Below are 54828 nucleotides of genomic sequence, written 5' to 3' on the forward strand. Positions count from 1 at the left end.
GCTCCGGGATAGCGCAGGCAGGGCTCGATGTCGAAGGCCGTCCCGGCGTCGCGCAGCCGCCGGGCCAGGTCGTGGAAGCGGTCCACGGCCAGCAGGAGGCCGAAGTGCGGTACGGGCACGCTGTGCCGTTCGACCGAGCTGTAGGCCGCGGGAGCCGACGGGCGGTCGGCGAGGTGGGTCACCAGTTGGTGGCCGTCGAAGTCCCAGTCGATCCAGTGGCCGGTCGAGCGCCCTTCGGCCAGGCCCAGGACACGGCCGTAGAAGCCACGGGCGGCGGCGAGGTCGTCGACCGGGATCGCGAGGTGGACGGCGGGGCGAGGACTCATGTGCGGGTCCCTTTCCGAAGCGGCGGGCAGTGCCTGGACGGGCCCGGTATCCGGCGACCGGCCGCGCGCCGGAGGCCCTGTCCGCGGTCCCGCCGGGCCGGCACCGCCGGACGCCCTCCAGGCTGAGTCAGGCGGCCCGTCATGTCAACATTCGACATCTCCCCTCGCGACGGCCCCTCACGGGGGGAGCCAACCACCGGGCCGCTCCCCCCGTTTCGCCCACCGCAGCGGGCTTGCCGCGCGAACCGGCGGAATGCCAGCATCGGGAACGTGAGCGCTCCCACCCTCCCCAAGGCCACCCGCCGCGGGCTGGCCGACGAAGCGGCCGACCTCGTACGGGAGGCCATCTTCACGGGCCGCTTCGCCCCCGGAGAGCCGCTGCGCGAAGTGGAGTTGGCGGGCGAGCTCGGGGTGAGCCGGGGCTCGGTGCGCGAGGGACTGGCCCTGCTGCACACGGAAGGGCTGGTGCGTACCGGCTGGCACCGCAGCACCACCGTCATAAAGGTCACCGCCTCGGACGTCCGGGAGGTCTACGAGCTGCGGGCGAGCCTGGACCGCCTCGCCGCGGTCACCGCGCGACGCGAGGCCACGCCGGCCGGCTTCGCCGAACTGGAACGCCTCGTCACCGCGTTGGAGGTCCAGGCGCGGGACGGCGCCGGCAACAGCGCCCCCGCCGCCGCCGACATCGCCTTCCACGACCAGATCTACCGCATGGCCGGCAACGGCCGTCTCACCGCCGCGTGGCACGCCATCCGCTCCCAGATCCGCCTCTTCCACCTGCGCCGCGTCACCGACGCCACCGACGACTACCGCACCCATGTCGTCGAGGAGCACCGGACGCTGGTCGCTCTCCTGCGCGGCGCCGACGAACAGGCCCTGGCCCGCTACGCCGAGGAGCACGTCGACGGCGCGCGCCGCATGCTCCTCGGCACCCTCGGATGACGGGCCCCGCACTCCCCCACACCCGCGTGCCCCGAGCGCGGGTCGCCCCAGGGGGCCGGGTCAGCGGATGATCTCGGCCCGCATCCTCTCCTCGGGCGTCGCGATGTCCCAGTAGCGGGCCGTGCCCCGTGCGCCGGCGTAGGCGCCCGTGCCCCCGGTGACGGCCATGTCGAGCGCGTCCGTGCCGCTGGTCCAGAGCGACTGCATCGTCAGGGAGCCGCGTTCGAGTTCGATCGTGATCAGGCACTGCGTCGTACGCCGCGCGCCGTCGAGGCGGACGACCTGGCACGATCCGCCCCCGTGCCCGACCACCCGGCCGTCCCTCAGGGCGGTGCCCGAGTAGACGTCCAGGTCGCCCAGGCTCGGCCCCGCCGGGCCGAGATCGGCAGCCGCGTACTGATCGTTGCGGATCTTCAGTTCCAGTACTTCGGGACCGCGCCCCTCCGGGGTGCCGGCGTTCGCGCTGCCCACTGCGCAGACTCCGGCCACGGCGGTGACCAGTGCCACGACGACCAGCTTCGTACGCGCTGCGCGCCGACCCTTGACGACCATGGCGGACCTCCTCGATGCGATGGACCGGCCGGTGCTGTCCCGGCCGACAACTCGAAGCTATGGCCCGGGAGTTATGCTGTCTAAGATCAATATCGCTATGACGTCATGATGTGCGGGGCATGATGAGGCTGAACTCGCTCGGACAGTTCCTGGTGGTCGCACGGCTGGAGCACCTCAGCCGCGCGGCCGAAGAACTGCGCGTCGCGCAGCCGTCACTCAGCCGGACCATCGCCCGGCTGGAGAAGGAACTCGGCGCGCCGCTGTTCGACCGGAGCGGCCGGCTGCGGCTGAACGACGCGGGGAAACTCTTCCGCGATCACGTCGAGCGCGCCCTCGGTGAACTCCGGGCCGGACAGCGCGCCGTCGCCGAGTCCGCCGACGAGGGACTGGGCACCGTACGCCTGGCGTCGGAGACCTTCCTCACCCTCACCGGGCCGCTGGCGGCCTACCGGTCCGCCCATCCCGCCGTCGAACTCGCACTGCACTGGTCGCCGGCCGAGGAGATGGTCCGCAGCCTGCGGGCCCGGCGGGTCGACCTGTGCGTCGCCTCACAGCCGGTCGACGCCGAGGGCCTCAAGACGGCGGAATTGTTCGACGAGGCGGTGGGCGTGGCGGTGCCGCGCGGCCATCCGCTCGCGCGGCGTACGTCCGTGGGCGTCCACGAACTCGCCGGGCAGCCCTTCGTCACGGCCCGCGAGGGGCACTGGCTGCGCCGGCTGCTCGACCGGCTCTTCGCCGCGCGGGGACTCACCCCGAAGATCGTCTGCGAGAGCGACGAACACGGCGCCATCGCGGACCTGATCGGCGCGGGGCTCGGCATCGGCCTCGTCCCTTCCTTCGCCCGCCGCAAGGCCGCGGGGATCCCGGTGGTCTGGGTCCCCGTCGACAGCCCCGACTGCCGGCGCACGGTGACCCTGTACTGGGGTGCGGGCAGCCACCTGTCCCCCGCCGCCCGGCTGCTGCGCGCCACCCTCACCGGCTGGAATTGGGACAGCGATGAACCGGCCCGAAACGTACTCCGTTAGCATGTTCGAACTCACAATGATCACACGTATCGCCTAACCGGCGAATACCTCGAATCGAACACATCGGCTTGACCATTGACATATAGAGAAGTGCGGACAAATCCGCCGGAAACGAACAGAATCGGGTCCGCCGCGTGGCCGCGGCGGCGCGTGTGGCTGTGGGGCACGGCGGGCGCGGTGGCCCTGGTCATCCTCGTCGCGCTGGAGGCCGCCGCACGTCACTACGGTCAGCCGGGTCCCGTCACCAACCAGGTGCGAGAGGTGATCCTCCCGCCCAAGCCGGGTCCGCTCTACGGCGGCATGGCGCTGATGATGGTGGTGCTCGGCTGGCGCCAGCGGTTCATCACGGTCGCCGCCGCGATAGGCATCGACGCCGCCTTCGTCCTGACGCGGTGGGCGGTGGACGTCGACGTGCCCGAGGACCACCTGTTCGGCAACGGCGCGTTGTGGGTGATGCTGGGCTGGGCGGTCATCGCGGTCACGCGCCGCACCGGTGAGGAGCGCGTCCTGCTCCTGAAGGGCGTCGGGCTGGGCCTCCTCCTGGTGGCCGGCCGCAAGACCGGCGACAGCTGGCTCTTCATCACGTCGCAGGCCCGCCCGGCCGTGCTCGACCAGTACGTGGCGGTCGCCGATCACGCCCTGGGCAACCCGTCGTGGCTGGTGGGCAGGGCCCTCAGGGCCACCGCCCCGATCGGCACCCACGTGGTCGACGTGGTCTACGCCCAGCTCGCGGTGGCCGCGATCGTCGTGGCGCTGTACCAGTTGCGCAAGGTGGCGGTCGAGCGCCGCTTCCCGCGCCACCACCTGGTGCGCACCTTCCTGGTGATCGGCCTCCTCGGTCCGGGCATCTACATGCTCTTCCCGGTGGTGGGCCCGGTCTTCGCCTACGGCCCCGGGGCCTCCGGCACCGGTGGCGTGCAGTGGGCGGTGGCCAATCTGTGGCCCAACACCCCGCCGCCGGTCCACATCCCGCACCCGGTGACGTACGACGGCCTCACCCCCCGCAACTGCATGCCCAGCCTGCACACGGCCTGGGCGACCGCGATCTTCATCCACTCGCGCAAGGGCCCCCGCCCGCTGCGGTACGCGGGGACGTTCTGGCTGGTCGCCACGCTCGTCGCGACGCTGGGTTTCGGCTACCACTACGGCGTGGACCTCGTGGCCGGTGTGGTCTTCTCGCTCACGATCGAGGCGGCCCTGCGCATGGCCGACCGGGGCTGGGAGCGTGCGGGCGTCCGGTTCATCGTGCACGGCACCGTTGTCTTCACCGCCCTGCTGCTGTCGTACCGCTATCTGCCGATGGAGATGGCCAGGCATCCGGAGGTCTTCGGACCCCTGCTCATCCTGGCGATGGCCTCCGTCGTCTACGGCTATGTGCGCACCGTCCGCCTGTGGGAACCGAAGGCCGGGCCGGCGCCGCTGCCGGAACCCCGGCCCGAACCGGCCTGAGGCGCCCCGCCCCGGGCCGCGTGCCCGGGGCGGCGACGGGGCGAGGGGGCCGTGACGGCGCCCACCGGTCCGGCGCCGGCCCCGGCCGGACCGCCCCGCCGGACACCGGACGGCCGCCGTCAGCGACGGGCCAGCGCCAGCACGCTCAGCCCGAACATCAGGACGCCCAGCGGGAGATGGACCGACGGCACGTGCGCGACACCCAGCACGACCTGGACCGAGGCCAGGACGAGGAAGCCGGAGGCGTGCCAGACGGGCCGCGGCGAGCCGCCGCCCGGCTTCCAGGCCAGGATCGCCGCGAGCAGGTACAGCATCGACGCCCCGTACATCACGCGCGCCCCCACGCCGTGCAGGGTCTCTCCGTAGGACGACGTCAGCAGCAGTCCCGCGGAGACCGCCTGGAGGAAGATGGTCAGCGTCTGCAGGGCGATCGCGATCCGCAGGAACGAGATGCCGCGCCGTACCGTCGCCTGGGTGGCCATGGCCGGTCCCCCTTTTCCGCCCTTGGGCAGTAGATCGATAAGGTCTCACCACCACGACGACGCGGTCCTGCGAAAGGTAAGGCGAGGAGGCGGTCGAGATCATCGGGAAGGCGGGCACGGACCCCGGCGGGGCAGCCGGTGAACGGCGCCGGCTGCTGAACGTCGCCTACCGTCTGCTCGGCTCGCTGGCCGAGGCCGAGGACGCCGTGCAGGAGGCCTACGCCCGCTGGTACGCGCTGCCGCGCGGCCGCCGGGACGACATCCACTCCCCCGGTGCCTGGCTGACGACGGTGACCGGCCGCATCTGCCTGGACGTGCTCGGCTCGGCACGGGCCCGGCGCGAACGCTATGTCGGCGCGTGGCTGCCCGAGCCGCTGCCCGACCGCACCGAGTGGGCGCACCGCCCCGACGGCGACCCCGCGGACCTGATGCTGCTGGACGAATCGGTGACCATGGCCTTCCTCGTCGTCCTGGAGTCGATGACGCCCGCCGAGCGGGTGGCGTTCGTCCTGCACGACGTCTTCCGGTACCCCTTCGCCGAGATCGCCGGCGTCCTGGGCCGGACCCCCGCGGCCTGCAAGCAACTGGCGTCCTCCGCCCGTCGGCGGGTGGGCGCCGCGCCCGCTCCGGTGGCGGCGGCCGGGCAGGCGGATCTCGTACGGGAGGTGAAGCGGGCGTGGGAGAGCCAGGACATCGCGGCCCTCGTCGACCTCCTCGCCCCGGACGCCGTGCTGACCGCCGACGGGGGCGGCCTGGTCGGCGCCGTGCCGCGTCCGGTCGAGGGCGGCGCGCGCATCGCCCAGTACATGGTCGCGATCGCGGACAAGGCCCCGGGCCTCGAACTCCTGGAGCGGTCGGTCAACGGCATGCCGGGCCTGGTGGCCCGGCGTGCCGGTGCCGTGCTGACCGTGGCCGCGTTCGACGCCGCCGAGGGCCGTGTCACCCGGATCTGGGCCGTCCGCAACCCCGAGAAGCTGCGGCCGTGGACACGGGACGACGGGGCCCTGCCCGGTGCGGGCACCTGACGGCCGGCCCGCGGGCCGGCTCCGGGCCGGTACGGACCCGCACGCCGAGGCGGTCGGTCTGCCGGCCATGTCCGCCGGGCTCGGCACCAGCGTCCTGGTGGACCGGCGCGACGCCGCGTCCGCCACGGCCGTCCTCGGCTACCGCCCGGCCCGGATCTTCCGGACCTGACGCGCGAACACCACCGCCCGGTCGACCGCCTTCTGTAGGGTCGGCGTCATGAGCGTAGACGTCGCGGTCGTACGAGCAGCGGACGACGAGTCGGTCGAGGCGTTCGCCCGCCTGCTGCCCCAGTTGTCGAGCACGGCCCGCCCACTGGACCGCGACGCGGTACGGCGCCTGCTCGCGGTCGACGGGAACACGGTGCTCATGGCGCGGGTGGGGGGCGAGGTGGTCGGGATGCTGACGCTGGTCCTGTTCCCGCTGCCGTCCGGGTTGCGGGCCCGCATCGAGGACGTGGTGGTGGACGAGGCCGCGCGGGGCAAGGGCGTCGGGGCCGCCCTGACCGAGGAGGCCCTGCGCCTGGCGGACGCGGCGGGCGCCCGCACCGTCGACCTCACGTCACGTCCGTCGCGGGAGGCCGCGAACCGCCTCTACGAGCGTCTCGGCTTCGAGGCGAGGGACTCCAGGGTCTACCGGTTCGTCGTGCCGCGCTGAGGTGCGCGCACCGGTCCCCGGCCGGACGTCCGGCCGGGCGGGGCTACTCCCCGGGGCCGCGCCCGGCGGACGGGCGACCGGCGTACGCGTTCCAGTCCGCGCGGCCGCCGGCGCCCAGGACGCCGGTGTCCGCGGCCAGTTCGCCGCCGTCGCGCGCCCGCAGTTCACTCCTGGTGATGTGGGTGACCAGCGCCGGGAAGAGCGGCCGCAGCGGCTGGCACCAGCGCAGCCACGGCGGCGCGTAGACGTGCCGGGCCCGGCGGACGATGCCGGCGGTGAGCCAGTCGGCCACCTGCTCGGGGCTGTGGACCCGGCGGGCGAACCAGGGCTGGTGCTGCCGCAGGGCCCGCAGCACGGGGTGGTCGTCGATACCGCTGATCATGTCGGTTCCGGTCCAGTGGAGATAGGCGATCCCGACGGCGACACCGTCCGGCTCGACCTCCCCGCGCAGTGCCAGGGCGAACGATTCCGCCCCGGCCTTGGAGGCGCAGTAGGCGCTCATCATGGGGGCGGAGCCGAAGGCGGCGGTCGAGCAGATCTGCAGGAAGTAGCCCCGGGTGCGGCCGAGCTGCGGCAGGAAGGCACGGGCCGTGTTGGCGGACCCGGTCAGGTTGACGTCGATCACCCGTTGCCACAGGCCGGGGTCCGTCCGGTCGAAGGGGCCGCCGGCGGCGATGCCCGCGTTGGCCACCAGCACGCTCGCGGGGCCGAGGCGTTCGGCGACCTGCCGGGCGGCGCGGTCGAGGGCCGCGCGGTCGGTGACGTCCGCCTCGACGCAGAGGCTGGGTGACGGCAGGGAGGCCGCCGCCCGGTGCAGGGTCTCCGCCTCGCGGCCGACCAGTGCGACCCGCACGCCGAGCCGGGACAGCCGTTCGGCCAGGGCCCGGCCGACCCCGCGGGCCGCCCCGGTGACGACGGCGACGCGTCCCCGCAGGGGTGTGTCCATGCCGGGGGCGTACCCGCCCGCGTCCGCTCCGGTGCCCATGCGAACCTCGCTTTCCCTGCCTCGCGCTCTCCCCTGCCTGACCGTCCGCCGCCGCACCACCCGGGCGCCCAGCCGGGGACGGAACCCGGCGGCGCCCGGCTGCTCCCGCGCGCTCAGGTGTCCGGCCGGTCCTCGCCGGGCCGGCTCACCACCTCCAGGAGGTCGTCCCGCTCCGCGACCGCCTCCAGGGACAGCGTGCGGTACCCGGCCTCCGTGAACAGCACGGTGATGCGGTCGGGTTCCCCGCTGAGCACCGTCCCGGTGCCCCACTGCTCGTGCCTGACCTCGGTCCCGACGGGGTAGTCGGGCGCGGGACGCCGGGCCTCAGCCACGGCGCCGGCCGATTGGTCCGCCTCCGCCTCGCACCGGTCGCAGTTGCCGCACGGGGCCTCGTACGCCTCGCCGAAGTAGCCGAGCAGGAAGTGCCGTCGGCAGCCTGTCGTCTCGGCGTAGGACCGGGCCATCTCCACCCGTGACCGGTCCGTCCGGCGGTGGGCCTCGGCCACCCGCTCCGCCCGCCGGGCCGCCCGGCCGGGCGATACGCCCCGGGCCGGGCGCACCGAGCCGCCCTCGACCGTGGCGACCGCTCCGGCCTCCTCCAGTAGGTTGACCGCCGCGGTGACCCGTTTCCTGGTCAGCCCCGTGTCCTGGTGCAGCCCGTCCAGGTCTGCGGGGCGCGGGCGGTGGTCACGGACCGCCTCGGCCACCTGGGTCAGCACCTCGCGGCCCGGGGCGCGGCCCGCGAAGTAGGTCTGCATGCCGGTGTCCTGGGACCGGTAGTGCAGGACGGCGAGGGCGGGACGGCCGTCCCTGCCGCAGCGGCCGATCTCCTGGTAGTAGGCGTCCAGGGAGCCGGGCAGCGAGGCGTGCAGGACGAACCGCACGTCCTCCTTGTCGATGCCCATGCCGAACGCCGAGGTCGCCACGACGACGTCCGTCTCGCCGGCCAGGAAGGCGTCGTGGACGCGTGCGCGCGCACGGGCGCCCATTCCGGCGTGGTACGCCTCGGCGGCCAGCCCGAGGGCGGCCAGTTCACCCGCGCAGCGCTCGCTGTCCTTCCGGGTCGCCGCGTAGACGATGCCCGGCTTGGGTTCGGCGGCGGCCCGCTCGAGGACGGCCTGGCGGCGCTCGTCCTCGTCGAGGAAGCGGCGGACCTCCAGCCTGATGTTCGGGCGGTCGAAGCCGGTGACCAGCAGGCGGGGCCGGTGCATGCCGAGCCGTTCGGTGATCTCCCGGCGCACCGGCGGGGCCGCGGTCGCGGTGAGGGCCAGGACCGGTGGTCTGCCCACGCGCTCCGCGGCGGGGCCGAGGCGCAGGTAGTCGGGGCGGAAGTCGTGGCCCCACGAGGAGATGCACTGCGCCTCGTCCACGACGAACAGGGCCGGGCGGGCCGCGGCCAGCCTCTCCACGACGTCGTCCCTGGCCAGTTGCTCCGCCGACAGGTAGACGATCCCCGCCCGGCCGGGACGCACCGTCTCCCAGGCCGCGTCGGTCTCCGCGGCCCCCATCGCGGAGTTGATCATTACGGCGGGGGGTGCCTCCGCGCCCTCGGGCAGACCGGCGATCTGGTCCCGTTGCAGTGCCAGCAGCGGGGACACCACCACGGTCGGACCGGACAGCAGCACGGCCGGGACCTGGTAGACGGCCGACTTCCCGGATCCGGTCGGCATGACGACCAGGGTGTCCTGCCCCCGCATCACCCCTTCCATGGCCGTGAGCTGCTCGGGCAGGAGGCGCTCCCATCCGAACACTTTTGCGGCCGCGCGGCGCAGACGGTCGGGCAGGGCGTCGCGTTCGGTGCGCGGTCCCGCCTTCGTCGCCATGTGACAACTCCCTCGTCTCTCCGGCCCGCGTCGGGCGTGCGCGGCCGAACCGGACGTCGACCGGGAGCCCCGGGTACCCAGGGGCATCCGCGTATCACTCCTGTTTCCGCTGGTCGGGCGGGTGCGACCGGGTGTCCTGGGGCGAGCACGCAGCGTGGCCGCCGGATGCGGCCGGATGGCGGCGGCGAGTTGGCGTACGGGGGGATCGTGTGGAGGCGCCTCCCGGTGCGCGGCCGGGCGCCGGCGGGACCCGCGAGCCCGTGGCCGGCGCCGCCCCGTTCCGGGCGTGGGCCGGCCGAAGGCGGGTAGGCGCGGGGCCAATGCCCTTTTACAAGGCGGTCACATGCACTCCTCCCGGCCGGATCCCCGCTTCGTGAAGCTGTCGTCGGGCATCGATCCCGTCGGCGCGGGGCTGGAACGGGCCGAGTACGACGGGCTCCGGCGCGCCCTCGCCGCGCGGTCCACGATCAACATGGCGGAGGGTGCCCTGGCCGCTCTCGGGCCGCTGCCGATCGAGGACGCGGCGCCGGTCCTGGCGGACGTGGCACGTGACCTGGAGGCCGACGCCCATTTCGTGGCCGTGCACGTCCTGAACCTGGTCCAGGGGATCGCCGTGCCCGACTCCCTGTTCGACGCGTTGCACCGGGTACTGGCGCGGTACAGGCAGGGCAGGCGGGGCGAGCCCGCCGAGTGAGGGCGCGGGACCGGCGCCCGGATCGGCCGCGAAACCGCACTCGGCGCGGGGCCGGGGACGGAGGCGGGCCCGCGGGCCGTACGGACGCACGGGCGCGGGGGGGGGGGGGGGCCCCCCCGGCGCCCCCCCCGCCCCCCCGGGGGGGGCCGGGGGGGGGGGGCCCCCCCCCCGGGGGGGGGGCCGGGGGGGCCCCCCCCCCCCGGGGGGGGGGGGGGGGGGGGGGGGGGGGGGGGGCGGGGGCCGCCGGGGGGGCGGGGGGGGGCGGGGGCCCCCCCCCCCCCCCCCCCCCCCCCCCGCGCCGGTGGCTCAGAGATGTGCCGCTCCGCCCGGTGTCAGAAGGTGACGTCCGAGCAGGCGTAGAACGCGTTGGCCGTGTCGGCGATCGTCCACACGCCGACGATGACGTGGTGGCCGCTCAGCCCGGTCGGCAGGGTGCCGCTGTGGCTGGTGGTGGCCGCGGGCTGCCTGCCGCCGAAGGGCACCGTCAGGAACGGGGTGGTGTTCAGGTCCGCGCGCGTCAGCGCGTGGTCCTGGTTCCAGCCCTGCTTGGTGACGTAGTACCGGAAGTCGGTCGTGGCGTGGCGGGCCTCGATCTGCCAGCGGAAGGTGTAGCTGGAACCGCCGGTGACCTGGGTGGTGGGCCAGGCCGTGCCCTTGGGCGTGCGGGGAGCGTCGAGCGCGCCCCACCGGCCGTCGTTGGCGGAGCAGATGTGGCCGTCCGCCGCGCCGCCGGCCGGGAAGCCCTTGGGGCCCTCGACGCTCTGCGGCTCCCACTGGATGTCACCGCAGCCCCGCACCGTGCCGTTCGCACAGAGCAGCTGCCTGCTGACGGGGAGGTCGGTGTAGCCGTGGCTGCTGGCGCCGCCGGTGGACAGGACGAAGGCGCCTGCGGTGGTGAGGCCCAGTACGGCCGCGTACAGCTTGGCCTTGGTGCGCATGTAGCCGCTCCTCGAAACGTGGGGGGGTGTTCGCCCAGCTGAACAGAGAAGGGTGCTGCTTGGTCTAGACCAAGCAGCAGATTATTGCGCTCCCTTCGACATGTCCAGACCAATCGTGGAACGACTTGTCAGACGCCGGCGATCGACTGGATCCAGGAGCGGTACGCCGTGACGTTCGTGTACGCGGTGTTCGTCTGGCGGTCACTGGTGGAGGCGACGCCGACCTGGACGCCGTTGGCCATCATCGGACCCCCCGAGTCGCCGCCCGCGGTGATGCCGTTGCCCCGGGTCGCGCAGATCGCGGAGCCGCCGTAGGCGTCGGTGCAGCCGCTGTTGACGGTGACGTTGGCGACTTTCAGGTAGCGGGACTGGCAGTTGATCTCCGAGCCGCACTGGGAGGTGGCGCCCCACCCGTACACCTGGACGCTCTGGCCGACCCGCACCGTCCCGGGCTGTCCGAGCGAGGCGTAGGTCGTCGAGACGGAGCGGTCGAGACGGACGAGCGCCAGGTCGGCGCCGTGGGTGTAGGTCTGGACGCCGTTGGCCACCGTGCCGCCGCTGTACTGGTCCAGGCTGCCGATGCGGAAGGACAGCCCGCCGCCGCTCACACAGTGCTTGGCGGTGAGGATCCAGGTCGGGGCGATGATCGTCGACGAACACGTCTCCTGGCCGTTCGAGTACAGCCGGGCGGCCCAGGGGCCGCTGCCGGCGTACCCGCCGCCGATGATGGGCTGCGGGGCCTTGGTGGTGGGTGCGACGGCGGTCGTCGCGGAGGCCGTGGGGGCGAGCAGCGCGAGGACGGAGACCGCCGCAGCGGCGAGAGCGGGCGCGAGCCTTGATATACGCAAGGTTCCTCGATCCGGAAGGCACGTCCGGGGACGTGCTCGTGTGGGGTGGGCGGCCTGGGGACCGCGCCCGGACGAGCGCCGTCGCGGACGGACGCTTACGTCATGGGCATGACTGATCATCCGGAAGGAACGGCGGCCGGGGTACTAGCACTTGGCCATAACACGGCGTTATGGACGACCGGCGGTGAACGGAACCGGAGCGGCCTCCGCCGCCGGGCGGGTCGCCGGTCCGCCGCGCCGACGTCCAGCGGACCGGGCGCGCCGGGCCACCGCCCCGGCCGCACGCGCGGGACGGAGCGGCGCCGGGCCCGCCCGTGTCCCCGCGGGCCGAGGCGCCGACTCCGCGACGGGCAGGCCCGGTTCGGCGATTGCGGGGTTTTCCGGCGAGACCCCCTCCGGGTTCAGTCGAACCGGATGTGCCTGATGCCCGTCCAGGTCCTCCGCAGCTTCCCCCGCAGCGCGCCGTCCCGGTCCCGGGTGAGCACGAGGCCGGCCGCGGAGGCGACGTGCTCCGCTACCTCGGGCACGGTGAGGTGGTCGGTCCACACGTGCTCCGCGAACTCCGGCCCGCGCAGGCGCTCCAGGCAGAGGTCGAGGCGGGACACGGCGAAGCTCTCCCCGCGCAGCGCGGCGTCCCGGCCGGCGACGCGCTGGACGACGTGGCCGAAACCGCGCTCGCGCAGCCGGCGCAGTACCGTCTCGCGGCCGGCCAGCAGGGAGAAGTGCCGGACGTCGTGGCCGCGTTCGCGCAACCTCCCCACGGTCTCCCGGAAATAGGCCGGTTCCACGACCGTCATCGGGGCGATCACCGTCCCGTGGTGCTCGCTCAGCACGCGGTCCAGGACCTCGAACACGCCCTGCCGCCAGGCACCGATGTCCTGGAAGTCCCCGCGGAGGGCCGGGGGCGTCATCCGGTGCAGGCCGAAGCCGACGTGTTCGGGGTCGCACACCACGCTGTCCGCGAGCCGGCGTCGCAGCTCGTGGGCGGTCTGCGTCTTCCCGCCGCCGAAGGGCCCGTTGATCCACAGGAGCATGCGCCCGACCCTAGAGCACGACGCCCCCGGAGCCGGTGGCGCTCCCCCGTCTCCCCGGCGCCGACGGGACGCCCCGCTCATCCGCTCCCCGGGCCCGGGTCGCCTCGCCGGCCATCGCCTCCGGCTCCGCCGGGGGCCCGTTCTCCTCGGCGAGCAGCGAGGAGTGGGCCAGTACGACGACGGCCGCGCACACACCACGCCCGTGGCGAGGGCGGCGAGGAGGATGAATGGTCCGCCCCGCACCGTCTCGTCGAAGACCAGGGTCCCCACCGGACGGAGATCACCGGATCGCCCAGCGCCAGGCCGGGGTGCCCGGCCGGCACCGCCAGCAGGATGTCCATCACCCCTGATCAGGCCCTTCTCCCACCTCCGGAACGGCTTTGCGCGCCGGGGCCGACGCCGTCCGCGTACGATTCGAGGGTGCCGCGGCGCCGGACGTCGAGCGTCGCGCAGTGGAACGATCCACCGAACGCCGCGTAGTGCAGCAGGTCACAGGGGATGGGCTCGAAACCCCACTCTTCGAGGACCCGGAGCGTCTTGGTGCGGTGGCGCTCGGCGATCACCCGCTTCTCGTCGATCATCAGCACGTTCATGTTCAGCCACTTGCCGCACATCGACGTGATCTTGAGCAGGCGCTCGTGGACGGGATCGGGTTCCGGGGCGACGAGGACGTCCCAGGACCTCAGCGCGTCGGGCAGGCGGCCGACGTCGACGTACTCCGGATTGATCAGCACCTTGCCCGGGGCCAGCAGGGCGATCGTCGTGTCGATGTGCATCGGCGTACGGCAACGGCTCTCCATCTCGTGCACGCGGTACGCCGGTCCGAGGTGCCGGCGCAGCCACTCGATGCCCATGCCGTTGGTGACGTTGCTCCGCGTCACGAACAGATCGCGGCCCGCCCGCACGAAGTCGGCCGCGTCGAACACCGGCTCGTGCTCGGTGAGGACGTACCGCATCGGCTCACCGGGGCCGGGGGCGCGGAAGCCGGGCTCGTACAACTCGTCCGTGAGCCGGGGCCTGGGCGCCGCGGTCCAGCGCGCCCCGCGCCGGAAGTACTCCTTCAGCAGGGACCGGTAGGAATCCGTCTCGAAGTACCGGCAGGGCCAGGCCATCGGGGTTTCGATGATCTCGTCGCCGATCACCAGGAGACCGTCCCGCGGACAGGTGTTGCAGAAGCCCCGGCTGGACCAGTCCGGGGTGCGGAAGCGTTTCCTGAAGTCGACCGCGTCGGGGCGTCTGACGGTGACACCGAGGGACTCCAGCAGCGCGACGAACCGGTCGAGTTCCCGCCGCGCCCGCTCGACGAAGAAGCGCGGATACCTGAAGCCCGCGGCCAGACCCTGCAACCGCGCGGCCCAGGGCGGGATGTTGCAGGCGACGACCGGGTGGTGGGACGGGATCGTCGCACCCTCCAGACGCCCGACGATGACCTCCTCCAGCGGGTCCCACTCGTTGTGGGACCCGACCGGTGATCCGGCGGTCGCGGGGAGGTCCGCCGGAGCGGGTGGGGACGCCGTCATGATGTGCACCTGGCGATCGGGATCGGGGTTCGCCGCCACCGGGACGACGTCGTTCCCCCTGCCTGGGGGCTGCCCGGGTGACCCGGTGGGGCCGCCTTCGCCCCCACCGGGTCACCCGGCCCTGCACCGGAAAACCTCGACGGCGGAGCGCCGGCCGGCACGGACGAGGGCGGGTCGGGGCAAGCGCCCCGGTGGCCGGGCCTCCCGGCCGTGGCCGCCCGGTGGCCTGCGCATACCATGCGCACCCGAGGAAGGGTGACCGCATGCACCGGATCGACGCCCTGCCGCGCGCGTACGAGCGCGGGCGCACACCCCCGCCGGACCCGGCGGGCGGGCACACGCGCCGTCACGACGGCCACCCCGCCGTCGACGGCCTGTAGCCGCGCCCACCGGGTCCCGCACCCGCACGCCCGCCCCCTGCCGCGACTCCCGCCCCGGAGAGAGAACCGCCTGTGACGACCGACTCCGCCGACCCGCGCGGCACGTCCGACGGCACGTCCGTCCGTCCCGAGGTCCAGCGCCGCGTGCTGTCCGTGCTGGTCGTCAGCCAGATCCTCAGCGGGGCCGGGCTCGCCGCCGGCATCACCGTCGGGGCCCTGCTCGCGCAGGACATGCTCGGCTCCACCGGCCTCGCGGGCCTGCCCAGCGCGCTGCTGACGGCGGGCTCGGCCCTCTCGGCCGTCGCCGTGGGCCGCCTCTCCCAGGCCCGGGGCCGCCGGCCCGGCCTGTCCGCGGGATACCTGACGGGGGCCGTCGGCAGTGCGGGCGTCATCGCCGCCGCCGTCGCCGACAGCGCCGTACTCCTCTTCACCGCCCTGTTCGTCTACGGCGCCGGCACCGCCACCAATCTCCAGGCCCGCTACGCCGGAGCCGACCTGGCCGCCCCCGCCCACCGCGCCCGGGCCGTGTCCACCGTCCTGGTCGCGACCACCCTGGGCGGTGTCGTCGGCCCCAACCTCGCCGCGCCCACCGGCCGGCTCGCCGGCGCCCTCTCCCTGCCCGCCCTGACCGGGCCCTTCCTCCTCGCCGGTACCGCCTACGCCCTGGCCTCGCTCGTCCTGGCCGTCCGGCTGCGCCCCGACCCCCTGCTGCTCGCCCGCCGCCTGGACCTCGGGCAGCGGCCGCGCTCCGATGCCGGGACCGCGGACGGCACCGGGGCACCGACGGCACGGCGGCCGGGGCTGTTGCCGGGTGCGCTGACGATGATCCTCACCCAGCTCGTCATGGTGTCGATCATGACGATGACACCCGTGCACATGCACGACCACGGGCACGGGACCGCGGCCTCCGGCCTGGTCATAGCCATCCACGTGGGTGCCATGTACCTGCCCTCACCGCTGACCGGCCGGCTCGTCGACCGCTGTCATCCACGGCTGCACTCGCCCGGCGGGGCCCCCATCGGCCGCGTCGCCGTCGCCGCCGCCTCGGGCGTCACCCTCCTGGCCGCCGGGATCACCGCCGCGGCGGCCCCCGCCGACTCCGTGCCCTGGCTGGCCCTCGCACTCGCCCTGCTCGGGCTCGGCTGGAACTTCGGCCTCATCTCCGGCACCGCCATGATCACCGACGCCGTACCGCCGGCCACGCGCGCCAGGACACAGGGCCTGGTCGACGTCGCCATAGCCGTCGCGGGCGCCACGGGCGGCCTGTCCTCCGGGCTCGTCGTCTCCGCCGCCGACTATCCCGTCCTCGCCCTGACCGGCGGCATCCTCGCCCTCGCCGTCCTGCCGGCCGTCGCCGCGAGCGCGAGCAGCCGCTGAACCGATCCCACTCCGCGAGCAGCGCCGTACGGGACCCATTCCGCGAGCAGCGGCCCAGCGGCCCCGATCGTGGCTCCGAGCGCCTCGTCCTCGTCCGGCGCGGCCCGCCGCCCGGCGACTTCGCGGAGCGGCCACGGGTACCCGGCGTCGAGCCGGGGCCGGCGGCCCCGGCGCCCGAGCCGCGCGTGCTCGTCCGCCTCCGGCGGCACCCGGGGCGAGGTGAGCGCCGGTGCCGCCCGGGGACGGAGCGTTCGTGCGCCGGTGCACGCGCCCGCCGTCCGGCGGGCCCGGGGCGTCCTGACGGGAGAGGCCGGCCGATGACGACACCCCTGTTCACCTTCGGACACGGCACCGCGGGCCGGGAGCGGATCGCCGCCCTGCTGCGGGACGCCGGCGTCGAGGCGGTCGTGGACGTCCGCACCGCTCCGGGAAGCCGCCGCAACCCGGACTTCCTCAGGGAGCGGCTCGCCCGGTGGCTGCCGGACGACGCGATCGCCTACCGGTGGGAGAGCGACCTCGGCGGGTTCCGCAAGCCCGCCACGGACAGCCCGGACACCTTCTGGCACAACGACTCCTTCCGCGGCTACGCCGGGTACACCCGCTCCCCCGAGTTCGTCGCGGCCATGCGGACCCTGCTGGACGAGGCGGCCCGCACCCGCACCGCCGTCATGTGCAGCGAGGCCGTCTGGTGGCGCTGCCACCGGCGCCTCATCGCCGACTTCGCGGTGCTCGCCCACGGCGTACCGGCCTGCCATCTGATGCACGACGGGCGGGTCACCCCGCACACGCCGACGGCCGGCGCCCGACTGCGGGAGGACGGCCTCCTCGTGTACGACGTGTGAGGACCGCGGCGGGCGGCCCGGACCGGGGCCACGAGCAATCCGGGCGGCACCGGACGCCGGATCACACGGGAATTTTCGACGTGTCACACCCAGGAGAGGACAGTTGTGAAGGAAGCCGTCTTCATCGGCAGGAGGTGTGGCGCAGCGCCCCGCGCTACCGCGCCGACCGCGGCTCGGCACTGAACTGGATCCTGACGGTGGCGCACCAGCGGGCCGTGGACCGGGTCAGGTCGGTGGAGGCCGCGGCCGCGCGCGACACCAGGGCCGCCCTGCTCCAGGAAACGCCCGCGTACGACGAGGCCCGGCGAGCGACGGCAGGGCGTCGGCCGGGCCGGCCGTGTCCGGGCGGCCCGTGGCGGCGAGCGCGCCGACGGCCCCGAGGAGGAGGACCCCGCCGGCGCCACCGCGCCGGTACCGGGTCGCCAGCGTTCCGAGTCCCAGCGCCAGCAGGGCCGGCACCGCGAGGATGCCGAGCCGGAGGACGGGCTCGTCGTCGGTGCCGAACCGACGGATCGCCCAGTCCTCGACCGGTGCGGGGGTGCGGTCGACGGCCGCACCGCCCGCCGCGATCACCGCGGCGGCCGCGAGTTCCGCCGTCGCGAGCGCCGCGCATCCCGCGAGGAGTCCGCCCGGGGCGCCGAGCGCCGGGCGCGGCAGCCCGCGCGGCGGTGGCAGGTCGTTCTTCTCATTCCCCACGCGGGTGATCCGGGCCCGCGGCGCCCCCGGATTGGCGGCTCACCCGATCAGGTGAAGGGGGAACGTCACACCCGTCCGCCGGCCGTTCGGCGACGGATGTACGCCTGCGCGCGGGCGCGCCGAGCGGATAGCCCGTCCGCCCTGGGGTACCCGCTGCCGAGTACGGCCCATGGCCGAGTCCGGTACGCGGTGACGACAACGGAGAACCAGATGAAGGCCCGCCCCTCAGCAACCGTGCCGGCTCCCCCCGTACCGGCCCCGGCGGACCAGCGGTCCGACGATGTCCTGTCCGGCCGCTACCGGTTGGGCACGAGGATCGGGTCGGGAGGCATGGCCGACGTCTACGAGGCCTTCGACACCAGGCTGCAACGGCCGGTCGCCGTCAAGGTGTTCCGGCCGGGTTCCGACGCGCAGGCCGAGGACCACCTCGCCTCGGAGGCCGTCCTGCTCGCCCGTCTGGCGCACCCCGGGCTGGTCACCGTGTACGACACGGGCCGCCACGAGGACCGCAGGTACCTGGTCATGCAGCTGGTCGCCGGCCGCACCCTGCGCGGGCTGCTGGCGGACGGTCCGCTGTCCCAGCGGCGGGTGGCCGGACTGGGCGCCGCCCTGGCGTGGGCGCTCGCGCACGTCCACCGGGCCGGCATCGTGCACCGCGACATCAAGCCGTCGAACGTGCTGCTCGACCCGGCCGGCGAACCGTACCTGGCCGACTTCGGCATCGCCCGCCTGACGAGCGCCACGTGCCGTACGGAACCCGACGTCATGACGGGCACCGCCGCCTATCTCGCGCCCGAGCAGGTCGAGGGACGGCAGGTCGGACCGGCGGCCGACGTGTACGCTCTCGGCCTGGTCCTGCTGGAGTGCCTGAAAGGCGAACTGGAGTACCCGGGCACCCCGTTGGAGGCCGCGATCGCCCGCCTCTACCGGACGCCCGCGGTTCCCGCGCGGGTCGCCCCCGGCCTGGCGGATCTGCTGCGCGCCATGACGGACCCGGCTCCCGAGGCCCGCCCGGACGCCGAGTGGTGCGCGCGGACCCTGTCGTCCCTGGATACCGGGGACGGTCCGCACCCGCTGCCGCTCTCGGTGCCCTCCGCTCCCCGGCCCCCGACGGCCGGCGACGCCCGCCCCGGCGCCGGTCCGGCCGCGCGCACGCAGGAGATGGCCGCCGTACGGCCCGGCCCGCCGGGCGGCACCCGGCACGGCCGGCGCGTGGCCGTGGGCACCGTCCTGGCCGCGCTCTCCGTGGCCCTGGGGACGACCCTGACCGTCGCAGCGGGCACGCGCGGCAACGGCGACCAGACGCACACGGCGTCGACGGCCGTACGCCCGCCCGCCCGCGCGGCGACCCCCGAGAGCAGCCCCACGGCCGCCCCGCCGGCCGGGTCCCAGCAGACCCGGCCCGTCACGCGGACAGGCGGCGCCGCCGGACCGGCGAGCGCCCCGGCCCCTGCCGCGCCCGCCCCGGCGCAGCCCGTCTCCGTCGAACGGGCGCAGCCCGTGTCGGCCGAGCGGACGGAGCGCCCCTCGGCGGAACGCCCGGCCACGACGCACCGGATACCGGCGCGCGACCGCGGCGCCGACGACGACCGGGGCCGGCACCGCGGCGCCGGGGTCGACGGCCCGGACCGGCACCACCATCACGGCGCGCGGGGCGCCCGCCACACCCCGCACGGCCCCGGGAAGCCGCCCGCGGCCGACGACCGGCCTCCGCACCACCCCGGCCGGCAGCAGCTCGGCTGACCCCCGGCGGGGCCGGACGGCCGCTACGAACGGGTCTCGGGCACCTTCATCTCCCCCAGTTCCGACCAGCCGTCCTGCGGGACGGTCACGTTGACGATCGTGGGGGTCTCGGCGAGGTACGCCGGGAGCGTCGCGCACGCCGTGGTGAAGTGCTCGGAGGTGACGTGGGCGGAGCCGGCCTCGTCGTCACGGAACGCCTCGATGAGCACGTACTCGTGCGGATCGTCGAGACTGCGCGACCAGTCGAACCACAGGCATCCGGGTTCGCCGCGCGTGGCCTGGGTGAAGTCGTGCGCAAGGGCGGGCCAGTTGTCCGCGTGCTCGGGAAGGACACGGAACCGGGCGGTGATGAAGATCATGATGTGCTCCGGGTGAGTCGTGGTCGGTGACCCGTCGGGACGGGTCAGGGGACGAGGACGGCACGTCCGCGGACCCGGCCCGCGTCGAGGCCGCCGAATGTTCCCCGGCGGTCGGGCGGCTTCGCATCGCGCGGGCGTATCCTCATCGCCCCGTTCCGGATTGTCGCATTCCGGACCGCCGGAACCAGGAGCCGCCCCGGGGGCGGGAGCCCCGGCACGCAGGCGGTGAGGTGACTGATCCGCCGTCGGGGGTAGTCGATCAAGACGTCGACCGATCAACGGAGGAGACGAGTCGTGAACAAGGGCAAACAGATCACGGGTACCGCCCGCGAGGAGCTCGCGCGCACGATGAAGGAGCAGTACGACCGCGGGATGTCCATACGGGCCGTCGCCGAGGCGCACGGACGGTCGTACGGCTTCGTCCACAGCGTGCTCAACGAGGCGGAGACCGTCCTGCGCGGCCGGGGCGGGGACCACCCGGACCGGCGCCGGGACCGCCAGCCGGTCCGGACGCTCCCGTCCTAGCCGTCGGTGGTGCCCGGCATGGGCCCGGCGCGGACGCCGTCGGCGCCGGGCCCATGCCGGAGGGTCAGTCCGTCCTGGTCGGCTGCCGGGCTTCCACCAGTCCAAACTCGTAGGCGGCGATGACGGCCTGGGCCCGGTCCCGGACCCCGAGCTTGTCGAAGATGCTGGTGATGTAGTTCTTCACGGTGGAGACGCTGATCTCCATCGCCCGGGCGATCTCCCCGTTGTCCAGCCCGGTGGCCAGCAGCCGCCAGACCTCCCGCTCGCGCGGGGTGAGGCCGTCGGCGTGCTCCTCGGCGAGTCGCCTGGGGGCCGGGGACGCGGGCGGCTCGCTCCTGACGTAGGCGGAGATGAGCCGGGTCAGTAGTCGCGGCGCGACGACGGCCTCGCCGGTGCGGACGGTGCGGATCGCGGTGATCAGTTCCTCGGGCGAACTGTCCTTGGGCAGGAAGCCGCAGGCGCCCGCGCGCAGGGCGGACACCACGTACTCGTCCATGTCGAAGGTGCTGAGGGCGAGCACCCGGCAGTCGGGCAGTTCCCGTGCGAGCCGCTCGGTGGCGGCCACGCCGTCCAGCACCGGCATCCGGATGTCCATCACCACCACGTCGGGACGGTGCTCGCGCGCGAGGGCGACCGCCTGTTCGCCGTTCTCGGCCTCGGCGACCACGGTGACGGCCGGGTCCGGCCCGAGGATGAGGGCAAGACCGCGGCGGACGAGCGGCTGATCGTCGGCGATCAGCACGCGGATGGGGTCACGGGACTCGGCGACGGCGTCGGGCACCGGTCAGCCCTCCTCGTTCTCGTTGGCGGGCGGTTCCAGCGGCAGGCTCGCCGCGACCCGGAAACCACCGCCGGGCAGCGGCCCGGTCTCGAGGGTGCCGCCGTGCAGGGCGACGCGTTCGCGCATGCCGGTCAGACCGTATCCGCTGCCGCCGTGGAATGCTTCGGCCGGCCCCGCGCCGTCGTACGCGCCCTTGTCCGTGACCCGGACGGTGAGCCGCCCCGGCAGACAGGCCAGGTGGACCTCCGTGGGCACGGTGGGCCCGGCGTGCTTCCGTGCGTTGGTCAGCGCCTCCTGGACGATCCGGTACACGGTGAGCCCGACGACCGGGGGCAGCGGGCAGAGGTCGCCGACGACCGTGAGGTCGGTGGGCTGGCCGGCCTGCCGGGCCTCCTTCACCAGGCGGTCGAGGTCCGCCACCCCGGGCTGCGGGGCCTCCGGGGTGCCCTGCGGGCCCGGTGCGGCGTCGTCGTCCGCCCGCAGTACGTCGAGGAGCTGCCGCATCTCGCTCAGCGCCAGCCGCCCCGACTCCTCCAGGGTGATCAGGGCCTCGCGCGCGACGCCGGGGTCCCGGAGGTTGGCCCGGGCGCCGCCCGCCATGAGCTGCATGGTGGTGATGTGGTGGGCGATGATGTCGTGCAGTTCCCGTGCGATGCGCCTGCGTTCCTCGGCCACCGCGCGCTCGGCGAGGAGCCGGCGGTTGACCTCGGTCTCCTGCTGCCAGCGGTTGACCACGACGGCCGCGCCGACGACGAGAGCGGCGGCGAAACAAGCCAGGAGCACGTCGAGGAAGGTGAGCTCGGAGGAGTTGCGGTGGAAGACGGAGAGCGCCACCGCCGCGACGGCCGCGGCCGCCGTCGGCACCGGACGGCAGGCCCGGGCGGTGGAGTACAGGGCCACCGTCAGCACCGCGCCGAAGTGCTGCTCCGCCGGCACGGCCAGGTTCAGCACCGCGCCGAGCACCAGGACCGCCGCCATGACCGGCAGCGGGTGACGCCGGCGGAAGAGCAGGGGCAGCGCGGACAGCACCGACAGCAGCAGGCCGACCGCCGTGACGGACCCCTCCCGGAGTTCGGGGACCACCGTGTAACCGATGAGGTCCACCACGGTGGCGGCGACGGTGACCAGGGCGTCTTCGCGGGTCCACGCCAGCGCCGCGGCTCGCTGTGATCCGGACGGGCGTCCGGCACCGCTACGCGTCGGCCGGGGGCCTCGGGGCGTCGGCATTGTCTTCCTCACGCTGCTGCTCTCTCGACGGCCCGGCCGGGCGTCCGCTGTTCCTGCCGTCATTGTGGCAGCGGCGCATCAGCCCGGAGTCCGACCCGAGGCCGAGGCCCGGACCAGGACCACGGTCCTGGTCCGGGCGGCGCCCGGCCCTCCGGGCCCGTGCCGCTTCTCATCCCGCGCTCGGACGTTCCCCGCGCATCCGGCTGATGAGCTTGAGGAGCACTGACCGAGACCGAACCGAACGGGAGCCCCCGTGATCCGCGCCCTGACCGGATTGTCCACGAGACATCCATGGAAGGTCATCACCCTCTGGATACTGCTGGGCGTCGGGCTCACCGCACTCAGCCAGCCGTTGATGTACCGCGTCACCGACAGCCAGATCGGCGGCTTCCTGCCCGGGACGTACGACTCCGCGGCCGCGCTGAAGATCGCCGAGGAGAAGTTCGGCGTCAAACCGGACGCCAACTCGGTGACCATGCTGGTGAAGCGCTCCGACGGCAAGCCGCTCGACGCCACCGACCAGCAGCACGCGCGGGCCACCGCCGCCGGGCTCGGTCGGCAGCGGGTGACGATGCCGAAGTCCGAGGACGAGCCGGACTTCCTGACCGAGGACTACTCGCAGACGCCGCGTGTGGGACCCGGAACAGCGGCACCCCGCGGCGCCTTCCTTCTCTTCCAGGTCGGGCTGTCCGGCAACTCCACCGACCCCGGCCTGCACGGTGTCTTCAGGGAGTTCCGGGACGACGCGGAACACGCGTACGCGGAGAAAGGACTGCGCACCGGCTTCACCGGCGGGCTGGCCGACACGGTCGACGGCGTCGATGCCGAGAAGACCACCGGCATGGTGGCATCGATCCTCACCGTCGGCCTGATCCTCCTGCTGAACGTCCTGGTGTTCCGCAGCCTGGCGGCGGCGCTGCTGCCACTGGTCGCGGTCGCGCTGATCGGCGGCGTGGCGGGCGGGGCCGTGGTCGGCGCGGCTCTGCTCACCGGCATCAAGCTCGACCCCTCCACACCGTCGCTGATCAGCGTCGTACTCCTCGGCATCGGCATCGACTACTTCCTCTTCCTGCTGTTCCGCTTCCGGGAGCGGCTGCGCGCGCACCCGGGGCGGAACGCCCGGGAAGTGGCGGGCGAGGTGACCGGACGCGTGGGTTCCGCCATCACCTCGGCGGCGCTCACCATCGTCGCCGCCTTCGCCACCCTCGGTCTGGCAAGCTTCGGCCAGTTCCGGGTGCTCGGCCCCGCCATCGCGGTCTCCGTCCTCGTCATGCTGCTGGCCAGTCTGACCTTCATGCCCGCCCTGCTGGCGGTCACGGGCCGCCGGATGTTCTGGCCGTCGCGCGCCCTGAAGCGCGCACCCCGCGAGGGTTCGGCCGCTCGCTTCGGCGACCTGATCGCCCGGCGTCCGGCCGCCGTGACGATGGGCGCGGTCGCGCTGCTCGCCGCCATGGCCGCCGGGACGATCGGCATCAAGATGGACTTCGGCACGGGCGGCGGGTCCGACACCCCGGCCGCCGCCACCGCCGCCGAGATCTCCCGGGCCCTGCCCGCCGGGATATCGGACCCGACCGGCGTCTACGTCACGAGCGGCAACGGCGACGCCCTCGACCGGCGGGGCGTCGACTCCCTCGTCCAGGTACTGCGCCGTACCGAGGGCGTCGGCCAGGTCGGCCGCGCCGTCTTCGACAAGACCGGCGACGCCGCCCGGATCGACCTCTACCTCGAAGCCGACCCGCAGAGCCAGCGGGCGCGTGACCTGGTCTCCGGGCCGGTGCGGGACGCGGTCGGACGGAACACGCCCGCGGGCGCCGAGGCGCATGTCGGCGGCACCGCGGCGATCTTCGCGGACGTCTCCACCGCCGTCTCCAAGGACCTGCGGCTCGTCTTCCCGGTGGCCGCCGCGCTGATCGCGGTGATCCTGCTGGTACTGCTGCGCAGCCTGCTGGCGCCCGCCGTGCTGATGGTCTCCGTCGGCCTCGGCTTCGCCGCCACCCTCGGCGCCTCGGCCCTCGTGTTCCAGCACCTGCGGGGCGAGCCCGGAGTCGGCTTCACCCTCCCCCTGGTGCTCTTCCTGTTCGTGGTCGCGCTGGGCACGGACTACAACATCCTGATGAGCGACCGGATCAGGGAGGAGATGGAACGCCCGGGTCCCGCCCGCCCCGCCGTGGCCCGCGCCGTACGGCACACGGCCCCGGCGGTGGCGACCGCCGGACTGGTGCTCGCCGGCTCCTTCGGCAGCCTCTCGGTGAACCCGGCACCGGCCACCCAGCAGATCGGCTTCGCGACGGCACTCGGCATCATCCTGTCGGCGTTCGTGCTGTCGATCGCGCTGGTCCCGGCGCTCGCCGCCCTGCTCGGCCGCGGGATGTGGTGGCCGGTACGGCCCGACCAGCGCGGTCGGCGGACGTACGAACCTTCAGCCGGGCACGGCGAGACGGTCCACCCGGCCACGCACGACCGGATCGGCACGAGCTGATCACGGGATCACTCCCAGCGCAGGGCCGCCTGATGCGAGGCGGCCCCGCGCACCGTCGTTACTGCCGCTCCCTGTCCTCCGGCGGGGTGGGCGTGAGCATCGCACTCGGGCCGGGCGTTCCAGAACGTGCCGGAGGGTGTCCGTGTCGCGGGGCCGGGCCGGGGCCCCCTCATCGTTCCACCGCAGCCGATGCCCCGGTCGGCGCCCGTGCACCAGGGCAACCGCTCCTTCGGGTCACGGCCCGTGCCGCGAGGTCCCGAGCGCCCACGCACCCCCTGCACCACCAGCGTGCGTCGACCACCGCGGCGGCGGGCCACGCCGCGGCTCCTCCGTCAGCTGAAGTCGGCCACGTGGTCGATGGCCCACCTCGCGAAGGTGCCGGCCGGCCGGCCCGTAAGGCGCTCGACGTGATCGGTGGTGCGGTTCGACTCCGGTCTGCGTACCGAGGCGGCCAGCAGCGCCTCCACCAGCCGCTCGGGGCGGCCGTCCGCGAGCATCCGTGATCGGGCGAGATCGACGGGGAGTGGCTGGAAACGCAGTCGGCGCCCGAGCGCGGTACCGAGTCGAGCGACCTGGTCGGCACGGCCGAGCACCTCGGGTCCGGTCAACAGGGAGGGATCGGGACGGACATGGTGCGGCGCGAACAGTACCGCCACCGCGGCATCGGCGACATCGCGTTCGTCGACGACGGCCGTGCGCGCCGTGTCCGGGCCCGCTATCACGTCTCCCACCCGCAACTGTCCCGCCCACCCGCGGGCGTTGGAGGCCAGTGTGTCGCAGCGCAGCACCGCAGGTGCCAGGCCGGCACCACGGAGCAGGACTTCCATGTCGGCGTGCACTTGAACGATGGGATCGCTCTGCCGGGCGGCTCCGTCGTCGATGGCTGTCGAGGACACGTAGACGACACGGGGCGCCGCTGCGACGAGTTCCGCGACCAGGTCGTGGGCGGGGGCGGATTCGAGCAGAGGCCAGATGAGCAGGACGGCGTCGACGCCCAGGAGCGCGGCGCGGAACACCGAGGGGTCTGTGAGGTCGCCTACCACCGACTCGGCCGCGGAGTGAGGGCCGGTGCGATGGCGCACGAGTCGTCGCACGTGCGCGCCATGGGTCTGGAGGCGGTCCACGACCTCGCGACCGAGATGGCCGGCCGCGCCGGTGACCAGGATCGACGGCCGGCGACGAGTGCCCGTGGGGCGGGGGTTGTCAGGCATGATCGAGACGCTAGGGGTTCAGGTCGACATGAAGGCAAGGCGTGTGTGATGCGGACGATCGGAGAAGCAGCCGCAGAACTCGGCATCGAAGCCCACGTGCTGCGGCACTGGGAAGACGTAGGGGCCCTCACCGTGCGCCGCGACGGCAACGGCCACCGTGTTTACGACGACGACGCCCTGGAGCAGGCGCGCACCGTGCTGAAACTGCGGCGCGTCGGGCTCTCGTTGCCGGAGGTCATCGCGGCCATGGCGCCGAAGAAAGAGACCGCACAGGCGGTTGTGCGGGCGAAGATCGCCGCACTCGAACGTGAGGTCGTCCGAACGAAGCAGGCCATCACCTTCCTACGGCACACCGTTGAGTGCCGACATCGGTATCTCGATGAATGCCCGGACTGTACGCGCTTCGTCCATGACGCCTGAGCGGGCCTCCTGTCGAACCGTTCGGCCCGGGAGCGGACGGCCGCCGGGTCTCAGGGGTGAGGGAAGCAAATGGCGGGCGGCGACCGGTTCGTCCCAGGAGCTACTTCCTCTTACGGGCCTGTGAGACTCCGAAGACGACGAAGCCCAGGATGGCGATGCCGAACAACACCCACAGCGGGACACCGTCGAGCCCTTTGTAAGCGAGTACGGACTGATCAGCGGTCCATCGCATGCCAACGTCCTCTTCTCGATGCCGATACCGGATTCAGGTGATGGCCACTGTCACCGGCCGCCTCATCCAACGCGGCAGACACGGCGAAGGCGCGGGACCCCACTTGCCCGCACCAAGGTGAGGATCAGTCCGCCGAGCCCGGCTTCGCGCGCTGCCTGGCATTGAAGCGTGCTTTCTTCTGACGGTTCCCGCAGGTATTCATGTCACACCATCTGCGGGTGCGGCTCTGGCTGGTGTCGAAGAAGGCGGCCTGGCAGGTCGGTGACGCGCACAAGGCCAGCTTTCCGTCTCGTTCGCCCGCGATGATGCTGATCGCGTCGGCGGCGATCACGCCGAGGGCATCCTCCACGCAGGAGGCCGAGGTGAGCCGCCATTGCCTCTCGCCCTCGGGCGTCAGCACCGCCGCGGCCCGACCCTGGGCGCTGCGCTCGTTGATGACGTGGACGGCGGTTGCGGGGAGAGCGTCCCGCAGCGCGGCCGCTGTCGCGGCGGCGTGGATCGACTCCCTCAGTTCCCGGGCGAGGTAGAGCTGGGCAGGGGTGCAGGAGTCCACCGCGAGGCCGTTCACCGTCAGCCAGTCGACGAGTCGGTGCGGCGTGGGGATGCGCTCGACAGCGTCACCGTGACGCTCCGACAGGGTCCCCGTGAAGCTGGTCGCCAGCACGCTACCGAGACGGAAGGCAGGGAACTCGGCAGGCATGGAACCACCTTAGCAGGTTGCGGCACAGCTCGGCGGGCTGCTAGAACCCTCTTAGCCGGTTCGCGCTAGACCGCAGCCGGCTCCGCGACGGCCAGGAGGTCTCATGTCCCGTTCGACCGGCGACGTACGAGCATGTGAAGCCCGCGCCACCGACGCCGACCTCGACGATCTGCGCGCGCGACTCGCCGCGGCGCGACTGCCGGAGGCCGAGACGGTCCATCGCGCCCCGCCCGGCCCTCACCGGTGGGAACAGGGCGTCCCACTCGCCGACCTCGTCGAGGTCGTGGACTACTGGCGCACCGGGTACGACTGGCGGGCGTTCGAGGATCGCCTCAATCGTGTCGGCCAGTTCCGTACCACCATCGATGGCCTGGGGATCCACTTCCTGCACCGCCGATCCGCCCGCGCGGACGCCACGCCGCTGGTCTTGACGCACGGCTGGCCAGGCAGCATCGCCGAGTTCATCGACGTGGTGGACGAGCTGGCAGATCCGCAGGACGCGGGCGCCCCGGCGTTCCACGTCGTGGTTCCGTCGCTGCCGGGCTTCGGCCACAGCGACAAGCCGGCCACCACCGGGTGGGGAACCGAGAGGATCGCCGCCGCGTGGGTGGAGCTGATGGGAAGGCTCGGCTACAGCAGGTTCGCGGCCCAGGGCGGGGACTGGGGAGGCAATATCACCACGGTTCTCGGCGGCAGGTTCCCGGAGCACGTTCTCGGTATCCACACCACGTTCGCGGAGGGACCGCCCGGGCTGACGACGGACGGACTGACGGCGGTCGAGCGCAAGTGGGCCGAGGAAACCCGTCATTTCTGGCGGCACCGTGCGGCGTACGCCAAACAGCAGGCGACCCGGCCCCAGACCATCGGCTACTCGCTCGTGGACTCGCCGGTCGGGCTTCTCGCCTGGATCCTCGACAAGTTCGCCGAGTGGTCGGACACCGAGGACAGTCCGTTCGAGACGATGTCCAGGGACCGGATCCTCGACAACGTCACCCTGTACTGGCTGACGCGGACCGGCGCATCCGCGGCCCGCATCTACTACGAGAGCCACAACTCGCTCGACCCGGACCTGCGGGTCGACGTCCCGTCGGCGATCAGTATGTATCCCCGCGACATCGAGAAGTGTCCGCGTCCCTGGGCACAGGAGCGGTACCGGCGGATCGTCCGGTGGAGGACCCCCGAATCCGGGGGCCACTTCCCGTCGCTGGAGGTTCCCGAATACTTCGTCAAAGACGTACGAGAGGGCCTCGCGGCAGTGCTGGCCGTCGCTCGGTGAACGCGGCTGGGTGCCGGCCCTCGATCACCGCCCGAGCCGCCGACGGCAACCCACCGGCGTCGACCCGCGCTCTCCCGGCCCCGGTGATCGCGGTAGCCGCCGGGCGCGGCTGGTCGCTTCGGCGCACCGTCTCGCGCTCGCACCCTGTCGGCTCGTCCGACGCATGCGGACGCCTTGTCACTGCCGGGCACCAGCTCTACTCTTCAGTAGCTGACTGACGAGTAAGAACTCAGTCCTTTTATTGGCATGCGCACGACAGAAGAGAGCAGGCCACTCCCCCACCCGGCAGGCGCGTCCCACTCACCGAACCCGCCCGCCCGCCCGGCGGCGAGCGTTCCGCCCGGACACCGGCACGCTCATCCGACCGCCCCACGACGTACGAGGAGCACACCGTGAGCCGTAGGAAACCCCGTTCCCGTACCACCTCCCTGCCCATGCCCTCGGCGCGGCCGGTTGCCCGTCGCGCGGGCCCGGCCGGTCTGCGCCTGCTCGCCGGCGCAGTCGCGAGCACCGTCTGCGTGTGCCTGGCGACGGCCCCGGCCGCGGACGCCGCGGAAGCCGTCGTCTCCCGCGGGGTCACCATTCCCGCCTTCTACGACCCGCCGGCCCAACTGCCCGCGGCGAACGGCGCGTTGATCCGTACCGAGCCGATGTCCCTCGGACTGGGCATCCCCGGCCTCGACGGCCGCCCGATGCCGGGCACCGCGACCCGCCTGATGTACAGGTCCACCGACTCCTCCGGGCAGCCCGTCGCCGTGACCGGCACCTACATCGAACCGTCGGCCTCCTGGAGGAAGCCCGGGCCGCGCCCGCTGGTCGCGGTGGCGTCCGGCACCATGGGCCAAGGCGACCAGTGCGCGCCCTCGTTCGCCCTGGAGCATCCGCTCACCCTCACCGGCGACACCCTCTCCGTCGGCTACGAGGACCTCGCCGTCTACCGGATCCTGGCCACCGGGGCGGCGGTCGTCGTCACCGACTACGTCGGCCTCGGAACCACCGACCGCCTGCACACCTACGTCAACCGCCTCGACGAGGGACACGCCTTGCTGGACGCGGCCCGCGCCGCCCGCACCGTACCCGGCGCCTCCGTCACCCCGGCCTCCCCCACCGGCCTGTACGGCTACAGCCAGGGCGGCGGCGCGAGCGCGGCGGCCGCCGAACTCCAGCCCTCCTACGCCCCCGACGTCCCGCTCGCCGGCACCTACGCCGGCGCGCCTCCCGCCGACCTCACCGTGACCATGAAGGGCATCGACGGCAGCGCCCTGGCCGGCGCCCTGGCGTGGTCGATCAACGGCTTCGCCCAGGCCGACCCCGATCTGCGCGCGGTCGTGGAGGCGAACATCAGCGCCACCGGCAAGGAGGCCCTGAAAGACGCGTCGACCATGTGCGTCGGCGACGCGATCTTCGGCTACGGCTTCACCAAGAGCACCAAGTGGACGAAGAACGGCACGTCCATCGCGGACGTCATCGCCGCCGATCCCCGCGCCCAGGCCGCCCTGGACAGGCAGCGCATCGGCAGACTCAAGCCCGCCGGTCCGGTACGGGTGGCCACCGGCACCCAGGACGACATCGTGCCGCACTCCCAGGCCCGGCAGCTGGCCGCGGACTGGTGCGGCAAGGGCGGCGACGTCACCTACGAGCCGGTCGTGCTGCCGAACCTCGGCGACAAGATCCTCACGAACCACCTCGTACCGCTCATCACCGACCAGGGCGACGCCGTCTCCTGGCTGACCGACCGCCTCGCCGGCAGACCCGCCGCGTCCAACTGCTGGACCCTGCCGCTCCAGCCCTGATCCGCGGCCACGCGACACCGCCGAGGGCAACCGCCCGACGGCACCGGACGAGACCGCAACGCGAACACCCCGCCACCGGAGAACCGGTGGCGGGGTGCCGAGTGGAGCGCTGGGCAGGCCTTGCACCTGCATTTCCCCGCAGGAAGCGGGGCGTCTTTCCTTGGACCACCAACGCATCGCGTCCGGGCCGGTGTTCCGGCCGTTCGCTGTGTGATGATCATAGCGCACTCCGACCCGACCGGCCGACACGACGCCGACCGCCACGCCGAGATGACCCCGGCAGCGCCCACTGACCACCGACCACCGACCTGCCCGACGCCGTCGTCACGGCCAAAGGTCATCATGTCCGACGGCGTCGTCTTCCTGACCGGTCCCAAGTACGGCGCGGCCGAAGCCCGCGACACCAGGAGCGGCGATCTCGAATGGACGTACCGTACCGGCGACACGGAGGGCGGGGCGTACCCCGCAGCGGTCGCGGACGGCACGGTCTACATCGTCACTTCACACAACGCGGTCCACGCCGCGACCGCCACGACCGGCAAACGCCGCCGGGCCGAATCCGCCGCGGAGGACGGAGGCGCGTTCGCCGCGTTGACCGTGACCGGCAACGGGCCCGCGTGTTGGGGCCACATCGAGGGACCTGACCAATCAGGACGGCGTCTTCCGGACTGCTGGTGCGTGCGCCGGAGGCATCGGCGACCACCTGGCTGGGACGCGACCTGGACGTGCTCGGGCCGGCCCGGAACAAGACCGGCGAGGGCCGCACCGCGCGGGATCTCCCAAAGGACCGCCTGACGGCCTGTGCGAGACTCGCCGCATGGATCTGGGGCGTGAGTCGCGGTGGGAGAAGGACGCGATGACGGTGGAGATCATGTTCGCCCTGGTGACGGCCGCGGCCCTGGCCGCGATCGTGTTCGGCGTGCTGTTGGTCCCCGCACTGATCGTGGGCGTCTCCACACCTGCGGGGAAAGCCCTGCTCGTGGTGGGGGTCGTGCTGGCCGCCTTCGCCGCGGTGTGGCGTGTGGCGCGAGTGCTGCTCCGCTTCGATGCGTCCCGGCGTCAGGGGCGTTGACCCCGAGACGACCTGCCTCGCACCCGAAGGCTACTCGCCGTGTGCCGACACCCAGGGCCAGGCAGGCGGGGCGGCCTGGCCCAGGGGGCTGAACTGCGTGGGCAAGCGGGGGTGGAGTCAGGACGGAGGAGCGGGCAGTGGCATCGCGTTCAGCGCTCGGGCTGCGTGGACGAGGTTGGAGGCCATGGCCCGGCCCGTCGATGCCGCCCAGTCGTGGCCGCGGTCGTCGTCCAGGTAGTCCGGGCCGGGTCCGGGGCCGAGATGCCAGTACGTCCAGGACTGCCCTGGGATCGTGAAGCCGATGTCGCCGAGCGCGCCGTTGATCTCGCTGATGACGTGGTGAGCGCCGTCCTCGTTGCCGGTGACGAGGACACCGGCCACGCGGTTGTAGGCGACGGGGCGCTGTTCGTCGTCCGTCTCGCTGAGCATGGCGTCCAGGCGTTCCAGGACTCGCTGGGCGATGGAGGATGGGCGGCCGAGCCAGGTCGGTGAGGCCATGATCAGGATCTGCGATGACAGCACCTTCTCGTGCACCGCCGGCCAGTCGTCCCCCTCCCCCATGTCGGTGGCGACTCCGGGTTTGATGTTCAGGTCCACGGCCCGGACGACGTCCACCTCCACTCCGTGCCCCTGCAGAGCGGTGATGACGGTGCCGGCCAGGGCCTCTGTGTTCGAGGGCTGCGGAGACGGCTTGAGGGTGCAGTTGATGACGAGAGCACGCATGAAGCCTTCTGTTTCCCCGACGGCGGTACCCGAACGACAGAGCACCGATCGGGTTCCCCCGGACGGTGCCGGATCTCGTGCAGAAGGAGGCACGAGCCGGCAGTTCCTCGGCTGGCTCCTGGGCGTCGTCGCGGGAGGGCTGTGCGGCAGGATCCCCCGCTCCCCGTTCCCGCTTCAGAGTGATCGCCGGGCATGACGCGACAGGTTCCCGGGGCGCGGGGACCACTCCGTTCGCGGCGCAGCCCCGCAAAAGCAGCAGGAGGCTGCGAGTGGCCTTCGTGTCGCCCCTCGCCGCGAGAACTCGCATGTCAGACGGCCCTTGAGATTGCCGGGCTGATCTTCGGGCACCCAGCTCGCTGTACTACGCAAACGACGGCGACAGAGGAGATCTCCCATGCTCATGGCACACCCGGCGGTGCTCAGGAATCTGGTCGAGCAGTACGACACGCTGCGCATCCTGCACGCGGAAGAGGGCAGCGACGACGTCCGCCAGCGCATGAACGACGTCGCCTACACACTGTGCGTGTCGACCGGCACCCGTGACATCGATACGGCTGTCATCGCCGCCCGTCACCAGCTGCCCGGCGCCCGCCCCGAAGACGACTCCATGCTCAGCGCCTGAATCTCTCTCCCCCTCCAGCAGTCCGCACCTCAGCGTTCGGGCGCGCTGCTCTTGCGGATGCGGTATCGCCTACTTCGAACTCGACACCAGCAAGGTGGAGCCCGCGCCCACCGGCCCCGGCACGGTGGTGGCAGCCGAAGCGCAGCTCGTCACAGAAGCCGGGGAGTGTCCCGGTGAGGATCTGGTCTTCACGCAGGCGGGTTCCCTGTCGTGGTTGGAAGTCTGTGCGTGGAGCGACGACACCGAAGTGACGCTGATCGCCGCGTGACATTGGCTGCGGACACGCTCCTGTCCCCATGCCTGACCCCATGTAATGACATCAACGTATTTTCGGCTCATCGCCCGGTAGCGCCCACGAGGGAAGCACCAGGATGGCCGGGCCCACGGTGTGACGCCTACCCCGAACAAGGAGTACTCGTGATCGCGAATGGTCGACGCAGGGTCAGCGCAGCAGGCGCATGCGCTGTTCTGGCCGCCTCCTTACTCGCACTGCTGGCCCCCCGGGCTCACGCGGACACCCTGTCCCACTGCTCTACCGGCAGGACCCTCGGCGTGATCCCCGGCACGCCCGCCAACATGTTCAGCACCCCGCCCGGCGATTGCCCGGGCTACGCCGACAACGGAGCTCCGTACGTCATCAGAGTCGATCAGCTGTGGGTCCTGTGGACCGACGTGACGGGGAGGCCTGTCAACACGATCTACCGCAACGTGACAGCCACCTGCGGTGCCGTCAGCGGAGACAGTGCGCGTGGTCTGGGGGCTACGAACTGCAGGTACACCTACTCGACCTGATCACCAGCGCCGGAACCGGTGCCGCTCCGGCCCATGAAGCGGCGAAGGCCATGGGGACGCCGGTTTCAGGTGAGGGCGGCGACCAGCAGGGTGAAGGCGGCGATGATGACGGCGACGCGGATGTAGTGGTAGCGGCCCCAGCGGTGCAGTTGCCGCTTCCAGTCGGCGGGCCGGTTGTCGGAGGTCCAGGTCTTGTTCCGGTTGTTGATCGGGACGAGCAGCAGCATCGACATGACCACACTGACGATCAGCAGGCCGGCGGCGGTGACGACGAGTCCGGCGCCCTGGTGACGCCATCCGGCGACGGCCCAGATCGCGCTGAGGACGAGCGAGCCGATGTACCAGAACGGCATCAGGGCGCCGAGCATCCGGCCGCCGTGGGCATGGCCGAGCTGGCCGCTGTCCTCGGGAAGCGCGTCCAGGATCCGGTTCATGATGAAGGCGACGGAGAACTCCACCCCCACCATCAGGCCGACGACGACGGTGGTGACGACTTCGAGTATGTCGAGCATGACGATCCCCCGCTGCTAGCATCGCTAGATGACCGGGCAACGCTAGTGCTGCTACTGCTCGCTTGTCTAGCAATGCTAGAATTCATTCATGTCGGTAAAGGAACGCAAGGAGCGCGAACGGGCCGCCCGTGAACGCCTCATCGTCGCGGCGGCCCGCGAACTCGCCGAGCGGCAGGGATGGGACGCGGTCACCACCCGCCGGCTCGCCGAGCGCATCGAGTACAGCCAGCCCGTCCTCTACAGCCACTTCCGTGGCAAGCGCGAGATCATCGGCGCCGTCGCCCTGGAAGGCGCCACCGAGCTGGCCGCGGCGGTGCGAGCGGCGACCGCCGGCGTCGACGGCTCACGCGCGCGGGTCGCCGCCCTGGCCCGGGCCTACCTCGACTTCGCCGAGCGGAACCCGGCGGTCTACGACGCCATCTTCCAGCTCGACGGCGGCCTGGCGTACGCGCAGGAGGACACCCCGGAGCCGCTGAAGGACGCCTTCGCCGCGCTGATGGAGACCCTGAGCGAGGTCGCCGGGAACGGCATCGAACCGGGCCTGTTCACCGAAGTGTTCTGGGCGTCCCTGCACGGCCTCGCCACCCTGACCCGCGCGCACCGCCTGCTGCCCGAGTACGCCGAGTCGAGGCTGGAACTGCTCGTGGACCGGCTCGCCGTGGTCTGACACACCGATGCGGCGGGGCCGATCCGCGTCCAGGAGATGCGTCGGCCCTGCGCGCTCTCGACACCGGCCGGCCGGATCGCGGACCGGAGGGCAGTGGCATCGCCCGCAGGGGCGCCCGTGGGGCCACGGCCGGCTGCCTCAAGTGATCGCGGCCAGGCCGCCGCACCAGCCCGACCGGGGCAGACGCCACCAGGCGACAGCCCTCCGCGGCCACGGCCGGCGACGAAGCGGCAGCGAACCTCCGTGCGCGGAGTTCCCCGACAACTCCGTGGTCTCCAAGCGCATCAACTGACCAGCGGGGCCGCGGTCTCCTCGCCGAAGTGCCGAAGCGGCGCGGCAACGCCCGCTTCGGCACTCTTCCACCGCCTTTCGACGCCGGCGGTCCAAGTCAGGGCCGGACGAGCCGTCGTAGGGACAGGCGCGCCAAGGGAGCGTAAGCCAGCAGCACGGGCAGCGAACCGCGCATCGTCAGCCGTGTGACGCTACCGCCCGGGGTCGCCCGCACATCGTGGTGCAGCATGAGCCGGGCCGGTCCGCAGCGGACGCGCCACGTCCAGGTGCGGCGGTGGGAATCGACGCCGTCGACGACGAAGTCGGCCCGGAGCCCCGCGAACGATGTGACGGTGCCGGTCAGCCCGGGGGCCAGAGTCCGGCTGCTGGTGTGCACGGTCTTGATCTGGGGTGACCAGCGTGCCCACTGGCCGATGTCCGCGTACCGGTGCCACACCGTCTCGGGCGGGGCCGGTCCCGTGGCGCGCAGGGTCAGCCAGCCCATGGACCACCTGGCCGGCATCGTGCGGAGCGGGCGGTACGTGCCCTGCCCATCCGTGCTCGTCGCGGAGGTACACGGCGTGGACCTTGGCCGGCCGGAGTCCCGGCAGGACGGCGAGCGGTGCTTTCGATCGGTCGCGACTTGCCCATGATCACTTTCCCTGGTCACATCGGTGCGGCAATGCTTCGGCTCCCACCACGATCGACGCTGCCCTCGCCCACCGCATCTCGCCGGATCACCGGCACGGGTCACTCCGACAGCAACTCGCGCACGGCCTGCTCCAACTCCGCGGGGGTCACCGCCCCGACCGCCCGTACGATCCCCCGCGCGTCGACCAGCACGTTCGTGGGGACTCCGGTGATGCCGAGCGCGGCGGCGTAGTCGCCGGTCTCGTCCAGCAGGATCGGTCCCGCGACGTTCCACACGTCGGCGAAGGCGAGCGCCTCGGCGCGCGCGTGGCGTGTCTCCCACACGTTGACATGGATGAAGTCCAGCCCGGACCGGGCGGTACGCAGGCGCAGTTCCTCGATGACCGGCGCCTCCGCGTTGCAGGGGCCTCACCAGCTCGCGAAGAAGTTGATCAAGTATCTCTTCTCCGCCCATTCCCTCGTCGTACGCACCTCGCCGGTGCGGGCGTCCGGTAGGGCGAACTCGGGGATCCTCCTGCCCACGGCTGCGTGGGTGGGCGGCCGCTCGGGACCGGGCAGCCACGGCCTGTCCACCACGGTCAGCGTGCCGCTGCCGGCGTTCGAGACCAGCAGCCGCCCCGAGACAGCGTCGATCTGACAGTCGCCGGGACCGTTGCCGACGGTGATGCGGTGCGTCTCCGTCCCACCGACGGCATCGACCACGCTGACGGTTCCCGCGCCCCGGTTGCAGACGTAGAGCCGGCTTCCGTCCGGTGCCACGCACATGCCCACGGGAGCGCGCTCCACCGGGACCTCGTCCAGTGGGCGTCCCGTCGCCAGGGACAGCCGCAGCACCGTGCCGTGCAGGGAACCGGCCACGTAGAGCTGGTCGGCCACGGGGTTGGCGACGACCTTGCACGGTCCTTCGCCGACGGCGATCCGCTCCAGCGGGCGCAGGGTCTCCGTGTCGAACACGGTCAGTGAGCCGGACATGAAGTTCGCGCAGTATCCGCGGCCCCGTCCACCGTCCACCGCGATGCTTCCCGCCCCGAGCTCGGCGGGAACGGTGCCGATCACCTCCAGGCGATCGGCGTCGATGACCGTGATCGTGCCGGCCGCGGTGTTGCCGCAGAAGACGCGCCGGCGCGCCGGGTCGTGCCCCAGCCCCGCCGGGTAGGCGTCCTTCCCGACGGGGAGCTGTGCGACACGTACGGCGGTGTCGGCGTCGAGGACGGTGACGGTGTCGGAGCGGGCGTCGGCCGTGAACAGCCGCCTGCTCGGCAGATCCAGGACGACGGGGATCGGCTCTCTTCCCACATCGGCCCGCCACACCGGAACGCAGCGGTCGAGGTCCACGGCGACGACCGCGTTGTCGCGGGAGCACGCCACGTAGGCGCGGCGAGCCGCGGTGTCCACGGCCACGGCCTCCGGACCCGCGCCGAGCCGTGGCTCCGCCACCACCTTGTGCACCCACTCGACCCGACAGGCCGGGCCGCTCGGCCGAGGAGGCAGGTTGCCAGTCATGGCCCCTGTGTTTACGGAAGACAGCGAGATGAAACGCCCGGGCCCGTTCCTTGAGGCCATCAGTGGTGGGTGCGCGGTCATCCTCCGAAGCGACCGAAATGCACCGGTTCGAGATCTCGGCCGGTTCGTTGAACCTCACGACACGCCGTCGGAATGACAGCCCGCGGCCGCGGCGCCCGTACGCAAAGGAGAGCCCCATGACCAATGTGACCACCGCGGCCACGGCCTACTGGGAGCCGCTCTGGGCCCAGGGCCGCCGCTACCGGCGGCTCGACGGCACCGAGAACCGGCTGCTGGAGGACCACCTCGGCCCCGGCCGCGACCGCCCGGCCCTCGACATCGGCTGCGGCGACGGCTCTCTTGCCCGGCGCCTCACCGCACTCGGCCACCGCACGACCGGCATCGACTGCTCCCCCAGCGCCGTCGCACTCGCCGCCGCCCAGGACAGCGGGCCGGGCCCCAGACCCGTCTGGCGGTGCATGGACATCACCACCGACGACCTCGGCACCCTGCCGGAGCCGGCGTACGCGGTCATCACCTGCCGCCTGGTCTACCGGTGGATCGACGACAAGGCAGCCTTCCTCGACCGCGTCCGTCGCCTCCTCGCCCCGGGCGGGACCTTCTGGGTGGTCACCGAGATCGCCGGGCGCCGCGCCGCCACCGACCCCTTGCGGGACCTCGGCATCACCCCTGCCCAGGCCGAGAGCCTCACCGCGGGCTGGTCCGCGGTCCGCATCGCCGACCTCGACGTCCTGCGCTGCTACGCCCTGCGCCCCTAATGCCCGCCCGATCTGATGGAGGACCCGGTGACCACCGAGAAGGACACCGCCGAGACCTGGAACACCTACGGCAACCACCAGCTGGCCAGGGGGCTCCGGCTGCCCGAGCTGGACCGGTGGGACTGGGGCGTCCCGGACACAGGCCCCGGCGTCGAAGCCCTCGGCGACGTGCGCGGGCTGCGCGTGCTCGACCTCGGCAGCGGCCTCGGCCGGCACGCCGCCCACCTCGCCGCCCAGGGCGCCTCCGTCACCGCGGTGGACGCCTCCCCCGCCCAGCACCGGCGCGCCGTGGCCCGCTACCCGGACACTCCGGGCCTGCACCTGGTATGTGCCGACGCCGTGACCCACCTGCGCGAGGCCGACCCGTACGACCTGATCTACTCCGTCCTCTCCATGCCGTATCTGGACCCCGGCCGGCTGCTACCTGTCCTGGCCAACGGCCTCAAGCCGGGCGGACGCCTGGTCTTCTCCGCGCTGCACACCAACTCGGGCGGCACCGGACCGTCGGCGAAGGTGTCACCACGGCCAGAGATCCTGCGGCTACCCGGCACCACCGAAGACCACCGCGTGCACATGTGGGTCCTCACCCCGCGGCTGTGGGAAGGCCTCCTGGTCCAGCACGGCCTCATCATGGAGGCGGTCACCGCGATCGACTCCCCGAAGCCCGACAACCGCGTCTCCTACCGGCTGTACGCCGCCCGTCGCCCGCGGCGCGTACCGAGCCGTCCCCGTACCAGTGCACCTCCGTCGCCGCACGCCGCGGTGGGAGTGGGCGTGATCGTGCACGGCCCAGGCGGAGTCCTGCTCGGCCGACACCGACGCCGCACGTGGGAACTCGCCGGCGGAACCGTTGAGCCGGGCGAGACCTTCGCCGAGGCCGCCGTTCGCGAGCTCCGTGAGGAAGCGGGCCTCGTAGCCGAGCCCGGCGACGTACGAGTGCTGGGCACGCTCCTGGACCGGGTGGGCGACGTCGTCCGGGTGACGCTGCCCGTCGTCGTCACCCGGTGGTCCGGCTTCCCTCAGCAACGCGAAGACGCCATCGGCGCCTGGCGGTTCTGGCCCTTGGACGCGCTGCCCGGACCACTGTTCGTACCGAGCGCCCAATGCCTGACCGCCTGGAACCCGGACCTGCCGCTCGACCACCCGTCCGCCGACTTCCATGCCTACCACTCATCCGACCGTGCCTGACCCGGCGACCGCGTTCGGCAGGAGGCCACCACCGCGACCCCACTGTCTCCTCCTGTTTCGCGGTGCTGAACCCTCCGACGCGACTGTGCGCGAGGACCGGTGGTTCGGGCTCCACTGGAAGACCCGCACCCTGACGGCATGGGCGGACGGGCGCCCGTTCCTCTGGGTCGACGACGAGATCACCGATGCCGATCAGGACTGGGTGAACACCCACCACCCGGCCCCGGTCCTCCTCCACCGCATCGTGTCGTCCCGCGGCCTCACCCCCGCGGACGTCGCGGTCCTCGATCAACGGCTGCGGGCCACCCGAGGGCTTCCCGGGCTTTCCTCGGTGATCCGTCCCGTCCGGCCGGCGCCTGATCGGCGTCGGCCGCGCGACTGCCAGGGAAGCGGTCACCGGCCGCCCGGGGCACCCGGATCCAGTGGGAGTACCGGAGCGACGGTCCGGTGGCCGGTCCGCAGGACGCCTACTTACGGTCGTTCCTCGCGGGCCGACTCCGCAGGTCGGATCGATCCCTCCACGTCAGATCCACTGCCGGAGGGGCCTGTTCCCAACCGTGCGCCTCGTCTGCGGCCCGTCGATGCTGTACCAAATGACACCTGTTTTCGAATATCCCCGGCAGCGCTGACAGCGCGCGTCAGCCACTCCAGCCCGGGACGGGCCCGAGGTCGGCGGACAGCCTGGGCCGCAGCCGGAAGGTGCGCATGCAGGTACTTGTCATCAGCCCGCCGAACTCGAACACCGTGATCGACGGTGCCTCGTGCACAGTCACCAGGCCCGAGGAGCACACGGACTGGTCGGACTTCCCGAACCTGGGCATCCTGACACTGGCATCGGCCCTGCGTGACGTTCCCGGCATCGAGCCGGTCTACATCGACGGCACGGTGGTGCCCTGGCCCGAGGTCCTGAGGTACGTCGAGGAGCAGGCAGCCGACATCCTCGCGCTGTGCATCAGCGCACTGACCGCCACGTACGAAGCCGGCCTGGACCTCTGCACGGCGGCGAAGCGCATGAACAGCCGGATCGTCACGGTCTTCGGCAACGACCACGTCACCGCCCTCATCCAGGAGTGCCTGACCTCCCAGCAGGACGTGATCGACTACGCCCTGGTGGGCAACGAGGTCGTGAACAGCTTCGTCGGCTTGATCACGACCCTTCGCGACGGCGGTGACGTCGAGGCCGGGAACCTGCCCGGGCTGTGCCGGTACGACGGCTCGCGGGTGATCACCACACCGCAGCGGCCGGAGCCCCTGTACACGCGGATCGACTACACACTGATCAACCGGGTCTTCGACCACTCGTCGCTGTACCAGGACAACTTCAGCCGGCGCGTCGTGCCCACCTTCGCCCGGCTGACCGGACGGCGGGTCAGCCGCGGCACGCCGATCGAGATCGGTCGCGGCTGCATCAAGTTCGCCCGGAACGACGCCTGTTCGTTCTGCTCCATCCAGTTCGGCGGCATGTGGCGCAACGCCGTGCCCACACCTGACGCGGCCTGGGAGGTGGTCCGCGCCGCGCACGACCGCGGGTACGACTACCTGTACCTGACGGCGGACGAGCTGCCGTTGACCTTCGGCCGGCTCCTGCGGGGCATGGAAGACTCCCCGCCGGCGTGGTGGCGTTCCCTGCCCGAGGACGAGCGTCCCGTGATGGTCGGCTACGCACGGGCGGACGGACTGTCCGACGAACGGCATGCCGCCACTCTCCGCGCCCTGGGAGTACGCCAGTTGATGGTCGGCCTCGACGCGGGCACCGCCATCTCCCTGCACGCGATGAAGAAGCCGCTGGCCTCGATGCGCGACGTGGAGTCCGCCTTCCGCGCCGACCGCATGTTCGAGCACAACGTCCAGGCCATGCGGGCGGCGAAGAACACGGGGCTGCTCCTCAAGGTGGGCTTCGTGATCGGCCACCTGGGCATGGACCGGGCCCTGCTGCGCGACAACGTCGACTCCATGAAGTCCCTGCTGGAGGCAGGGGCCGGCAGCATCGCCTCCCTCGACGTCGAGGTCCTGTCGCCCGAACCGGGCTCCCTGGACTTCAAGATGCTGCTCGATCCCGACCTCGCGCGCGCCCGGGCCGAGGAGCTGAACCTGCGGCTGCCCGACCGCGGTCCGCACGAGCACCATGCACTCACATGGCGGCACCGCGACATCATCGACCGGGAGCAGGCGATGGCAGACTATGTCGAGTCCGTCATGCCGGGGCTCACCCTCGCCGACCTGGCCGAAGCCCGCGCCGAGGTGCGTGGCCACGGGGAGAGGCTGGGACTCACGATAGGAGGATGAACGGTGACCGCATCGACGGCGCTGACCTTCGCCGGCCTGTGCCTGCTGCTGTCGATGGTGCCGGGCCCGGACACGTTTCTCGTGCTCAGGTACAGCGTGGCCGACAGCCGGTCCGGTATCGCGGCGGCCACCGGTTCCGGTCTCGGCTCGATCCTGTGGGCACTGGCCGTAGCCCTCGGCGTGAGCGCTCTGCTGCACGAGGCGGCCCTGGCGTTCCTCGTGGTCAAGATCGCAGGCGGGCTCTACCTCGTCTACCTGGGCCTGACGGGCTTGCGCCACACCTCCCGGACCACGGCGGACACCCACCGCGAAGCGCCAGGAATGGTCGCCGCGCTGAGGGCGGGGCTCGTGTCCTGCATGCTCAATCCCAAGGTCGGCCTGTTCTTCCTCGCGGTCGTCCCCCAGTTCCTCTCCGCCGACTCCGCCGGCTTCGGGTCGATCATGGCGCTCGGCATGATCGACGCACTCGTCGCCGTCGCCTGGCTGTCGGCCGTCTCCGTCGGAGCCTCCCGCACCGTGACCTGGCTCAAGCGCCCCCGGGTGGCCCGCGCGCTGGAGATCACCAGTTCGTCGCTGCTGGCACTGCTCGGCGTCGGCACGCTTCTCAACGCCGCCCGCAATGCGGCCTGATGCCGCATCAGGGGACCCCCGTCTGCTGATTGCCTCGACGGAGTACCCCTCATCGCGCGGAAGACCTTTCCCGGCTACCAGCGGGTCCCGTCGCGCAGGCGGACGACGCCGTAGGAGGCGATGTCGCGCTCGCGGGGCTTGCCGTAGTCGGCGAAGGAGAACCAGCGCGCCGTGTCGACGCCTTCCGCCTCGCAAGTGTCGATGCGGAGAAGTGGCCATGGAGGGGCGAATTCACCGAAGGGTCTCGCACGCGGCGCCCGGGACTCCGTCGCCCCGAGAAACACGAAAGGCAAGGAGTGCGCTCTCCTTGCCATGCTCAACTTATAGCGCACCGGGGGGCTTGCCGCAAGGCCCCCGTGGGGGCGGAGAATCGGCGGCCGATACCCGACAACCTGCGGAATCGAGGGGCACGGCGTGTGTGTGCGGTGGCCCCGGGAGGCAGCGCGATGAACGAGCAGTACGTGGTGGACCTCGGAGAGGTCGCCTGGTCCCAGGTCGCGGTCGTCGGCGGCAAGGCGGCGCACCTGGGCGAGCTTTCACGGATCGAGGGGATCCGGGTACCGGCCGGCTTCTGCGTGACGACGGACGCCTTCCGTCGGATCGTGGCGCACGAGCCGTCGATCGACGACCACCTCGACGAGCTCGAGGCGGTCGACCCGGACGACCGGGAGACGATCCGCACGGTCTGCGCGCGGCTGCGCCGTGCCGTCGAGGCGGCCGCCGTCCCCGGCGACATCGCGGAGGCGATCACCGGCGCCCTCGCCCGGTTCGGGGAGGGGGCCGCCTACGCCGTCCGCTCCAGCGCCACGGCGGAGGACCTGCCGACGGCCTCCTTCGCCGGCCAGCAGGACACCTACCTGAACGTCGTGGGGCCGGCGGCGGTGCTGGAGCACGTGAGCCGGTGCTGGGCCTCGCTGTTCACCGAACGGGCCGTCGTCTACCGGCTCAGGAACGGCATCGACCACCGCTGCGTCCACATGGCCGTGGTCGTGCAGCGGATGGTCTTCCCGGAGGCGTCCGGCGTCCTGTTCACGGCCGACCCCGTCACGGGCCACCGGAAGACCGCCACCGTGGACGCCGGGTTCGGACTCGGCGAGGCCCTGGTCTCCGGGCTGGTGAACCCCGACGTCTTCACGGTGCGCGACGGCGAGATCGTCGACAGGACGACCGGCACCCAGCGGCGCGCCGTCCACGCCCTGCCGGCCGGCGGCACGCGGGACGTCGCCGTCGACGCGCGACGGCAGGGACAGCCTGCGCTGACGGACGCCCAGGTCCTGCGGCTCGTACGGCTCGGGCGGCGGATCGAAGCCCACTTCGGCCGGCCCCAGGACATCGAGTGGTGCCTGGACGGCGAGGGCTTCCACATCGTGCAGAGCCGGCCCATCACCACGCTGTTCCCCGTCCCCGAGGCCGGCGACCGGGAGAACCACGTCTACGTCTCCGTCGGGCACCAGCAGATGATGACCGACGCCATGAAGCCCCTGGGCCTCTCCCTGTGGCGGATGACGGCCATGGTCCCGATGCACGAGGCAGGCGGGCGGCTCTTCGTGGACGTCACCCCGCGCCTGGCCGCGCCCGCGAGCCGCGCCGCCCTCCTGGACCTGATGGGGCGAGGCGACCCGCTGATCACGGACGCGCTGCGGTCGCTCCTCGACCGCGGCGACTTCGTCCCGTCGCTCCCCGACACGGGGCCCGGCGGGTCACGGGGCGGCGCCGCCCCCGCTCCGATCGACACCGATCCGGCGCTCGTCACCGAACTGGTCGAGCGGAGCGAGGCGTCCGTCGCCGCGCTGGAGCGCGACATCCGCGCGAAGAGCGGCCCGGAGCTGTTCGACTTCCTGCTGGAGGCCTTCGAGGACCACAAACGCGTCCTCGGTGATCCGCTGAGCATTCAGGTGATCATGGCGGGGATGGAGGCCACCTGGTGGCTCAACGACCACTTGCGCGACTGGCTGGGGGAAAAGAGCGCGGCCGACACGCTCACGCTGTCCGCCCCCGGCAACGTCACCTCCGAGATGGGGCTGGCGCTGATGGACGTCGCGGACGCGGTCCGCCCGCATCCGGAGGTGGTGGCGTTCCTGCGGCACGTCGAGGACGACGACTTCCTCGACGACCTGGCGAAACTCCCGGGCGGACCCGAAGCGCGCGACGCCCTCGAGGGCTACCTCGACTGCTACGGGATGCGCTGCGCCGGCGAGATCGACATCACGCGACCGCGCTGGCGGGAACAGCCCTCCGCGCTCGTGCCCGCGATCCTCGACAACGTCCGGAACTTCCGGCCGGGCGCCGCCGTACGGCGTTTCGAGGAAGGCCGGCGGAAGGCGCTGCGCAAGGAGCGGGACGTGCTGTCCCGCCTGCGGGCCCTGCCGGACGGGGAGCGGAAGGCCGACGAGACCAAGCGGATGATCGACCGGGTGCGTACCTTCATCGGGTACCGGGAGTACCCGAAGTACGGCATCGTCAGCCGCTACTTCGTCTACAAGCGGGCCCTGCTCGCCGAGGCCGAGCGGCTCGTGCGGGCCGGCGTGCTCGCCGACCGGGAGGACGCCTTCTACCTCACCTTCCGGGAACTGTACGAGGCCGCGCGCTCGCACCGGGCGGACGCCGGGCTGATCCGGCAGCGCAAGGACGCGTTCCGTGCGTACCAGGCGCTGACACCGCCCCGGGTGCTCACCTCGGACGGTGAGGCCCTCGACGGGGCGTACCGACGCGACGACGCACCGGCCGGCGCCCTGCTGGGCCTGCCGGTCTCCACCGGGACGGTCGAAGGGCGGGCCCGGGTGATCCTGGACATGGCGCGGGCCGACCTCGAAGAGGGCGACATCCTGGTCACGGCCTACACGGACCCGAGCTGGTCGCCGCTGTTCGTCGGGATCGCGGGCCTGGTGACGGAGGTGGGCGGTCTGATGACCCACGGCGCGGTCATCGCCCGGGAGTACGGTCTGCCGGCCGTCGTGGGCGTGGCCCAGGCCACCCGCCTGATCGAGGACGGCCGGCGGATCCGCGTCCACGGCACCGACGGCTACGTCGAGTTGCTTCCCTGACCGGTGGCCTGCCCGACGACAGGTGTGCGGTCGGAGCGGTCGGCCCGCACACCGTGGGGCGTGCGGTCGGAGGGCGGCGACGCGGAGTCAGGCGCAGGTGTTCCCGTCGGACCAGGTCTTCGTGGCCCCTCCGGACAGGGCCTGCCAGTGAAGCACGGTGCACTGGAAGTTCTGCCGGGTCTCACCGCCCACGGTGTACTCGTACGACGTCGGGTAGCGCATCCATCCCGCCTCGCACCCCTGGGCGCACCAGTAGGTGCCGATGTCTCCCCAGACGGGCCAGGCACCGCTGCGCGGCGACCAGTAGACGGTTCCCTTCTGGAACTGCGTTCGCCGGCCGACACCGTCGGGGTTGGCCAACTCCTCCGTGAGGGGACAGCCCAGGGACCCGCCGGGGCCGCCCATGGCGAGGTACCGCTGTTCGATGGCGCCGAGGACCCTGTGGCCGCAGTAGTCGCCGTCGGCTTGCGCGGACGGGGCGGCCGACACGACGAGCGTGCTCGCCAGCACGCCGAGCAGGCTCAGCAGCGAAGCCGTCCTCGCTGGTTTCCCGGTCCGGACGGTTCCGTTCGGGTGCTTCATGTTTCCACCTCTGCTGCGCTGACGGAGCGGACGAGTCCGTCGGTTCCGGCTCCGCGGCGACTGCCGGCGGAGCCTGGCGACGGCCCACCGTTCTACCACCCAGGACGGGACCACTCGGTCCTTTCACGGAGAAACACCTCGAAAGTGGATGTCGGCGTCTCGTGGAGCGCCTTGCCCACCGGTTGCCTGGGTGGTCCCCGGCCAGGGGCTCCGGGGAGACGGACCGCCCGCGCGCCCGCGGAACGCCGTCCGCCTTCACGTCTCAGAACACCGCCCGCACCTCTCCCACCTCGGCGCCGCCGCCCAGCAGCGGTGTGCGGCCCACGCGGTCGACCACCGGTGCCGTCACACCGGCCAGGTGGAGCGCGCGGGCCAGGACCGGCCCGAGGGCGCGGGCGCCGCCGTCCTCGATCTTGAGGGCGAGGGCGCGTCCGTCGCGCAGGGCGAGTGCCTGGACGGCCTCCGCGCCCACCTTCGACAGGGCGCCCGGTATCTCCCGCATCAGCCAGGTGTCATGGCGGCGGGTGCCGGCGACGTACTCGGGGTGGGCGCGCATGGCGTCGGCGACCCGCCGCTCGGGGGTGCCGGGCTCGGCGAGGACGTAGGAACGGAAGGCGCGGGCGAGGCCGGTGAGGCCGATCGCCATGAGCGGCGCCCCGCAGCCGTCCGTGCCGACCGCCGCCACCTGCTCCCCGGCCGCATCCTCCACCGCCGTCCGGATGAGTCGCTGAAGCGGGTGTCCGGGGTCGAGGTAGGACTCGAGCGGCCACTCGCGCAGCGCGGACGCCGCGAGCATCGCCGTGTGCTTGCCGGAGCAGTTCATGGCCACCGGATCGCGGCGGGCGCCCGCCGCCAGGTACCTCTCCTGCTCCTCCTGGTCCAGCGGGAGGGCCGGCGGGCACCGCAGGTCCGCGGGGCTCAGCCCGTGCTCGTCGAGCATCGTGCGCACCAGGTCGCGGTGGAAGGGCTCGCCCGAGTGGCTGCCGGCCGCCACGGCCAGCCGTTCACCCGTGAGCCGCAGTCCCGCCCGCAGCATGCCCACCGCCTGCATCGGCTTGTTGGCGGAGCGCGGGAAGACGGGGGACGTCACGTCGCCGAGCGCCAGCTCCACCGAGCCGTCCGGCGCCAGCAGCACCAGGCTGCCCCGGTGCCGCCCCTCCGGGAATCCTGACCGGACGACCTCGGCGAGGACGGGCGCGTCGCCGGTGCCGGCCGCTCGGGGGCGGGCGGGGTGGGCGGTGTCGGTGGTGGTCGTGGATCGGGACATGGGCGGTGACCTCCCGGACGCGGATGGGGACGGCCCGCTCCGTCGGCCGCCCGGGATCGCCGGAGCCGCCGTCCGGCCGAGCGGGTCGTCCGCCTGGGCTTTCGCGCCACCGTACCCGCGGCCGCTCTCCGCGCGGCACCCGGTGCCGCGGATCCGGCTCCGGCCGACCGGGCGCAACCGCCGTACGGGCGTGTCGGTCGTACGGCGCGCACCGCCGCGTTCCGGACCGCTCCCGTGCGCCGCCCCGGAACACGGGCCCCGGCCTGGGCACGCCCGCGCAATCCCGGCCCCGCCCCGGTCCCGGCCTTGACCGTCCACCGCGCGGGAGCGGGACGTCCCGTCGGGTGATCCAGTCGGCTCCGTCCGGTTCGTGCCGCCCGGAGGAACGTGTACGGCTTCCGCGCCACCTCCCCCAAGGCGGCCACCGCACTACCGACTTGCAACCGCCTCTGAACGTTTTCGAGCCCGCCGGCGTCACAGCGGTAACCGGAATCCAGGGAGATCGTGATGACCGCCAGGCGTTCCCGCCCTCGTCTCGTGTCCGTGTCCGCTGTCGCGCTGAGCGGGGCCCTGCTGTGCGGTGCCACCGCCTGTGGCGCCGACCGGGGGGAGCCGGTGAGCGGCACCGCGCGGGGCGCGGCCGGCTGGCAGGAGCCCGCCTCGTACGTCTACACGCTGACGTCGGCCACCCAGGTCCTGGCGGGGACCTTCCGGGTCGAGGTCCGCGACGGCAAGGTGACGAAGGTGGCCGGGCTCGACGAGGACAGCCGGCGGCAGGTACGGGAGTGGCACACCGAGGTGCCCACGATCGGCGATCTGCTGAAGCGGCTGGAACAGGCCCGCGGGGAGGACGCGGAGACGGCGGAGGCGGAGTACGCGGCCGACGGCCACCCGGTGCGGATCTCGCTGGACTGGGACGAGAACACCATCGACGACGAAGCCCTGTACGCCATCAGCTCCTACGCGCCGGCCGCGAGCTGATCCGGTGCCGCGGGGACGGCTCCCGTCCGCGGGTTCCGGCGGCCCTGTCGGCCGGTGACCTGGAAGGCGCGCCGTCAGCGGCGCGGCGCCAGGTGGAGCAGCGGGGCCCCGGCCGGGAACAGGTACTTGGCGGCCAGGACCGGCCGGCCCGCGACGGAGACGGTCTGGGTGAGGAGGAGTGCCGGTGTCTCCGCGGGCCGGGAGATGGCCGCGCCGCGCTCCTTGCCGAGCAAGGTGGCGCCCAGGGTGCTGCGGGACGCCATCGGCAGGGTGGCGGCGTCGAGGAAGGCGGAGAGCATGGTGGCGGCCCGGCCCGGTGCGGCGGACCCGGTGCCGACCGCCTCGGCCAGAGCCGGGTCGACGGCGCGCAGCGTCTTCGTGTCGGTGGCCCATTCGTGCGCGAAGCACGCCGGGGTGCCGTCGACGTCGACGACCGTCTCCCAGAAGCAGGTGCGTTCCGCGGGAGCCAGGCGCAGGTGGAAGCCGGAGAAGTCCGTGGGCTCCTCCAGTTCCACCGCGAGGCGGCGGCAGCGCACGGCCCCGGGGCCGAGCAGTGTCTCGACGGGCAGCAGACGCTCCAGGCCCGGCGCAGGCGGCAACTGGTTCACGGTGCTGCCGGAGCCCTGCCGGCGGGTGATGACACCGTCCTCCTGAAGGAGGATCAGCACCTCGCGCAGGGCCGGGCGGCTGACGCCGAGCCGTACGGCGAGGGCGGGTTCGGAGGGCAGCCGGGCGCCCGGGGGGAACGTGCCGTCGTCGATGGCCTCGACGATGCGCTGGTAGAGCTCGACGCGGGGTGAGTGGCGGCGGTCTCCCTGCTGAGGCATCGAAGCTCCCCTTATTTGTCTGACATATTTCGCGGTCCGGCATCCGGCTCGGTCCAGACTAGCCCGTTGGGGTGTCGGCCGTCCCGCCCCGGTCCCCGGTCCGGCCGCTCCCCACCTGTCCGCCTGAAGTGCTGCGGCTTTCCGTCGGCAGCGGAAGGCGACGTGTGCGGCATCACCCTTGTGCTCGCGGCGAGGCCGTGCCTACCCTCTCGCCAGCCGTCCGAAAGATGTCAGACAACTTTGAGGATGGTAGCCATCGGGTGACGCCTTCGCGCGGCCCCAAGTCTCCCTGAAAGAGGCGACATGTCCGTCCTCGCATCACGTCCGCTGCTCATGGACTGCGACACCGGCGTCGACGACGCCGTCGCGCTGATGTACCTGTGTCAGACCCCGGGCGTCGATCTGCGCGCGGTCACCACCGTCGCGGGCAACACCAGTGCCGAGCAGGCCGCTCGCAACACCCTCCAGGTACTCGAGGTCGCCGGCCGCACCGGCATCCCGGTCGCCGCGGGTGCCGCGGCGACCCTCCGCGGCGAGGTGAAGGCCGAGGCGAGCTTCGTCCACGGCGAGGGAGGCCTCGGCGGTGTCACCCTGCCCGCCCCCTCCGCCGCGCTGGACCCCCGGCACGCCGCGGACCTCATCATCGACACGGCCCGGGAGTCGGGCGGGGACCTGCACATCCTCGCCACCGCTCCCCTGACCAACCTCGCGCTGGCCCTGCGCAAGGAGCCCCGGCTGCCGGAGCTGGTCTCCCGCGTCACCGTGATGGGCGGCGCCGTCCACCACCCGGGGAACATCAGCGCGGTCGCCGAGGCCAACATCGGCAACGACCCCGAGGCCGCCGCCCTGGTGCTGGCCGCCGACTGGGACCTCACCCTCGTCCCGCTCGACGTGACCATGCGGGAGAACCTCACCGAGGCGCACCGGCAGCGGCTGCTCGCCAACGGGACGCCGGTGAGCCGCCTCGCCGGCGAGATCCTCGACTTCTACTTCACCTTCCACGAGCGGACCGCGCTGCCCTTCCGCGGCTCCGCCTGCCACGACCCGCTCGCGGCCGGCATCGCCGTCGGCGAGGTCGCCCCGAAGCTCGCGCCGCGCCTGCACGTCACCGTCGACACCGCGGACGGCGCGGCCCGCGGCGCCCTCGTCGCGGACACCCGAGGCATCCACCTCGGCTACCCCGAGCAGCCCGGCGCCCGTACGACCGTGGTCCTGGAGACCGACGGCACCTTCCCCGACCTCCTCGTCGACCGGCTCTGCCAGGTCCGGAAGTGAGACGGCCCGATGACCACTGACCTGACGACCCGGCCGGCGAAGGCGGCGGCCGGGACCGCGGCGCTGATGACGGCGCTGCTCGCCGCGTGCACGGCCTTCCAGCTCAACGCCAGCATGCTCAGCCCGGCCCTGGTCACCATGGCCCGGGAGCTGCACACCGACGAGGCGAACACCGGTCTCTCGCAGACGGTGTTCTTCACCGCGTCGGCGATGTTCTCGCTGTTCCTGCCCCGCTTCAGCGACATCGTGGGCCGCAAGCGCGTCCTGCAGTGGATGCTGGTGCTCATGGCGGCGGGGACGGTGCTCGCGGCGCTGGCCCCGAACATCGCGGTCCTCGACATCGCGCGGGCCGTCCAGGGCGCCTGCGGGCCCGTGGTGCAGATCTCCCTGCTGATGCTGCGCTCCGAGGTCACCGACCCCAAGCGGTTCGGCACGCTGATGGGCGTGGTCGCGGCCGTCAACGGCGGTATCGCCGGGGTGGACGCGCTGGTGGGCGGCTGGCTCGCCGACCACCACGGCTTCCGCAGCATCTTCTGGGTGATCGCGGTCGTCGCGGTCGTCGCGGCGGTGCTGGTCCGGGTGGGCTGTCCGGAGTCCCGGCCGTCCGCCGGTACCCCGATGGACTGGGCGGGTGTGGCCCCGCTCGTGGTGAGCGTCGCGGCGCTGCTGGTCGCCGTCGACCAGGCGGAGAAGCTGGGGGCGGCGAACTGGCCGCTGGCCATCGGCCTGCTGGTCGTCGCGGTGGCGGCGTTCGCCCTGTTCTGGCGGACGGAGAAGCGCGGCACGCACCCCCTGGTGCGGATCGGCGACCTGCGCCGGCGCGCCACCTGGGCCCCGCTGCTCACCACCCTGCTGACGCTGATCGGCGTCTTCGCCACCGTCAACGGCGTACTGATGTCGTTCGTGCAGAACGACACGGTGGGCTTCGGCATGGGTTCGAGCCTGGCCTCGGTGGTCTTCCTGACGCCGTTCGCGCTGGTGGGCTGGCTGGTGGGTCCGTTCACCGGGCGGCTCGCGCCGGTCCTAGGCTACCGGCGGGTGCTGCGCTGGGGCCTGGGCGGCAGTGCCGTGGTGATCGCGGTCATGGCACTGGTGGGTGTGCGCTCGCTGCCGGTGATGGTCGCCTGCACCGTGCTGCTCGGCGTGACGTACGCGGGGGTGGCCAACATCGTCCTGAACCTGCTCGGTGTCGTCCTCGCCCCGAAGGAGAACCCCGGGTTCCTGCCCGGGCTGGTCTCGGCCGCGTTCGGCCTGGGTGCCGGACTGAGCTTCGCCCTGCTGTCCGCCGTACAGGTCGCGGGGAGTCCGGCGGGCAGCGACTCGTCCGGCGGGTACGTCACGGCGATGGTCATCGGAGTGGTGGTCGTGCTGGCCGCGTGGGGCGCCTCCTTCCTCATCCCGCGGCCCGCGGACGCCGAGGTCTCCGCCTGACGGGAGGCCGGGCTCTCCGCCTGCCGGGAGGGGGCCGGGTCGCGTGCGGACGGCGAGCCGGCCGCGGTCCCCCACGCATACGCGGACCGCGGGCGGCCGAACCGCCCGTGGCCGTACCGGTCCGCGACGGCCCCGGCTAGGAGCCGGGGCCGGTTCCGCGGCCTCCGCTGCGTGCGGTCCCGCACGCCGGTGCCTCGCCGGCCGTTCCGGCGGGGCACTCGCCGGGTGACCGCGCCGTGCGGGGCTCCGGCTGCGCCGGCTGCTCCGCGTGGTCCGGCCGCCGTGCCGTCGTACCGTCGCCGGGCGGTCCGACGCGGCGGGTGGCCGCCCACAGCAGGAGGGCGGCGAGACTGAACGACGCGCCGAGGGCCGTCACGGCCGGCCAGCCCCCGGTCGTGTAGGCGAGGGAGGAGCCGAGGCCGCCGAGGCCGCTGCCCGCCGAGTAGAAGACCATGTACCCGCCGATGATCCTGCTGCCCGCGTCGGGCCGGACGGCGTGGATCAGGGTCTGGTTGGTGACGTGGACGGCCTGCACGGCGAAGTCGAGCAGGACCGCGCCGACGGCCAGCGCCCACAGCGACTGCCGGGTCAGGGCCAGCGGGAGCCAGGAGACCAGCAGCAGGGCGAGGCCGGCACCGGTGGTGCGCTGGGCGAGCCCCCGGTCGTTCCAGCGCCCGGCCGCCCCGGCGGCGACGGCACCGGCCGCCCCGGCGAGCCCGAACGCCCCGATCGCGGTGTGCGAGAGCGACCACGGCGGATCGCTCAGGGGCTGCGCCACACCGCTCCACAGCGTGCTGAAGGCCGCGAACACCAGCAGGGCGAGCGCTCCCCGGACCCGCAGCAGCCGATGACCCGCGAACAGGGTGACGGTCGAGACCACCAGCCGTCCGTACGTCATCCGCCCTTCCCGCGGGGACGGCGCGTCCGCGGGCAGGGCGCGGCGCAGCAGTACGGCGAGGGCCGCGATGACAGCGGCGGCCGTCAGGTAGACCGCCCGCCAGCCGGCGAGGTCGGCGAGGACGCCGGCGGCGGCCCGGGCCAGCAGGATGCCGGTGACGATGCCGCCGGTGACCGTCCCGACGGCACGGCCGCGCCGGGCGGGCGGGGTCAGGGCGGCGGCCGCCGCGACCATCGTCTGGGCCACGACGGCGAGCAGGCCGACCACGGCGAGCGCGCCGAGCAGGGCCGCCGCGCCCGGCGCGAGGCCGGCGGCGAGCAGGGCGGCCGCCAGCAGCCCGAGTTGGCCGGTGACCAGGCGTCGGTGGCCGAGCAGGTCGCCGAGCGGAACGAGCGTCAGCAGGCCTGTCGCGTAACCGAGTTGGGTGACGGCGACGATGACGCCGAGGAGCCCGGGGCCCAGCGCGAACCGCTCGCCGAGGGTCACCAGCAGCGGCTGGGCGAAGTACACGGTGGCTACGGAACTGCCGCAGGCGACCGCGAGCAGGGGGACGAGCCGGGCGGGCGGGAAAGTCCCCGGTGGTGCGGTGCGCACCCCGTCGGTGCCCGCCGTGCTGCTCTCGCCGGACGCGCCCGGGCTCCGGGACTCCATACGGGAACCTCCCCCACTTGGTTTCAACTTGCTACCGACGTGACCGTAGCGGTCGGGGGTAGCATGTTGCAACCATCCCCGGGGGGTCCGGGGAGTCCGAGGAGAGGAGCCGCGGATGGTCGCCCGTACCCGTTTCGACAGCGACCCCTGCCCCGTCGCCCGGTCCGTGAACGCCATCGGCGACTGGTGGTCGCTGCTGATCGTGCGGGACGCCTTCGACGGCAGCCGGCGCTTCGGCGAGTTCCACCGCAGCCTCGGCATCGCCAAGAACATCCTGACCGCGCGGCTGCGCTCGCTGGAGGAGGCCGGGGTGCTGCGCGGCGGACCCGCGGCGGACGGCGGGTCCCACCGCGAGTACCTCCTCACGGACAAGGGGCGCGCCCTGTTCCCGGTGATCGTCGCCCTGCGCCAGTGGGGCGAGGCGGAGTGCTTCGCCCCCGGTGAGGAGCACTCCCGCCTGCTGGACCGCCGAACCGGCCGCCCGCTGGGCCCCGTGCGGATCCAGGCGGCGGACGGCCGGCCCGTGGGCCCGGACGACACGGTCGTGGAGAAGGTGCGGGGAGGCGGAGGGGACGCGACCGGCGGGAACGGGGGCACCCCGGCGTAGCGGCCGGGCCGGCGGCCTCGGCGGCGGCCGACCGCCGGGCCGTGACGGTGCGGCGCACACCAGGCCGGGACAGCGGGGCGCGCGACAGGCCGGGACGGTGCGCGCCACACCGAGCGGTGACGGTGCGGGCCACACCGGTGACGACGCGGGCCGCACCGGGGGCCCCTCTCCCCCACCCACGGTGCCGTCCCGACACGATGGGCGTATTGTCCCGGTATGAGCGACGCGCTGTGCGGCTGGTGCGGTCGAGCGCTTCCGGAGCCTTCCGGTCACGGCCGCCCGTACCGCCCTCCGGTGCACGGGCAGGCGGTTCGGCGGGCCCGGTGCCGGTGGACGGCCGCGGCGGCGGAGCGGCGGGTGCGGAGCGGCGGGTGATGGTCGTGGCCGGAACGGAACTGCTCTCCTCCAGGCGCATCGTGGCCGGAGGGGAGCCGGTCTCCCGAAGGCGTGTCGTGGCCGGAACGGAACCGCCCTCCCGTGAGCGGATCGTGGCGCGGCGGTCCGATCCCGTCCTGGTGGGCGCGGGTACGGCAGGCTGCTGCCGTACCGCGACAGACAAGGGGCCCGGACCGGTGGTGCGGCGCGCGGTGCCGGACCACCGGCGCGACGGCGTACCCGGGGCGCGGAGCGCCGCCGCCCCGAGCGTGGGCGCGGACACCGCGCTCGGCCCCTCACGACCGGCCCGCGGTCCGGCGCCGGGCGCGCGCGTGAGGAGCTGAACCGTGTCCGACGCGGCCACCGGCCCTCCCGTCACGGGCTTCGGCCCGGAGTCCCTGGTGCCTGTCCTCGGCCGGTTCACGCAGGAGAACGACGCCTACATGAGCGCCGTCTACCTGCTGTCGCCGGGCGAGCAGACGCTGCGGATCGCGACCCTGGGCGGTGTCTCGTGGCGGATCGCCTGGCCCTGGGCCCGGGTCGCCCTGGGGGCCGCCACCCCGGTGAGCGACGCGGTACGGAACCGGCGCGTGGTGTGGATCGGCAGCCGGGAGGAACTCGCGCGCCGCTACCCGCAACTGGCGCTCGTGCTCCCCCACCCGTTCGCCCTGGCCGCCGCCCCGATCACCACCGCCTCACAGGTGTGGGGCGGTCTGGTGCTGCACTGGTCCAGCACCCATCCGCCGACGCTGAGCGCCCACGAGCGGGACGCGATCACCGACACCTGCCACCGGCTCGGCCTGGTCCTGCACCAGGCCGCCGACAGCGGGCAGCCCGTCCTGGCAGGCGCCGAACC

53 protein-coding genes and 4 pseudogenes (2 of these 57 running past the window's edge) are annotated in these 54828 nt (G+C 73.0%); 31 read left to right on the plus strand and 26 right to left on the minus strand.

Annotated features, from left to right (window positions below):
* A protein-coding gene (locus tag ACZ4K2_RS03245) for a VOC family protein (protein WP_467469932.1) crosses the window boundary here: on the minus strand, nt 1–326 show its 5' portion. The gene continues 97 nt to the left of window position 1, outside the view; the window shows 326 of its 423 coding nt (coding positions 1–326); its start codon is at nt 324–326; the stop codon falls past the left edge of the window.
* Nucleotides 327–596: 270 nt separating this feature from the next.
* Between ACZ4K2_RS03245 and ACZ4K2_RS03250 the strand changes: the two genes are divergently transcribed.
* Nucleotides 597–1268, plus strand: coding sequence for a GntR family transcriptional regulator (locus ACZ4K2_RS03250; RefSeq protein ID WP_467469934.1), 672 nt, complete (start codon nt 597–599; stop codon nt 1266–1268).
* 60 nt (nt 1269–1328) lie between these two features.
* Here the strand turns inward: ACZ4K2_RS03250 and ACZ4K2_RS03255 are convergent, their stop codons facing one another.
* A complete protein-coding gene (locus tag ACZ4K2_RS03255) occupies nt 1329–1820 on the minus strand; it encodes an allene oxide cyclase barrel-like domain-containing protein (RefSeq protein ID WP_467469936.1) in 492 nt (163 codons plus the stop codon).
* A 119-nt stretch (nt 1821–1939) separates the two neighbouring features.
* On the opposite strand from ACZ4K2_RS03255, the gene ACZ4K2_RS03260 reads away from it, so the two are divergent.
* Nucleotides 1940–2845, plus strand: coding sequence for a LysR family transcriptional regulator (locus ACZ4K2_RS03260; protein WP_467469938.1), 906 nt, complete (start codon nt 1940–1942; stop codon nt 2843–2845).
* A 177-nt stretch (nt 2846–3022) separates the two neighbouring features.
* Complete coding sequence (locus tag ACZ4K2_RS03265; RefSeq protein ID WP_467469940.1) at nt 3023–4294, plus strand: phosphatase PAP2 family protein; 1272 nt, start codon at nt 3023–3025, stop codon at nt 4292–4294.
* A 119-nt stretch (nt 4295–4413) separates the two neighbouring features.
* Here ACZ4K2_RS03265 and ACZ4K2_RS03270 read toward each other — a convergent pair whose 3' ends face one another.
* Nucleotides 4414–4776 (minus strand): hypothetical protein, encoded by a 363-nt coding sequence (locus tag ACZ4K2_RS03270; protein ID WP_467469942.1) that lies wholly within the window; start codon nt 4774–4776, stop codon nt 4414–4416.
* Nucleotides 4777–4877: 101 nt separating this feature from the next.
* On the opposite strand from ACZ4K2_RS03270, the gene sigJ reads away from it, so the two are divergent.
* From sigJ to ACZ4K2_RS03285, 3 genes are read left to right on the plus strand one after another with little or no spacing between them, the layout of a single operon-like run.
* The gene (sigJ, locus tag ACZ4K2_RS03275; RefSeq protein WP_467470469.1) at nt 4878–5801 is read left to right on the plus strand and encodes an RNA polymerase sigma factor SigJ; all 924 of its coding nucleotides are present in this window, start codon (nt 4878–4880) and stop codon (nt 5799–5801) included.
* The gene (locus ACZ4K2_RS03280) at nt 5788–5970 is read left to right on the plus strand and encodes a hypothetical protein (protein WP_467469944.1); all 183 of its coding nucleotides are present in this window, start codon (nt 5788–5790) and stop codon (nt 5968–5970) included. Before sigJ ends, ACZ4K2_RS03280 begins: the two co-directional genes overlap by 14 nt.
* A gap of 48 nt (nt 5971–6018) precedes the next feature.
* Complete coding sequence (locus ACZ4K2_RS03285; RefSeq protein ID WP_467469946.1) at nt 6019–6456, plus strand: GNAT family N-acetyltransferase; 438 nt, start codon at nt 6019–6021, stop codon at nt 6454–6456.
* Between the two features lie 43 nt (nt 6457–6499).
* Here ACZ4K2_RS03285 and ACZ4K2_RS03290 read toward each other — a convergent pair whose 3' ends face one another.
* Both ACZ4K2_RS03290 and ACZ4K2_RS03295 read right to left on the minus strand, forming a co-directional pair.
* Nucleotides 6500–7441: an SDR family oxidoreductase gene (locus ACZ4K2_RS03290; RefSeq protein ID WP_467469948.1), complete on the minus strand. Its 942-nt coding sequence runs from the start codon at nt 7439–7441 to the stop codon at nt 6500–6502.
* A 113-nt stretch (nt 7442–7554) separates the two neighbouring features.
* Entirely contained in the window at nt 7555–9264 is a 1710-nt protein-coding gene (locus tag ACZ4K2_RS03295) for a RecQ family ATP-dependent DNA helicase (protein WP_467469950.1), read from the minus strand.
* Between the two features lie 343 nt (nt 9265–9607).
* On the opposite strand from ACZ4K2_RS03295, the gene ACZ4K2_RS03300 reads away from it, so the two are divergent.
* On the plus strand, nt 9608–9958 hold the full coding sequence (locus tag ACZ4K2_RS03300) for a hypothetical protein (protein ID WP_467469952.1): 351 nt from the start codon (nt 9608–9610) through the stop codon (nt 9956–9958).
* A gap of 332 nt (nt 9959–10290) precedes the next feature.
* On the opposite strand, the gene ACZ4K2_RS03305 is transcribed toward ACZ4K2_RS03300, so the two are convergent.
* The 5 genes from ACZ4K2_RS03305 to ACZ4K2_RS03325 form a co-directional block, all read right to left on the minus strand.
* Nucleotides 10291–10896: a lytic polysaccharide monooxygenase auxiliary activity family 9 protein gene (locus tag ACZ4K2_RS03305; RefSeq protein WP_467469954.1), complete on the minus strand. Its 606-nt coding sequence runs from the start codon at nt 10894–10896 to the stop codon at nt 10291–10293.
* A gap of 128 nt (nt 10897–11024) precedes the next feature.
* The gene (locus tag ACZ4K2_RS03310; RefSeq protein WP_467469956.1) at nt 11025–11744 is read right to left on the minus strand and encodes a S1 family peptidase; all 720 of its coding nucleotides are present in this window, start codon (nt 11742–11744) and stop codon (nt 11025–11027) included.
* Between the two features lie 401 nt (nt 11745–12145).
* The gene (locus ACZ4K2_RS03315; protein WP_467469957.1) at nt 12146–12778 is read right to left on the minus strand and encodes an AAA family ATPase; all 633 of its coding nucleotides are present in this window, start codon (nt 12776–12778) and stop codon (nt 12146–12148) included.
* Nucleotides 12779–12788: 10 nt separating this feature from the next.
* Nucleotides 12789–12971 carry a hypothetical protein gene (locus ACZ4K2_RS03320; protein WP_467469959.1) on the minus strand — a complete coding sequence of 61 codons (183 nt, stop codon included), beginning with the start codon at nt 12969–12971 and terminating at the stop codon, nt 12789–12791.
* A 157-nt stretch (nt 12972–13128) separates the two neighbouring features.
* Nucleotides 13129–14298 (minus strand): amidinotransferase, encoded by a 1170-nt coding sequence (locus ACZ4K2_RS03325; RefSeq protein WP_467469960.1) that lies wholly within the window; start codon nt 14296–14298, stop codon nt 13129–13131.
* Nucleotides 14299–14750: 452 nt separating this feature from the next.
* On the opposite strand from ACZ4K2_RS03325, the gene ACZ4K2_RS03330 reads away from it, so the two are divergent.
* The 3 genes and pseudogenes from ACZ4K2_RS03330 to ACZ4K2_RS03340 form a co-directional block, all read left to right on the plus strand.
* Nucleotides 14751–16055: an MFS transporter gene (locus ACZ4K2_RS03330; RefSeq protein WP_467469962.1), complete on the plus strand. Its 1305-nt coding sequence runs from the start codon at nt 14751–14753 to the stop codon at nt 16053–16055.
* A 317-nt stretch (nt 16056–16372) separates the two neighbouring features.
* Complete coding sequence (locus tag ACZ4K2_RS03335) at nt 16373–16897, plus strand: DUF488 domain-containing protein (RefSeq protein ID WP_467469964.1); 525 nt, start codon at nt 16373–16375, stop codon at nt 16895–16897.
* Between the two features lie 131 nt (nt 16898–17028).
* Nucleotides 17029–17196: pseudogene (locus ACZ4K2_RS03340) on the plus strand (sigma factor); the annotation flags it as partial.
* Nucleotide 17197: 1 nt separating this feature from the next.
* Here ACZ4K2_RS03340 and ACZ4K2_RS03345 read toward each other — a convergent pair.
* A pseudogene (locus ACZ4K2_RS03345) lies at nt 17198–17593 on the minus strand (molybdopterin-binding oxidoreductase); the annotation flags it as partial.
* A gap of 210 nt (nt 17594–17803) precedes the next feature.
* On the opposite strand from ACZ4K2_RS03345, the gene ACZ4K2_RS03350 reads away from it, so the two are divergent.
* The gene (locus ACZ4K2_RS03350; protein ID WP_467469966.1) at nt 17804–19336 is read left to right on the plus strand and encodes a protein kinase domain-containing protein; all 1533 of its coding nucleotides are present in this window, start codon (nt 17804–17806) and stop codon (nt 19334–19336) included.
* Between the two features lie 23 nt (nt 19337–19359).
* On the opposite strand, the gene ACZ4K2_RS03355 is transcribed toward ACZ4K2_RS03350, so the two are convergent.
* The gene (locus ACZ4K2_RS03355) at nt 19360–19695 is read right to left on the minus strand and encodes a putative quinol monooxygenase (protein WP_467469968.1); all 336 of its coding nucleotides are present in this window, start codon (nt 19693–19695) and stop codon (nt 19360–19362) included.
* Nucleotides 19696–19989: 294 nt separating this feature from the next.
* Between ACZ4K2_RS03355 and ACZ4K2_RS03360 the strand changes: the two genes are divergently transcribed.
* Nucleotides 19990–20220 (plus strand): helix-turn-helix domain-containing protein, encoded by a 231-nt coding sequence (locus ACZ4K2_RS03360; protein WP_467469970.1) that lies wholly within the window; start codon nt 19990–19992, stop codon nt 20218–20220.
* A 64-nt stretch (nt 20221–20284) separates the two neighbouring features.
* On the opposite strand, the gene ACZ4K2_RS03365 is transcribed toward ACZ4K2_RS03360, so the two are convergent.
* Nucleotides 20285–21001 (minus strand): response regulator, encoded by a 717-nt coding sequence (locus ACZ4K2_RS03365; protein WP_467469971.1) that lies wholly within the window; start codon nt 20999–21001, stop codon nt 20285–20287.
* Between the two features lie 3 nt (nt 21002–21004).
* Entirely contained in the window at nt 21005–22228 is a 1224-nt protein-coding gene (locus ACZ4K2_RS03370; RefSeq protein ID WP_467469973.1) for a sensor histidine kinase, read from the minus strand.
* Between the two features lie 253 nt (nt 22229–22481).
* On the opposite strand from ACZ4K2_RS03370, the gene ACZ4K2_RS03375 reads away from it, so the two are divergent.
* Nucleotides 22482–24707: an MMPL family transporter gene (locus ACZ4K2_RS03375; RefSeq protein ID WP_467469975.1), complete on the plus strand. Its 2226-nt coding sequence runs from the start codon at nt 22482–22484 to the stop codon at nt 24705–24707.
* A 332-nt stretch (nt 24708–25039) separates the two neighbouring features.
* Here the strand turns inward: ACZ4K2_RS03375 and ACZ4K2_RS03380 are convergent, their stop codons facing one another.
* The gene (locus tag ACZ4K2_RS03380) at nt 25040–25918 is read right to left on the minus strand and encodes an NAD(P)H-binding protein (RefSeq protein ID WP_467469976.1); all 879 of its coding nucleotides are present in this window, start codon (nt 25916–25918) and stop codon (nt 25040–25042) included.
* 48 nt (nt 25919–25966) lie between these two features.
* On the opposite strand from ACZ4K2_RS03380, the gene ACZ4K2_RS03385 reads away from it, so the two are divergent.
* Nucleotides 25967–26338, plus strand: coding sequence for a MerR family transcriptional regulator (locus tag ACZ4K2_RS03385; protein WP_467469978.1), 372 nt, complete (start codon nt 25967–25969; stop codon nt 26336–26338).
* Nucleotides 26339–26694: 356 nt separating this feature from the next.
* On the opposite strand, the gene ACZ4K2_RS03390 is transcribed toward ACZ4K2_RS03385, so the two are convergent.
* Nucleotides 26695–27270: a CGNR zinc finger domain-containing protein gene (locus ACZ4K2_RS03390; RefSeq protein ID WP_467469980.1), complete on the minus strand. Its 576-nt coding sequence runs from the start codon at nt 27268–27270 to the stop codon at nt 26695–26697.
* Nucleotides 27271–27373: 103 nt separating this feature from the next.
* Between ACZ4K2_RS03390 and ACZ4K2_RS03395 the strand changes: the two genes are divergently transcribed.
* The 3 genes from ACZ4K2_RS03395 (at nt 27374) to ACZ4K2_RS03405 (ending at nt 31411) form a co-directional block, all read left to right on the plus strand.
* Nucleotides 27374–28546 carry an epoxide hydrolase family protein gene (locus ACZ4K2_RS03395; RefSeq protein WP_467469982.1) on the plus strand — a complete coding sequence of 391 codons (1173 nt, stop codon included), beginning with the start codon at nt 27374–27376 and terminating at the stop codon, nt 28544–28546.
* Between the two features lie 434 nt (nt 28547–28980).
* Complete coding sequence (locus ACZ4K2_RS03400; RefSeq protein WP_467470470.1) at nt 28981–30339, plus strand: lipase family protein; 1359 nt, start codon at nt 28981–28983, stop codon at nt 30337–30339.
* 817 nt (nt 30340–31156) lie between these two features.
* On the plus strand, nt 31157–31411 hold the full coding sequence (locus ACZ4K2_RS03405) for a DUF6332 family protein (protein WP_467469984.1): 255 nt from the start codon (nt 31157–31159) through the stop codon (nt 31409–31411).
* Between the two features lie 117 nt (nt 31412–31528).
* Here ACZ4K2_RS03405 and ACZ4K2_RS03410 read toward each other — a convergent pair whose 3' ends face one another.
* Nucleotides 31529–32134, minus strand: coding sequence for a flavodoxin family protein (locus ACZ4K2_RS03410; RefSeq protein WP_467469986.1), 606 nt, complete (start codon nt 32132–32134; stop codon nt 31529–31531).
* Nucleotides 32135–32528: 394 nt separating this feature from the next.
* On the opposite strand from ACZ4K2_RS03410, the gene ACZ4K2_RS03415 reads away from it, so the two are divergent.
* Both ACZ4K2_RS03415 and ACZ4K2_RS03420 read left to right on the plus strand, forming a co-directional pair.
* Nucleotides 32529–32756, plus strand: coding sequence for a DUF5133 domain-containing protein (locus ACZ4K2_RS03415; RefSeq protein WP_467469990.1), 228 nt, complete (start codon nt 32529–32531; stop codon nt 32754–32756).
* Nucleotides 32757–32850: 94 nt separating this feature from the next.
* Nucleotides 32851–33024 carry a hypothetical protein gene (locus tag ACZ4K2_RS03420; RefSeq protein WP_467469992.1) on the plus strand — a complete coding sequence of 58 codons (174 nt, stop codon included), beginning with the start codon at nt 32851–32853 and terminating at the stop codon, nt 33022–33024.
* Nucleotides 33025–33613: 589 nt separating this feature from the next.
* Here ACZ4K2_RS03420 and ACZ4K2_RS03425 read toward each other — a convergent pair.
* Nucleotides 33614–34060 (minus strand): anthrone oxygenase family protein, encoded by a 447-nt coding sequence (locus ACZ4K2_RS03425; protein WP_467469994.1) that lies wholly within the window; start codon nt 34058–34060, stop codon nt 33614–33616.
* Between the two features lie 88 nt (nt 34061–34148).
* On the opposite strand from ACZ4K2_RS03425, the gene ACZ4K2_RS03430 reads away from it, so the two are divergent.
* Nucleotides 34149–34727, plus strand: coding sequence for a TetR/AcrR family transcriptional regulator (locus ACZ4K2_RS03430; protein WP_467469996.1), 579 nt, complete (start codon nt 34149–34151; stop codon nt 34725–34727).
* 388 nt (nt 34728–35115) lie between these two features.
* Here ACZ4K2_RS03430 and ACZ4K2_RS03435 read toward each other — a convergent pair whose 3' ends face one another.
* From ACZ4K2_RS03435 to ACZ4K2_RS03445, 3 genes and pseudogenes are all read right to left on the minus strand, one after another.
* Nucleotides 35116–35502, minus strand: a complete 387-nt coding sequence (locus tag ACZ4K2_RS03435) for an SRPBCC family protein (RefSeq protein WP_467469998.1) — start codon at nt 35500–35502, stop codon at nt 35116–35118.
* Nucleotides 35503–35747: 245 nt separating this feature from the next.
* A pseudogene (locus tag ACZ4K2_RS03440) lies at nt 35748–36044 on the minus strand (TlpA family protein disulfide reductase); the annotation flags it as partial.
* A 12-nt stretch (nt 36045–36056) separates the two neighbouring features.
* Nucleotides 36057–37151 carry a YVTN family beta-propeller repeat protein gene (locus ACZ4K2_RS03445; protein WP_467470001.1) on the minus strand — a complete coding sequence of 365 codons (1095 nt, stop codon included), beginning with the start codon at nt 37149–37151 and terminating at the stop codon, nt 36057–36059.
* Nucleotides 37152–37348: 197 nt separating this feature from the next.
* Here ACZ4K2_RS03445 and ACZ4K2_RS03450 point away from each other — a divergent pair, with 197 nt between their 5' ends.
* From ACZ4K2_RS03450 to ACZ4K2_RS03470, 5 genes and pseudogenes are all read left to right on the plus strand, one after another.
* Entirely contained in the window at nt 37349–37930 is a 582-nt protein-coding gene (locus ACZ4K2_RS03450) for a class I SAM-dependent methyltransferase (protein ID WP_467470003.1), read from the plus strand.
* Nucleotides 37931–37957: 27 nt separating this feature from the next.
* Nucleotides 37958–39118, plus strand: coding sequence for a bifunctional class I SAM-dependent methyltransferase/NUDIX hydrolase (locus tag ACZ4K2_RS03455; RefSeq protein WP_467470005.1), 1161 nt, complete (start codon nt 37958–37960; stop codon nt 39116–39118).
* Nucleotides 39119–39224: 106 nt separating this feature from the next.
* A pseudogene (locus ACZ4K2_RS03460) lies at nt 39225–39422 on the plus strand (HAD domain-containing protein); the annotation flags it as partial.
* Between the two features lie 401 nt (nt 39423–39823).
* Nucleotides 39824–41404 (plus strand): B12-binding domain-containing radical SAM protein, encoded by a 1581-nt coding sequence (locus ACZ4K2_RS03465; RefSeq protein ID WP_467470007.1) that lies wholly within the window; start codon nt 39824–39826, stop codon nt 41402–41404.
* A gap of 3 nt (nt 41405–41407) precedes the next feature.
* Nucleotides 41408–42034, plus strand: coding sequence for a LysE family translocator (locus ACZ4K2_RS03470; protein ID WP_467470009.1), 627 nt, complete (start codon nt 41408–41410; stop codon nt 42032–42034).
* A 74-nt stretch (nt 42035–42108) separates the two neighbouring features.
* Here the strand turns inward: ACZ4K2_RS03470 and ACZ4K2_RS03475 are convergent, their stop codons facing one another.
* Nucleotides 42109–42327 (minus strand): hypothetical protein, encoded by a 219-nt coding sequence (locus ACZ4K2_RS03475; protein ID WP_467470011.1) that lies wholly within the window; start codon nt 42325–42327, stop codon nt 42109–42111.
* Between the two features lie 153 nt (nt 42328–42480).
* On the opposite strand from ACZ4K2_RS03475, the gene rph reads away from it, so the two are divergent.
* On the plus strand, nt 42481–45078 hold the full coding sequence (gene rph, locus ACZ4K2_RS03480) for a rifamycin-inactivating phosphotransferase (protein WP_467470013.1): 2598 nt from the start codon (nt 42481–42483) through the stop codon (nt 45076–45078).
* 87 nt (nt 45079–45165) lie between these two features.
* Here rph and ACZ4K2_RS03485 read toward each other — a convergent pair whose 3' ends face one another.
* Both ACZ4K2_RS03485 and ACZ4K2_RS03490 read right to left on the minus strand, forming a co-directional pair.
* On the minus strand, nt 45166–45660 hold the full coding sequence (locus ACZ4K2_RS03485; protein ID WP_467470015.1) for an LGFP repeat-containing protein: 495 nt from the start codon (nt 45658–45660) through the stop codon (nt 45166–45168).
* Nucleotides 45661–45922: 262 nt separating this feature from the next.
* Entirely contained in the window at nt 45923–46927 is a 1005-nt protein-coding gene (locus ACZ4K2_RS03490) for an asparaginase (protein ID WP_467470017.1), read from the minus strand.
* Nucleotides 46928–47434: 507 nt separating this feature from the next.
* On the opposite strand from ACZ4K2_RS03490, the gene ACZ4K2_RS03495 reads away from it, so the two are divergent.
* Entirely contained in the window at nt 47435–47908 is a 474-nt protein-coding gene (locus tag ACZ4K2_RS03495) for a DUF6174 domain-containing protein (protein ID WP_467470020.1), read from the plus strand.
* A gap of 74 nt (nt 47909–47982) precedes the next feature.
* Here ACZ4K2_RS03495 and ACZ4K2_RS03500 read toward each other — a convergent pair whose 3' ends face one another.
* Nucleotides 47983–48735 (minus strand): GntR family transcriptional regulator, encoded by a 753-nt coding sequence (locus ACZ4K2_RS03500; RefSeq protein ID WP_467470022.1) that lies wholly within the window; start codon nt 48733–48735, stop codon nt 47983–47985.
* Nucleotides 48736–49038: 303 nt separating this feature from the next.
* Between ACZ4K2_RS03500 and ACZ4K2_RS03505 the strand changes: the two genes are divergently transcribed.
* Both ACZ4K2_RS03505 and uriT read left to right on the plus strand, forming a co-directional pair.
* A complete protein-coding gene (locus ACZ4K2_RS03505; RefSeq protein ID WP_467470024.1) occupies nt 49039–50010 on the plus strand; it encodes a nucleoside hydrolase in 972 nt (323 codons plus the stop codon).
* 9 nt (nt 50011–50019) lie between these two features.
* Nucleotides 50020–51441 (plus strand): uridine transporter UriT, encoded by a 1422-nt coding sequence (gene uriT / locus ACZ4K2_RS03510; protein ID WP_467470026.1) that lies wholly within the window; start codon nt 50020–50022, stop codon nt 51439–51441.
* A gap of 136 nt (nt 51442–51577) precedes the next feature.
* On the opposite strand, the gene ACZ4K2_RS03515 is transcribed toward uriT, so the two are convergent.
* Nucleotides 51578–52990, minus strand: coding sequence for an MFS transporter (locus tag ACZ4K2_RS03515; protein ID WP_467470028.1), 1413 nt, complete (start codon nt 52988–52990; stop codon nt 51578–51580).
* 115 nt (nt 52991–53105) lie between these two features.
* Here ACZ4K2_RS03515 and ACZ4K2_RS03520 point away from each other — a divergent pair, with 115 nt between their 5' ends.
* The gene (locus ACZ4K2_RS03520; protein WP_467470030.1) at nt 53106–53597 is read left to right on the plus strand and encodes a winged helix-turn-helix transcriptional regulator; all 492 of its coding nucleotides are present in this window, start codon (nt 53106–53108) and stop codon (nt 53595–53597) included.
* Nucleotides 53598–54319: 722 nt separating this feature from the next.
* On the plus strand, nt 54320–54828 hold the start of the coding sequence (locus ACZ4K2_RS03525; RefSeq protein ID WP_467470032.1) for a SpoIIE family protein phosphatase. Its footprint extends 1678 nt past the window's final position; only the first 509 of its 2187 coding nucleotides appear in the window; the start codon lies at nt 54320–54322; its stop codon lies off the right edge, out of view.

It is taken from the genome of Streptomyces sp. NPDC025833, from assembly GCF_055558055.1.

Excerpts from the sequence above, each read along its gene's own strand:
- ACZ4K2_RS03505 (WP_467470024.1), top strand. The coding sequence starts at position 49,039 with ATGTCCGTCCTCGCATCACGTCCGCTGCTCATGGACTGCGACACCGGC.
- ACZ4K2_RS03315 (WP_467469957.1), bottom strand. The coding sequence starts at position 12,778 with ATGCTCCTGTGGATCAACGGGCCCTTCGGCGGCGGGAAGACGCAGACC.
- ACZ4K2_RS03260 (WP_467469938.1), top strand. The coding sequence starts at position 1,940 with ATGATGAGGCTGAACTCGCTCGGACAGTTCCTGGTGGTCGCACGGCTG.
- ACZ4K2_RS03355 (WP_467469968.1), bottom strand. The coding sequence starts at position 19,695 with ATGATCTTCATCACCGCCCGGTTCCGTGTCCTTCCCGAGCACGCGGAC.
- ACZ4K2_RS03285 (WP_467469946.1), top strand. The coding sequence starts at position 6,019 with ATGAGCGTAGACGTCGCGGTCGTACGAGCAGCGGACGACGAGTCGGTC.
- ACZ4K2_RS03405 (WP_467469984.1), top strand. The coding sequence starts at position 31,157 with ATGGATCTGGGGCGTGAGTCGCGGTGGGAGAAGGACGCGATGACGGTG.
- ACZ4K2_RS03350 (WP_467469966.1), top strand. The coding sequence starts at position 17,804 with ATGAAGGCCCGCCCCTCAGCAACCGTGCCGGCTCCCCCCGTACCGGCC.
- ACZ4K2_RS03300 (WP_467469952.1), top strand. The coding sequence starts at position 9,608 with ATGCACTCCTCCCGGCCGGATCCCCGCTTCGTGAAGCTGTCGTCGGGC.
- rph (WP_467470013.1), top strand. The coding sequence starts at position 42,481 with ATGAACGAGCAGTACGTGGTGGACCTCGGAGAGGTCGCCTGGTCCCAG.
- ACZ4K2_RS03270 (WP_467469942.1), bottom strand. The coding sequence starts at position 4,776 with ATGGCCACCCAGGCGACGGTACGGCGCGGCATCTCGTTCCTGCGGATC.
- ACZ4K2_RS03295 (WP_467469950.1), bottom strand. The coding sequence starts at position 9,264 with ATGGCGACGAAGGCGGGACCGCGCACCGAACGCGACGCCCTGCCCGAC.
- ACZ4K2_RS03490 (WP_467470017.1), bottom strand. The coding sequence starts at position 46,927 with ATGTCCCGATCCACGACCACCACCGACACCGCCCACCCCGCCCGCCCC.
- ACZ4K2_RS03290 (WP_467469948.1), bottom strand. The coding sequence starts at position 7,441 with ATGGGCACCGGAGCGGACGCGGGCGGGTACGCCCCCGGCATGGACACA.
- ACZ4K2_RS03305 (WP_467469954.1), bottom strand. The coding sequence starts at position 10,896 with ATGCGCACCAAGGCCAAGCTGTACGCGGCCGTACTGGGCCTCACCACC.
- ACZ4K2_RS03415 (WP_467469990.1), top strand. The coding sequence starts at position 32,529 with ATGCTCATGGCACACCCGGCGGTGCTCAGGAATCTGGTCGAGCAGTAC.
- uriT (WP_467470026.1), top strand. The coding sequence starts at position 50,020 with ATGACCACTGACCTGACGACCCGGCCGGCGAAGGCGGCGGCCGGGACC.
- ACZ4K2_RS03400 (WP_467470470.1), top strand. The coding sequence starts at position 28,981 with ATGCCCTCGGCGCGGCCGGTTGCCCGTCGCGCGGGCCCGGCCGGTCTG.
- ACZ4K2_RS03445 (WP_467470001.1), bottom strand. The coding sequence starts at position 37,151 with ATGACTGGCAACCTGCCTCCTCGGCCGAGCGGCCCGGCCTGTCGGGTC.
- ACZ4K2_RS03450 (WP_467470003.1), top strand. The coding sequence starts at position 37,349 with ATGACCAATGTGACCACCGCGGCCACGGCCTACTGGGAGCCGCTCTGG.
- ACZ4K2_RS03435 (WP_467469998.1), bottom strand. The coding sequence starts at position 35,502 with ATGGGCTGGCTGACCCTGCGCGCCACGGGACCGGCCCCGCCCGAGACG.
- ACZ4K2_RS03370 (WP_467469973.1), bottom strand. The coding sequence starts at position 22,228 with ATGCCGACGCCCCGAGGCCCCCGGCCGACGCGTAGCGGTGCCGGACGC.
- ACZ4K2_RS03500 (WP_467470022.1), bottom strand. The coding sequence starts at position 48,735 with ATGCCTCAGCAGGGAGACCGCCGCCACTCACCCCGCGTCGAGCTCTAC.
- ACZ4K2_RS03335 (WP_467469964.1), top strand. The coding sequence starts at position 16,373 with ATGACGACACCCCTGTTCACCTTCGGACACGGCACCGCGGGCCGGGAG.
- ACZ4K2_RS03325 (WP_467469960.1), bottom strand. The coding sequence starts at position 14,298 with ATGACGGCGTCCCCACCCGCTCCGGCGGACCTCCCCGCGACCGCCGGA.
- ACZ4K2_RS03495 (WP_467470020.1), top strand. The coding sequence starts at position 47,435 with ATGACCGCCAGGCGTTCCCGCCCTCGTCTCGTGTCCGTGTCCGCTGTC.
- ACZ4K2_RS03515 (WP_467470028.1), bottom strand. The coding sequence starts at position 52,990 with ATGGAGTCCCGGAGCCCGGGCGCGTCCGGCGAGAGCAGCACGGCGGGC.
- ACZ4K2_RS03485 (WP_467470015.1), bottom strand. The coding sequence starts at position 45,660 with ATGAAGCACCCGAACGGAACCGTCCGGACCGGGAAACCAGCGAGGACG.
- ACZ4K2_RS03395 (WP_467469982.1), top strand. The coding sequence starts at position 27,374 with ATGTCCCGTTCGACCGGCGACGTACGAGCATGTGAAGCCCGCGCCACC.
- ACZ4K2_RS03380 (WP_467469976.1), bottom strand. The coding sequence starts at position 25,918 with ATGCCTGACAACCCCCGCCCCACGGGCACTCGTCGCCGGCCGTCGATC.
- ACZ4K2_RS03390 (WP_467469980.1), bottom strand. The coding sequence starts at position 27,270 with ATGCCTGCCGAGTTCCCTGCCTTCCGTCTCGGTAGCGTGCTGGCGACC.
- ACZ4K2_RS03465 (WP_467470007.1), top strand. The coding sequence starts at position 39,824 with ATGCAGGTACTTGTCATCAGCCCGCCGAACTCGAACACCGTGATCGAC.
- ACZ4K2_RS03425 (WP_467469994.1), bottom strand. The coding sequence starts at position 34,060 with ATGCTCGACATACTCGAAGTCGTCACCACCGTCGTCGTCGGCCTGATG.
- ACZ4K2_RS03255 (WP_467469936.1), bottom strand. The coding sequence starts at position 1,820 with ATGGTCGTCAAGGGTCGGCGCGCAGCGCGTACGAAGCTGGTCGTCGTG.
- ACZ4K2_RS03410 (WP_467469986.1), bottom strand. The coding sequence starts at position 32,134 with ATGCGTGCTCTCGTCATCAACTGCACCCTCAAGCCGTCTCCGCAGCCC.
- ACZ4K2_RS03430 (WP_467469996.1), top strand. The coding sequence starts at position 34,149 with ATGTCGGTAAAGGAACGCAAGGAGCGCGAACGGGCCGCCCGTGAACGC.
- ACZ4K2_RS03520 (WP_467470030.1), top strand. The coding sequence starts at position 53,106 with ATGGTCGCCCGTACCCGTTTCGACAGCGACCCCTGCCCCGTCGCCCGG.
- ACZ4K2_RS03385 (WP_467469978.1), top strand. The coding sequence starts at position 25,967 with ATGCGGACGATCGGAGAAGCAGCCGCAGAACTCGGCATCGAAGCCCAC.